The organism is Mycobacterium colombiense (assembly GCF_003284975.1).
In the GTDB taxonomy this organism is placed as follows: Bacteria; Actinomycetota; Actinomycetes; order Mycobacteriales; family Mycobacteriaceae; genus Mycobacterium; species Mycobacterium europaeum_A.
On the sequence record NZ_QMEU01000018.1, the window covers coordinates 1 to 55680 of the forward strand.

At 66.8% G+C, this 55680-nt stretch carries 59 protein-coding genes and 1 pseudogene (1 of these 60 only partly in view); 24 read left to right on the plus strand and 36 right to left on the minus strand.

Annotation, left to right across the window (positions count from 1 at the left end):
* Window positions 1–434: 434 nt before the first annotated feature.
* The 6 genes from DQP58_RS27085 (at window position 435) to DQP58_RS08910 (ending at window position 4681) form a co-directional block, all read left to right on the plus strand.
* Entirely contained in the window at window positions 435–800 is a 366-nt protein-coding gene (locus DQP58_RS27085) for a TNT domain-containing protein (RefSeq protein WP_240629683.1), read from the plus strand.
* A 16-nt stretch (window positions 801–816) separates the two neighbouring features.
* Window positions 817–1449, plus strand: a complete 633-nt coding sequence (locus tag DQP58_RS26595; RefSeq protein ID WP_133259352.1) for a hypothetical protein — start codon at window positions 817–819, stop codon at window positions 1447–1449.
* Between the two features lie 269 nt (window positions 1450–1718).
* The gene (locus tag DQP58_RS08895; protein WP_112708059.1) at window positions 1719–1934 is read left to right on the plus strand and encodes a hypothetical protein; all 216 of its coding nucleotides are present in this window, start codon (window positions 1719–1721) and stop codon (window positions 1932–1934) included.
* Between the two features lie 343 nt (window positions 1935–2277).
* Complete coding sequence (locus DQP58_RS08900; RefSeq protein ID WP_112708060.1) at window positions 2278–3186, plus strand: HAD family hydrolase; 909 nt, start codon at window positions 2278–2280, stop codon at window positions 3184–3186.
* A 43-nt stretch (window positions 3187–3229) separates the two neighbouring features.
* Window positions 3230–3751 (plus strand): FAS1-like dehydratase domain-containing protein, encoded by a 522-nt coding sequence (locus DQP58_RS08905; protein WP_066859616.1) that lies wholly within the window; start codon window positions 3230–3232, stop codon window positions 3749–3751.
* Window positions 3752–4681: a cyclopropane mycolic acid synthase family methyltransferase gene (locus DQP58_RS08910; RefSeq protein ID WP_066859614.1), complete on the plus strand. Its 930-nt coding sequence runs from the start codon at window positions 3752–3754 to the stop codon at window positions 4679–4681. It begins immediately after the preceding gene.
* Between the two features lie 60 nt (window positions 4682–4741).
* Here the strand turns inward: DQP58_RS08910 and DQP58_RS08915 are convergent, their stop codons facing one another.
* From DQP58_RS08915 to DQP58_RS08955, 9 genes are all read right to left on the minus strand, one after another.
* Window positions 4742–5830, minus strand: coding sequence for a lysophospholipid acyltransferase family protein (locus DQP58_RS08915; RefSeq protein ID WP_205869378.1), 1089 nt, complete (start codon window positions 5828–5830; stop codon window positions 4742–4744).
* Entirely contained in the window at window positions 5812–6939 is a 1128-nt protein-coding gene (locus tag DQP58_RS08920; protein ID WP_112708062.1) for an SDR family oxidoreductase, read from the minus strand. Before DQP58_RS08920 ends, DQP58_RS08915 begins: the two co-directional genes overlap by 19 nt.
* A 51-nt stretch (window positions 6940–6990) precedes the next feature.
* Complete coding sequence (locus DQP58_RS08925) at window positions 6991–7092, minus strand: 30S ribosomal protein bS22 (protein ID WP_003402602.1); 102 nt, start codon at window positions 7090–7092, stop codon at window positions 6991–6993.
* Between the two features lie 146 nt (window positions 7093–7238).
* Window positions 7239–7496, minus strand: coding sequence for a cell division/environmental response transcriptional regulator (locus tag DQP58_RS08930; protein WP_040629292.1), 258 nt, complete (start codon window positions 7494–7496; stop codon window positions 7239–7241).
* Window positions 7497–7634: 138 nt separating this feature from the next.
* Window positions 7635–8510, minus strand: coding sequence for a pyrroline-5-carboxylate reductase (gene proC, locus DQP58_RS08935; RefSeq protein ID WP_205869379.1), 876 nt, complete (start codon window positions 8508–8510; stop codon window positions 7635–7637).
* Window positions 8511–8537: 27 nt separating this feature from the next.
* Entirely contained in the window at window positions 8538–9389 is an 852-nt protein-coding gene (locus DQP58_RS08940) for a thioesterase family protein (RefSeq protein ID WP_112708064.1), read from the minus strand.
* 24 nt (window positions 9390–9413) lie between these two features.
* A complete protein-coding gene (locus DQP58_RS08945; protein WP_112708065.1) occupies window positions 9414–10256 on the minus strand; it encodes a sugar phosphate isomerase/epimerase family protein in 843 nt (280 codons plus the stop codon).
* A 15-nt stretch (window positions 10257–10271) separates the two neighbouring features.
* Complete coding sequence (locus tag DQP58_RS08950) at window positions 10272–11255, minus strand: hypothetical protein (RefSeq protein ID WP_112708066.1); 984 nt, start codon at window positions 11253–11255, stop codon at window positions 10272–10274.
* Complete coding sequence (locus DQP58_RS08955; protein WP_205869380.1) at window positions 11252–12268, minus strand: Ppx/GppA phosphatase family protein; 1017 nt, start codon at window positions 12266–12268, stop codon at window positions 11252–11254. Before DQP58_RS08955 ends, DQP58_RS08950 begins: the two co-directional genes overlap by 4 nt.
* Before the next feature lie 119 nt (window positions 12269–12387).
* Between DQP58_RS08955 and DQP58_RS08960 the strand changes: the two genes are divergently transcribed.
* The 3 genes from DQP58_RS08960 to DQP58_RS08970 are packed head-to-tail and all read left to right on the plus strand — an operon-like array spanning window position 12388 to window position 14658.
* Window positions 12388–13182, plus strand: coding sequence for a hypothetical protein (locus DQP58_RS08960; RefSeq protein ID WP_112708067.1), 795 nt, complete (start codon window positions 12388–12390; stop codon window positions 13180–13182).
* A gap of 43 nt (window positions 13183–13225) precedes the next feature.
* Complete coding sequence (locus DQP58_RS08965) at window positions 13226–14170, plus strand: hypothetical protein (protein WP_112708068.1); 945 nt, start codon at window positions 13226–13228, stop codon at window positions 14168–14170.
* Complete coding sequence (locus tag DQP58_RS08970; RefSeq protein ID WP_112708069.1) at window positions 14167–14658, plus strand: NUDIX hydrolase; 492 nt, start codon at window positions 14167–14169, stop codon at window positions 14656–14658. Before DQP58_RS08965 ends, DQP58_RS08970 begins: the two co-directional genes overlap by 4 nt.
* Here DQP58_RS08970 and regX read toward each other — a convergent pair.
* The 6 genes and pseudogenes from regX to DQP58_RS09005 form a co-directional block, all read right to left on the minus strand.
* Window positions 14655–15338, minus strand: coding sequence for a two-component sensory transduction protein RegX (gene regX / locus DQP58_RS08975; protein ID WP_007768263.1), 684 nt, complete (start codon window positions 15336–15338; stop codon window positions 14655–14657). The genes DQP58_RS08970 and regX overlap by 4 nt on opposite strands.
* 188 nt (window positions 15339–15526) lie before the next feature.
* A complete protein-coding gene (locus tag DQP58_RS08985) occupies window positions 15527–16756 on the minus strand; it encodes a sensor histidine kinase (RefSeq protein ID WP_112708070.1) in 1230 nt (409 codons plus the stop codon).
* 154 nt (window positions 16757–16910) lie between these two features.
* On the minus strand, window positions 16911–17660 hold the full coding sequence (locus tag DQP58_RS08990; RefSeq protein ID WP_112708071.1) for a phosphoglyceromutase: 750 nt from the start codon (window positions 17658–17660) through the stop codon (window positions 16911–16913).
* A 13-nt stretch (window positions 17661–17673) separates the two neighbouring features.
* Window positions 17674–18268, minus strand: a pseudogene (locus DQP58_RS08995) (YbjN domain-containing protein).
* The gene (gene mshA / locus DQP58_RS09000; protein ID WP_112708073.1) at window positions 18265–19539 is read right to left on the minus strand and encodes a D-inositol-3-phosphate glycosyltransferase; all 1275 of its coding nucleotides are present in this window, start codon (window positions 19537–19539) and stop codon (window positions 18265–18267) included. The pseudogene DQP58_RS08995 and the gene mshA overlap by 4 nt, the downstream one beginning before the upstream one ends.
* 61 nt (window positions 19540–19600) lie before the next feature.
* A complete protein-coding gene (locus DQP58_RS09005; protein WP_205869383.1) occupies window positions 19601–20878 on the minus strand; it encodes an ROK family protein in 1278 nt (425 codons plus the stop codon).
* Window positions 20879–21114: 236 nt separating this feature from the next.
* On the opposite strand from DQP58_RS09005, the gene DQP58_RS09015 reads away from it, so the two are divergent.
* Window positions 21115–21864, plus strand: coding sequence for an SDR family oxidoreductase (locus DQP58_RS09015; protein ID WP_112708075.1), 750 nt, complete (start codon window positions 21115–21117; stop codon window positions 21862–21864).
* On the opposite strand, the gene DQP58_RS09020 is transcribed toward DQP58_RS09015, so the two are convergent.
* Window positions 21848–23185 carry a L,D-transpeptidase gene (locus DQP58_RS09020; RefSeq protein WP_112708076.1) on the minus strand — a complete coding sequence of 446 codons (1338 nt, stop codon included), beginning with the start codon at window positions 23183–23185 and terminating at the stop codon, window positions 21848–21850. The two genes, DQP58_RS09015 and DQP58_RS09020, sit on opposite strands and share 17 nt — an antisense overlap.
* A 71-nt stretch (window positions 23186–23256) precedes the next feature.
* Window positions 23257–24372 (minus strand): UDP-N-acetylmuramate dehydrogenase, encoded by a 1116-nt coding sequence (locus tag DQP58_RS09025; RefSeq protein ID WP_112708077.1) that lies wholly within the window; start codon window positions 24370–24372, stop codon window positions 23257–23259.
* Window positions 24373–24398: 26 nt separating this feature from the next.
* Here DQP58_RS09025 and DQP58_RS09030 point away from each other — a divergent pair, with 26 nt between their 5' ends.
* From DQP58_RS09030 to DQP58_RS09040, 3 genes are all read left to right on the plus strand, one after another.
* Window positions 24399–24911 carry a DUF2505 domain-containing protein gene (locus DQP58_RS09030; RefSeq protein ID WP_112708078.1) on the plus strand — a complete coding sequence of 171 codons (513 nt, stop codon included), beginning with the start codon at window positions 24399–24401 and terminating at the stop codon, window positions 24909–24911.
* A gap of 95 nt (window positions 24912–25006) precedes the next feature.
* Window positions 25007–25831: a carbon-nitrogen hydrolase family protein gene (locus DQP58_RS09035; protein ID WP_112708079.1), complete on the plus strand. Its 825-nt coding sequence runs from the start codon at window positions 25007–25009 to the stop codon at window positions 25829–25831.
* Window positions 25828–26871, plus strand: coding sequence for an LmeA family phospholipid-binding protein (locus DQP58_RS09040; RefSeq protein WP_205869381.1), 1044 nt, complete (start codon window positions 25828–25830; stop codon window positions 26869–26871). Before DQP58_RS09035 ends, DQP58_RS09040 begins: the two co-directional genes overlap by 4 nt.
* A 78-nt stretch (window positions 26872–26949) precedes the next feature.
* Here DQP58_RS09040 and deoC read toward each other — a convergent pair whose 3' ends face one another.
* The 6 genes from deoC to DQP58_RS09070 form a co-directional block, all read right to left on the minus strand.
* Entirely contained in the window at window positions 26950–27627 is a 678-nt protein-coding gene (deoC, locus tag DQP58_RS09045; RefSeq protein ID WP_112708081.1) for a deoxyribose-phosphate aldolase, read from the minus strand.
* Window positions 27627–28067 carry a DUF2599 domain-containing protein gene (locus tag DQP58_RS09050; protein WP_112708082.1) on the minus strand — a complete coding sequence of 147 codons (441 nt, stop codon included), beginning with the start codon at window positions 28065–28067 and terminating at the stop codon, window positions 27627–27629. Before DQP58_RS09050 ends, deoC begins: the two co-directional genes overlap by 1 nt.
* Before the next feature lie 4 nt (window positions 28068–28071).
* Complete coding sequence (locus DQP58_RS09055) at window positions 28072–28359, minus strand: DUF2516 family protein (protein WP_040629303.1); 288 nt, start codon at window positions 28357–28359, stop codon at window positions 28072–28074.
* An 87-nt stretch (window positions 28360–28446) separates the two neighbouring features.
* Window positions 28447–29061 (minus strand): heparin-binding hemagglutinin HbhA, encoded by a 615-nt coding sequence (gene hbhA / locus DQP58_RS09060; protein WP_112708083.1) that lies wholly within the window; start codon window positions 29059–29061, stop codon window positions 28447–28449.
* Between the two features lie 279 nt (window positions 29062–29340).
* Window positions 29341–29757 (minus strand): helix-turn-helix domain-containing protein, encoded by a 417-nt coding sequence (locus DQP58_RS09065; RefSeq protein WP_066864693.1) that lies wholly within the window; start codon window positions 29755–29757, stop codon window positions 29341–29343.
* A 94-nt stretch (window positions 29758–29851) separates the two neighbouring features.
* Window positions 29852–31234: a DUF445 domain-containing protein gene (locus DQP58_RS09070; RefSeq protein ID WP_430915773.1), complete on the minus strand. Its 1383-nt coding sequence runs from the start codon at window positions 31232–31234 to the stop codon at window positions 29852–29854.
* Between the two features lie 135 nt (window positions 31235–31369).
* Between DQP58_RS09070 and DQP58_RS09075 the strand changes: the two genes are divergently transcribed.
* The gene (locus tag DQP58_RS09075; RefSeq protein WP_112708085.1) at window positions 31370–32089 is read left to right on the plus strand and encodes a TetR/AcrR family transcriptional regulator; all 720 of its coding nucleotides are present in this window, start codon (window positions 31370–31372) and stop codon (window positions 32087–32089) included.
* Window positions 32090–32265: 176 nt separating this feature from the next.
* Complete coding sequence (gene pcaA / locus DQP58_RS09080) at window positions 32266–33129, plus strand: cyclopropane mycolic acid synthase PcaA (RefSeq protein WP_112708086.1); 864 nt, start codon at window positions 32266–32268, stop codon at window positions 33127–33129.
* A 60-nt stretch (window positions 33130–33189) separates the two neighbouring features.
* Here the strand turns inward: pcaA and DQP58_RS09085 are convergent, their stop codons facing one another.
* The 4 genes from DQP58_RS09085 to DQP58_RS09100 form a co-directional block, all read right to left on the minus strand.
* Window positions 33190–34050, minus strand: coding sequence for a cyclopropane mycolic acid synthase family methyltransferase (locus DQP58_RS09085; protein WP_112708087.1), 861 nt, complete (start codon window positions 34048–34050; stop codon window positions 33190–33192).
* A 94-nt stretch (window positions 34051–34144) separates the two neighbouring features.
* A complete protein-coding gene (locus DQP58_RS09090; protein ID WP_112708088.1) occupies window positions 34145–35008 on the minus strand; it encodes a 3-hydroxybutyryl-CoA dehydrogenase in 864 nt (287 codons plus the stop codon).
* 131 nt (window positions 35009–35139) lie between these two features.
* Window positions 35140–36426 (minus strand): isocitrate lyase, encoded by a 1287-nt coding sequence (gene aceA, locus DQP58_RS09095; protein ID WP_112708089.1) that lies wholly within the window; start codon window positions 36424–36426, stop codon window positions 35140–35142.
* 268 nt (window positions 36427–36694) lie between these two features.
* Entirely contained in the window at window positions 36695–37489 is a 795-nt protein-coding gene (locus DQP58_RS09100) for an acyl-[acyl-carrier-protein] thioesterase (protein WP_112708090.1), read from the minus strand.
* Window positions 37490–37649: 160 nt separating this feature from the next.
* On the opposite strand from DQP58_RS09100, the gene ramB reads away from it, so the two are divergent.
* Complete coding sequence (gene ramB, locus DQP58_RS09105) at window positions 37650–39074, plus strand: acetate metabolism transcriptional regulator RamB (RefSeq protein WP_112708124.1); 1425 nt, start codon at window positions 37650–37652, stop codon at window positions 39072–39074.
* Window positions 39071–39631 (plus strand): carboxymuconolactone decarboxylase family protein, encoded by a 561-nt coding sequence (locus DQP58_RS09110; protein WP_112708091.1) that lies wholly within the window; start codon window positions 39071–39073, stop codon window positions 39629–39631. Before ramB ends, DQP58_RS09110 begins: the two co-directional genes overlap by 4 nt.
* Here DQP58_RS09110 and DQP58_RS09115 read toward each other — a convergent pair whose 3' ends face one another.
* The 6 genes from DQP58_RS09115 to exaC are packed head-to-tail and all read right to left on the minus strand — an operon-like array spanning window position 39632 to window position 44250.
* The gene (locus tag DQP58_RS09115; RefSeq protein WP_112708092.1) at window positions 39632–39910 is read right to left on the minus strand and encodes a hypothetical protein; all 279 of its coding nucleotides are present in this window, start codon (window positions 39908–39910) and stop codon (window positions 39632–39634) included. It lies immediately after the preceding gene.
* Between the two features lie 9 nt (window positions 39911–39919).
* Entirely contained in the window at window positions 39920–41317 is a 1398-nt protein-coding gene (gene lpdA, locus DQP58_RS09120) for a dihydrolipoyl dehydrogenase (RefSeq protein ID WP_112708093.1), read from the minus strand.
* Between the two features lie 49 nt (window positions 41318–41366).
* Window positions 41367–41951: a hypothetical protein gene (locus tag DQP58_RS09125; protein ID WP_112708094.1), complete on the minus strand. Its 585-nt coding sequence runs from the start codon at window positions 41949–41951 to the stop codon at window positions 41367–41369.
* Window positions 41944–42222: a putative holin gene (locus tag DQP58_RS09130; RefSeq protein WP_205869382.1), complete on the minus strand. Its 279-nt coding sequence runs from the start codon at window positions 42220–42222 to the stop codon at window positions 41944–41946. Before DQP58_RS09130 ends, DQP58_RS09125 begins: the two co-directional genes overlap by 8 nt.
* Before the next feature lie 19 nt (window positions 42223–42241).
* Window positions 42242–42727 carry a DUF779 domain-containing protein gene (locus tag DQP58_RS09135; protein WP_112708096.1) on the minus strand — a complete coding sequence of 162 codons (486 nt, stop codon included), beginning with the start codon at window positions 42725–42727 and terminating at the stop codon, window positions 42242–42244.
* Window positions 42727–44250: an acetaldehyde dehydrogenase ExaC gene (exaC, locus tag DQP58_RS09140; protein WP_112708097.1), complete on the minus strand. Its 1524-nt coding sequence runs from the start codon at window positions 44248–44250 to the stop codon at window positions 42727–42729. Before exaC ends, DQP58_RS09135 begins: the two co-directional genes overlap by 1 nt.
* 98 nt (window positions 44251–44348) lie before the next feature.
* On the opposite strand from exaC, the gene DQP58_RS09145 reads away from it, so the two are divergent.
* The 6 genes from DQP58_RS09145 to DQP58_RS09170 all read left to right on the plus strand — a co-directional run bounded on the left by DQP58_RS09145 (window position 44349) and on the right by DQP58_RS09170 (window position 49635).
* A complete protein-coding gene (locus DQP58_RS09145; RefSeq protein WP_112708098.1) occupies window positions 44349–45191 on the plus strand; it encodes a class I SAM-dependent methyltransferase in 843 nt (280 codons plus the stop codon).
* Window positions 45192–45212: 21 nt separating this feature from the next.
* Complete coding sequence (locus DQP58_RS09150; protein ID WP_240629685.1) at window positions 45213–47273, plus strand: prolyl oligopeptidase family serine peptidase; 2061 nt, start codon at window positions 45213–45215, stop codon at window positions 47271–47273.
* Window positions 47274–47283: 10 nt separating this feature from the next.
* Entirely contained in the window at window positions 47284–47595 is a 312-nt protein-coding gene (locus DQP58_RS09155) for a hypothetical protein (protein ID WP_066868448.1), read from the plus strand.
* Between the two features lie 7 nt (window positions 47596–47602).
* Window positions 47603–48514, plus strand: a complete 912-nt coding sequence (locus DQP58_RS09160; RefSeq protein WP_112708100.1) for a crotonase/enoyl-CoA hydratase family protein — start codon at window positions 47603–47605, stop codon at window positions 48512–48514.
* 79 nt (window positions 48515–48593) lie between these two features.
* Complete coding sequence (locus DQP58_RS09165; RefSeq protein ID WP_112708101.1) at window positions 48594–49109, plus strand: DUF5078 domain-containing protein; 516 nt, start codon at window positions 48594–48596, stop codon at window positions 49107–49109.
* A gap of 172 nt (window positions 49110–49281) precedes the next feature.
* The gene (locus tag DQP58_RS09170; protein WP_112708102.1) at window positions 49282–49635 is read left to right on the plus strand and encodes a hypothetical protein; all 354 of its coding nucleotides are present in this window, start codon (window positions 49282–49284) and stop codon (window positions 49633–49635) included.
* A 40-nt stretch (window positions 49636–49675) separates the two neighbouring features.
* On the opposite strand, the gene DQP58_RS09175 is transcribed toward DQP58_RS09170, so the two are convergent.
* The 3 genes from DQP58_RS09175 to DQP58_RS09185 all read right to left on the minus strand — a co-directional run bounded on the left by DQP58_RS09175 (window position 49676) and on the right by DQP58_RS09185 (window position 53910).
* Window positions 49676–52606, minus strand: a complete 2931-nt coding sequence (locus tag DQP58_RS09175; RefSeq protein WP_112708103.1) for an RND family transporter — start codon at window positions 52604–52606, stop codon at window positions 49676–49678.
* Window positions 52603–53151: an MmpS family transport accessory protein gene (locus DQP58_RS09180; RefSeq protein WP_112708104.1), complete on the minus strand. Its 549-nt coding sequence runs from the start codon at window positions 53149–53151 to the stop codon at window positions 52603–52605. The genes DQP58_RS09175 and DQP58_RS09180 overlap by 4 nt, the downstream gene beginning before the upstream one ends.
* Window positions 53152–53223: 72 nt before the next feature.
* Window positions 53224–53910 (minus strand): TetR family transcriptional regulator, encoded by a 687-nt coding sequence (locus DQP58_RS09185; RefSeq protein ID WP_112708105.1) that lies wholly within the window; start codon window positions 53908–53910, stop codon window positions 53224–53226.
* Window positions 53911–54021: 111 nt separating this feature from the next.
* Between DQP58_RS09185 and DQP58_RS09190 the strand changes: the two genes are divergently transcribed.
* Window positions 54022–55680, plus strand: the 5' portion of a protein-coding gene (locus tag DQP58_RS09190) for a cytochrome c biogenesis protein DipZ (RefSeq protein WP_112708106.1). It continues 75 nt past the right edge of the window; the window shows 1659 of its 1734 coding nt (coding positions 1–1659); the start codon lies at window positions 54022–54024; its stop codon lies off the right edge, out of view.

Below are 55680 nucleotides of genomic sequence, written 5' to 3' on the forward strand. Positions count from 1 at the left end.
CGGCCTGCTCGGCCTGGCCCGCGGCACCGACACCGGCGTCGGTCCCGATGGGTGGTGGACCCCCCGGCGAAATCCCTCCCGGCTTGGGTGAGGTGCCGCATGGCGGTGAACCCCCGGCCCATCCCGGAGGGCCGCCTGGCGGGGGTCCCCACTCGCCCGGCGACGGGGGTCCGCATCCGCCAGGCGACGGCGGAGGGCCACACCCACCCGGCGACGGAGGGTCCCACCCGCCCGGCGACGGCAACGGGCCACACGACCCCCACCACGGTGATGACAGTGATACATCCGGTGACCACCACCACAGCGACGGCGGCCATAACGGCCAGCGTAAGGCGAGGGACGTTTTTCCTGACGCAGAAGAATTCGGCGAGCTCTCCGAGGAGCGATACCGCGAGCTCTTCGAAGACGAAAACGGGCAACTCAGGTATCCGGATATGGACGACCCCGCTAAGCCCTACGCCATTCCGGGCACAGTGCGAGTTTATACGGCTGACGATATTAAGTCGTTGGACGGCCAATGGCTAGACCGCATCGGCAGCGCACGCGGAAGATGGCTCGCTTTTGAAGGCACGCCATTTGCAGGGCGTTCCCTTCCCCACACTAGTCTTGATGAACCGTATAACGCCTACAAAGTTGACGCGTCGGCCGGCCTTCCTCCGGGGTGGAAAATAGAGTTTTCCAGAGCGGCACCTTGGTTCGGTCAGCCCGGCGGTGAACCGCAATTCCTCCTACTGGCGCCTAAAGGTGTACGGCCCAGTGTTCAGGCCTTAATTGACAGACATTTCCTTAATCCGCCTTAATAGCATGAGGAGTCATATGACCGACTACCATCCCGACCTCACCCCCTTTCCCGCGTTCCTCCATCGCATTGTTAAGTCCTGGTACGTCTGGCAGGGGATTTACCTTCGCGGCCGCAACCGGCTACCTGGCGAGATTCAGCGTCAGCCGAAGCTCGGAGAGACTCCCGAGCAAGTCTTTTGGGGCCGCCGCCCACCCGAAATGACTGCCAGGCACGAACTAGCCCTCATTGATGACGCCGATGTTTCTTTTTACTTGGTGTGCGAAGACGATGGCTTTTTCATCGACTCCCAGGAACGCGGTTCGCGAGAAACATACTGGATGTTCAGACGTTTCGAAGATGCTGAAAAATACCTCTTGTTTCTGATAAGCCAAGCCGCTCGGCCTGGTCGATACACCGATAGCCCCGCTTACCGCTGGTATCAAGAAGGGTTGAATCCCAGGGTAACTTTGACTAGACCGGACCCGGTGAATTATCCCGGACGAGTTAGTTTGAGAGTGGATCAAGAACCTGTAGATCGGGGGTGGATGGGCGAGACCGACGCTCCCGCAGGTTCTCATGTCATAGTTCGAGGCTTCGAAGAACTTGATTCCGCCCTTCGCGACGGAATTCCGGCGGACTGGTTCACAATCGATGTCCAAGGAGATTAGGCGGTAGGGGAGGAACTTTGGACGCATCGCGACAGGCCCGCGTTGACGCGCTGCACAAATCGCAAAGAAACTCCCGATGTACGAAGGAATTGGTAGTCTAAGGCACAAGCCTGCGGCCGATGTGCTCGAACCGCACCGACACTCCCGGCCGGATCAAGATTCTATGTCGTAAGCAAGGTAGTTAATCCTCAGGCAGGTGGTAGGACGATCATCGAGATGATCGAACGCTGACCAGTTTCCGCACCTTACGATCATTATGGGAGTTCCAAATGAGCAAAAAGATTGCCGGTAAGACTTTTTCGACGCCGGAAGAAGCTGGTGTTACCGCGCCAACAGAGGAAGAATTAGCGCGTGCAAGGCAAGGCTTCGCGGAGTTTCAGGCCAAAGTCGACGCTGTCGCGCCAGAAGACCGCAAAACAAATGTTTCACCGAAATTCTGGGATGACATCTCTGGCACTGAGTACGATCCCAACAAGAAAACTTAAGCTCGTTTCAATACTTCGCGATAGTGCAAGTAAGGACCGTATATTCGATCTCGCGCGTACGAATTGGCTTCGATATTTCCAGCGTGCGCAATAAGGCAACCGCGATTGCGCATAGATCCCGGCCAAGCATCATCGATTCAGCCAATACGGCTGCAGCGCCTAGCGGAGAAGCGTTGACTGTGGAGCCAGGTCGAACGACGCCGTCCAGTCACGAAGTTCGAAATCGCGTGATGCCGCCAACGCTCGCGGACACGTCAACGCCCGCACCCCATCTGCCCGTTAGGGTTGGGGATCGGGCACCCGCTGGGTCGCCAGGCACCACAGCGATCTAGGAGGTTTGGCGATGACTTCCTCTGACCCGGTCAACGCAGACCACACCGGTTACGTTGACCCGGAAACGCTGGCCGCGGACGCCAGCGCCGCCCGCGCGATCGAGGGCATGCAAGAAGCCGCCGCCTCCGACGACCGCCCTCAGCCGCCGATCGACCTGACCGCGGCCGCCTTCTTCGACGTGGACAACACGCTCGTGCAGGGCTCGTCGGCCGTGCACTTCGGGCGCGGTCTGGCCACGCGCAACTACTTCACCTACCGCGATGTCGTCGGTTTCATCTACGCGCAGGCCAAGTTTCAGATCCTCGGAACAGAAAACAGCAACGATGTCGCCGCCGGCCGGCGCAAGGCGCTCGCCTTCATCGAGGGTCGGTCGGTCGAACAGCTGGTCGCCCTCGGCGAGGAGATCTACGACGAGATCATCGCCGACAAGATCTGGCCCGGCACCCGCGAGCTCACCCAGATGCACCTGGACGCCGGCCAGCAGGTGTGGCTGATCACCGCGACGCCCTACGAGCTCGCGGCGACCATCGCGCGACGGCTCGGCCTGACCGGCGCGCTGGGCACGGTCGCGGAATCGGTCGACGGCGTCTTCACCGGCAGGCTGGTCGGCGACATCCTGCACGGCACCGGCAAGGCGCACGCGGTGCGGTCGCTGGCGATTCGCGAGGGGCTCAACCTGAAACGCTGCACCGCCTACTCGGACAGCTACAACGACGTGCCCATGCTGTCGCTGGTGGGCACGGCCGTCGCCATCAATCCCGACGCCCGACTGCGTGCCCTGGCCCGGGAGCGCGGCTGGGAGATCCGCGATTTCCGCACCGCCCGCAAGGCGGCCCGGATCGGGGTGCCGTCGGCGTTGGCGCTGGGCGCAGCCGGTGGTGCGCTGGCCGCGCTGGCCTCTCGGCGGCAATCACGCTGATAGGCTGCGCCGCGCAGACACAATTGACGGAGGGCATAGCGCCATGACGACCCCCAAGGAAGCCGAAGGACTCATCGGCAGCCATTACCGCGCGCCGGATTACTTCGAGGTCGGCCGAGAGAAAATCCGTGAGTTCGCCCTGGCGATCAAGGATGACCACCCCGCGCACTTCGACGAGAGTGAATCCGCCAACGCTGGGTACCCCGACATGGTGGCGCCGCTGACGTTCCTCGCGATCGCCGGGCGCCGTGTACAGCTGGAGATCTTCACCAAGTTCAGCATTCCGATCAACATCGCTCGGGTCATTCACCGCGACCAGAAGTTCAAGTTCCACCGGCCGATCCTGGCTCACGATAGGCTGTACTTCGACACTTACCTCGACTCGGTGATTGAGTCCCACGGCACCGTGCTTGCGGAGATCCGGAGCGAAGTGACCGACGCCGATGGAAAGCCGATCGTCACGAGTGTCGTCACGATGTTGGGAGAGTCCTCAAACCAGGAGGACGTTGAGGCTACCGCCGCGGCAGTGGCATCCATATCCGCAGGAAAGTTAGGGGCGTTGTAAATGACTGCTCAGGGGGAAACGGGAAGCACGCAACTCAAACCGCCGGTCGAAGCGGTCCGATCCCACTACGACAAGTCAAACGAATTCTTCAAGCTGTGGCTGGACCCGTCGATGACCTACAGCTGTGGCTACTTCGACGAGAATCCTGACCCGCAGAACCTGACCAAGACGCTGGAAGAGGCGCAGTACGCAAAGCGCAAGCTGGCGCTGGACAAGCTCAACCTCGAGCCCGGCATGACACTGCTGGACATCGGCAGCGGCTGGGGTTCGACGATGCGGCACGCGGTGGCCGAGTACGACGTCAACGTCATCGGACTGACGCTGAGCGAGAACCAGTACGCCCACTGTGTGGCCGAGTTCGACAAGATGGACAGCCCCCGCCGCAAAGAGGTCCGGATCCAGGGCTGGGAGGAGTTCCCGGGCGACGTTCCGATCGACCGCATCGTGTCGCTGGGGGCGTTCGAGCACTTCGCCGACGGCGCGGGTGACGCCGGGTACGAGCGCTACGCCACCTTCTTCAAGAAGTACTACGACCTGCTGCCCGACGACGGCCGGATGCTGCTGCACAGCATCGTGGTGCCGAACGCCGAGGAGGGCAAGAAGCTGGGCTTGCAGGTGAACATGACCCTGCTGCGATTCATCAGTTTCATCCTCAAGGAGATTTACCCGGGCGGGAAGCTGCCCCAGGTCGATTTGGTCGACAAGTACTCGACGGACGCGGGTTTCAAGATCGAGCGCCATCACTTCATCGGCAAGAACTACGTTCCGACGCTGACGGCTTGGGCGGACGCCCTCGAGGCGCACAAGGAGGAGGCGATCGCCCTGAAGGGGCAGGAGACCTACGACATCTACCTGAAGTACTTGCGGGGCTGCTCGGACCTGTTCCGGGACGGCTACACCAACGTCTGCCAGTTCACCCTGGTCAAGTAGTCGGCTCTCAAAGGTCAACGCCATCGCGGAGTTCCGCGATGGCGTTTCCTTTTGCGCGGCTCAGCCGAAGAAGATGTTGCGACGCCCGGCGAGCAGCCGGTACAGCGTCTGCTGGATGGTCTCGCGCACCTGGTCGGTCAGCTCGAAGGTGACCATCGGGTCGTCGGCGTCGGAGGCGGCGTAGTCGTCGGTGTAGATCGGTTCACCGAACGTGATGTGCCATTTCGACGGCAGCGGCACCAGGCCGACCGGCCCTGCCAGCGGGAACAGCGGGGTGATCGGGAAATACGGCAGCCCGAACAGCCGTGCCAGCAGCTTGACGTCGGTGAGCATCGGGTAGATCTCCTCAGACCCGATGATCGAGCAGGGGATGATCGGCGCCTTGGTCCGCAGCGCCGCCGTGACGAACCCGCCGCGGCCGAACCGCTGCAGCCGGTAGCGGTCCTCGAAGCGCTTGCCCAGCCCCTTGTAGCCCTCCGGGAAGACGGCAGTCAGCTCGCCGGCGGCGAGCAACCGGTGCGCGTCCGTCGTGCAGGCCATGGTGTGGCCGGCCTTGCGGGCCGCCTCGCCCACGACGGGCAGGTCGAACACCATGTCGGCGGCAAGCAGGCGCAGCTCGCGGTGCGCTGGGTGCTCGTCGTGCACGGCCACGGACAGCATCAACCCGTCGAACGGCAGCACGCCGGCGTGGTTGGCGACCACCAGTGCGGCGCCGTCGGCCGGCAGGTTCTCGATGCCGCTCACCTCGACCCGGAACCAGTTCCGGAAGAACAGCCGCAGCACCGGCAGCACGATCGCGCTGTTGAAGTGTGGGTCGAAGCCGAACTCGTCGACGCTGTAGTCCCCGGTGATTCGCTGACGCAGGAATCCGGCAACGGCGGCGACGCGCTGCGCCAGATCATTCAGCGGGGCGTCGGCGGACGAGGCACCGGCGGCGCGGCGGTGTTCGTCGATTTCGCGAACCACCGCGGCAATCTGCTCCGCCGACGCGCGGCCATTCGGATCCGAAAGTAACGAAGGGTGTTGGCGAGTTGACTCGGCTCGTTGATCGGCTCTCCGACGCGCCGCTACCCGACCCCGATTAGTTTGCAGCGGAATAACATTCGCTCTGGTTTCACCCGCCACGATACCTACCTGACCCCACCCCACGGAATTGGATTTCGGCTACCCCAGCGCTGGGCCAGGGATATGGCGCGACCTTCCCAGGAGCGTACCCGATGCGGGTCGATAATGGGAGTCAGGCTTCGGCCGCGAACGTAGTCGTCAAACGCTTCTGCCGTCGTCCATTTCGGCTGGAAGCCGAGTTCTGAGCGCATTCGGCTGGTATCCATGACGCGGCCGTAACTCAAGTAATCAAACTGGTCGCGACTGATCTCGTTGTAATGATTTGCGCGCCGCAAGGAATCCAATAGCCAAACGCCGAATCCCGGTACTGGCAAAGGAATCCGGCCGGCCCGGCGGATTGCCTGCGACAGCATGATGATTCCGTCGGCGCCGATGTTGAACGTTCCCGCCTTGCCGGCCATCGCCGCACGCTCCAGCGCACCCAGCGCGTCCTGCTCGTGCAGCAGCTGCAATCGCGCGTCGCGGCCGAACATCGTTGGCACCAAAGGGCCGGCCAGATAACGCGACAGCGTCGTGTCCATCGCCGGGCCGATCATGTTGGCCAACCGCATGATCGTCACCGCGATATCGGGCCGGCGCCGTCCCAATCCGCGCGCGTAGGCCTCGATGTCGAGGCTGTCCTTGGCGAAACCGTCGCGGAAGGGCCGGCGGCTGGTGCTGTCCTCGGTGAACATCACCGGATCGTGCGCGCTCGACCCGTACACCTCGGACGTCGACTTGAGCACCACCCGGCGCACCGAGGGCGCCTTCTGGCAGGCCGCGAACAGCTGCATGGCGCCCATCACGTTGATCTCTTTCAACGCCGCGGTGCCGCCGGATCGCGGCGCGTAGGACGCCGCCGCCGCGTGCACCACCGTGTCGACGTCGCCATTGCGAATCACCTTGGCTATGAAGGGATTTCGAATGTCGGCGCGGACGAACTCGGCGCGCCCCATCCGGCGCAGCATGTCCTTGCTCGGGGCTATCGCGTCCACCGCGATGACCCCTTTGATCATCGGGTTCTGCGCGAGCCGGGCCGTCAGGTAGCCACCCAGGAACCGGCAGGCACCTGTGACCAGCACGATTTTGGGGTAATGCACCGCGTTGCCGGCGGTGTCGCCCGGCCCGGCGTTCTCCCCGTTCGACGGATCCACCCGAACAGCCTAGCGGCCAGGCGAGATGGCGGCACTATGCCGCGGACGGGGTTACTTGCCGAGTTTTCTGCGCTGCACCCGGGTGCGACGCAGCAGCTTGCGGTGCTTCTTCTTCGACATACGCTTGCGCCGCTTCTTGATTACTGAACCCATGAACTCCGCTATCTGACCGTGACCTGCTTCAAAGATTGGACCCGGACACTTTACCCGGCGGAACACACCGAACACCAAACCGGTGTTGGCCGATCGCCGCGCGACGGCGGAGCCTGAATGCCGCCCAGGAGCGGCACCGTTTCAGGTCAGCCGGCGTCGAAGTACGACGTCTCGAGCATGTCGTGGACGGCCTTGGCGTGCACCCGGAAGGACCGGCCCACCCGGACCGCGGGCAGCTCGCCGTTATGCACCAACCGGTACACCGTCATTTTGGAGACCCGCATCAACGCCGCCACCTCGGCGACGGTGAGAAACTGCGTCCTGCCCTGCTGGCTGTCGACGGAACTGGCGTCCCGTGGCTTACCTGCAGCATCTCGCGCTGATGGCCCGTTACTAGACGTCATCGCAACCCAATCGTGTCAGGCACGCGCATGCCAGCGGCTTCCCCTCCGCTGGCACCCACACGTGCTTACAAGAGGAGAATAGCGGGACTAATGGGGTTACTGGTACTGGTGGGGGACAATCAGTTCAAAAAACTTGGATTACTCTGATGTAATTCTTAGCTGCTCAGAGCGCATTTTTGCGGCCTGAACGGCCGCGTCGACCGCCGCTCGCAGGCCCCCTCGTTCCAGCTCACGCAAGGCGGCCGCGGTGGTGCCGCCGGGCGACGTGACCGTGGCCCGCAGCTGCGTTGCCGTGGCGTCCACCCGCAGCCCCGGCGCCTCGGCCGGCCCCACCGGCCGATCGGCGTCCATGCGTTCCAGCAGCATCGCGGCCGAGCCGGCCATGGTCTGGGCGGTCAGGTCGGCGGCCACCTCGCGGCTCAGGCCCGCCGCGACGCCGGCGTCGACCAGGGCCTCGACCAGCAGGAAAAAATAGGCCGGGCCGGACCCCGACAGCGCGGTGACGGCATCCATCTGGCCCTCCGGAACGCTCAGCACCCCGCCGACCGAGTCGAACAGGGCCGAGACGCCCTCGAGTTGGGGCGCGGTGACGAACCTCCCCTTGGCCAGGGCCGTGACCCCGGCGCCGACCAAGGCCGCCGCGTTGGGCATTGCCCGCACCACCGGCGTCCCGGCGGGAAGCTTCGACTCGAAATAGGTGATGGTGATCCCGGCGGCGACGGTGACGAACACCTGCTCGGCCGTGTCGCTTTCGGCGGCGCCGACCGCGCGGGCGATCTCGGCCATCACCGACTCGACGTCGGCGGGCTTGACCGCGACCACGACGAATGACGCGTTCTCGACCGCGTCGGGCACCGAGCTGATCAGCACCGAATACGTGTCCGCCAGGTACTTGGCGCGCTCCGGAACCCGCTCGACCACCACCAGGTCCTTGACCTGCCGGCCCGCCCGCAGCAGACCCGACAGCAGTGCCTCCCCGATGCTGCCGCCACCGATGATCGCGATTCTTGCCATGCCGGACAGCATCGCAGACACCGCGCGCTAGCCAGCGGCAGGGACCAATGCCAGCTGGCGGGCCTGCACCACCAGGCGGCCCAGGCTGTCAACCACGGTGTGGTCCTCGTCGAACCAGTCGTGCCCGATCTCGGTGCAGGTCGCGATGATGCGCAGCCAGCCGTCGGCCGGCAGGCCGCGCAGAAACGCCGTCAGCTGGATCGTGGGCGCCCAGCCGGTGCGGTCCACCGCGAAGGTCACCGGCGCCGACAGATCACCGCACATGAGGGCAAACAGCGCGTCCGGGGCCACCCCGCGGGGACGCGCCCACATCTGGATCACCGGCGGACGGCCGTCGGTGCGGGGCTGCATGGTCGACAACACCGGCCGCACGTCGCACCCCTCCCCCAGGTGCACGAGGCCGGCCAGCGGATGCCCCGGGCCGATCGGCTCGATGTCGTCCGGCGGGTCGGGCGCCATCAGGTCGGCCACCGGGTTGGCCGACAGCAACGGCCTGGCTATCCCTTCCGAGCCGTCCCGATGCCAGTGCTCGGGCTCGCCGAGGTTGACCACGGCGTGCACCGCGGTGCGGTCGCCCTGGTTCAGCTCGACGTCGACGACGCTGATCCGCCGGCCCCGCTTGCGGATCGACGTCACCAACTGCACCTGCCCGGGATCCGGCGCCCACAGATAGCTCGCCGACACCGCGACCGGCTGCTGGGCCGGTTCGACGCCGTCCGACTGGCCGCCGCAGGCGGTGCGGGCGGCGTTGGCGCACAGCGCCAGCATCGCGCCGCCGTGGACCTTGGGGCCGATGGTCCAGCGCTTGTCGAGTTCGCCCTCGAAGACGCCGGAACCGACCTCCCGCAACGTCATCGCGGTGGTGAATAGCGCACTCATGGTGTCTGGGTTCTCCTGGCTTGGTCAGCGCAGCAGGTGCGTGCGGGCAAACTGCAGCGATTCGGCGAGCATGGCCTCGCGCTCGTTGGCGGACCGCGCGCTGGACGTCGACACTTCCAGGATGACGTGTCCGGCGAATTGGCTGCCGGCCAGCATCTGGCACACCTCGGCGGTGGGTTGGGTGCCGCGCCCGGGCACCAGGTGCTCGTCGGCGGGCAAACCGTTGCCGTCGCACAGGTGCAGGTGGACCAGGCCGCTACCCATCCGCTGGGCCATGTCCAGCGAGTCGGTTCCCGCGGTCGCGGTGTGGGACAGATCCAGCGTGTAATGCGCGTGGTTGCCGTCGAGCGGGTCGTAGGAGGGCGCGAACGCCGAAATCGCGGGCCCCGGCCCGCCGCCGCGTTTGCGCATCCGTTCCAGCGACTGGCCGGCCCCGAACAATCGGTCCGCCCGGAACGGGAACATGTTCTCCACCGCTACCAGCACGTCGCTGGCGGCTTCCAACGTCGCCACCTGCTCGGAGAAACCCTCGGCATAGCGCCGCTGCCAGCGAAACGGCGGGTGCACGACCACGGTCTGCGCGCCCAGTTGTTCGGCGGCGCGCACACTGCGATCCAGCTTCGGTATCGGGTTCGCGCCCCACACCCGCTGCGAGATCAGCAGGCAGGGAGCGTGCACGGACAGCACCGGGACGCGGTAGCGCCGCGACAGCGTCTTGACGGCGGCGACGTCCTGGCTGACCGACTCGGCCCACACCATCAGCTCGACGCCGTCGTAGCCGAGCCGGGCCGCGTATTCGAAGGCGGCCTCGGCCCGCAGCGGGTACACCGAAGCCGTGGAAAGGCCGACTTTGATGGCTGGGCGCACTGTCTAAGGTTGCCGCTAGCCCGATTGCAACGACAGCGCCAAGGGGCCCAGGGTGATCAGCGCACCCACCGCGACCGCGATCAACGTGCTGGCGATGTCCTCGGTCTTGCGCACCACCCGCACCCCGGCCACCAGGCCCAGGATGACCAGCACCGATAGCACCAGCGCGACCAGGCTGTTCCACCGCCACAGCTGGTCGAAGGCCACGAACAACCCGCCACCGAACGCCACGGCCAGCATCGACTGCAACACGACCACGCCGCCGCGCCACAGCGCGTCGAATCTGCCGTGCTCCGGGTGGGCATCCAGGTGCGCGTCCGCGTGCCCGTCGTCATCGAGGTGCTCCTCGCCCAGCACCCCGGCGCCCAGTGATCCCCCGGCGTCCTCGTCCTCGTCCAGCTCAGCATCCCCGGACCGCAAAAACGAGCGCACGTACGCGGAGTCCTCCAGCGCCGGCTCGGCGTCGCGCACTTCGGAGTCCATGACGTCCACCGGGACGTCGGCGTAGTGGTCCATGGGGTCGGGGCTCATGCCCTCGGCCCCGGAGGCCTGTCCCGGCTGCCCGGTCCCATTGCGGGACGAGCCGGGTCGGCCGGCGTCGGGCAACGGCCGCGGATATTCGCTGCGCTCGGGTCCCGGCGCCCGCTTGGGCTGCGGCGGTGACTTGGGCCAGCGTGGCTCGGGCTCCGACCAGTAGGGGGTGTTTAGTTCGTCTTCGGTTACCGGCTCGGCGACGACGTCCTGGGTGGCGGGTTCGGTCGGGGCCGGCTCGGCAACCTCGATCGTGTCGGTGGCGCCGTGGTCGGCTTCTTCGTCATCGCCCACCACCGGGATTTCGCCGGTCAGTTCGGCGACGGTCACCGAGTCGCTGTCGCCGCGCCGGCGGCGGCGCCGCCGCGTGACCGCCGGGGCACCGATGGTTCCGTTTCTGGCCAGCAATTCGGCCACCGAGATCGGCCGAGTGCCCGGGTTCTCGGTTTCGGAGTGCGGTCCGGTCATGGTTTGTCGCCTCTCGATCGGTGCTGATTCCGATCAACTACCTGACCTCCAGCATTACGCACCGAAGGCTCCATGAGGGCCGATCCGTCGGCTTCGCTGTCGAGTTTGCGCAAGATGAGACCTTCCCGTAATGCCCACGGGCAAATATCCACCGATTCGATCGACAGCGCTCGCATGCTTGCCTCCGCCACCAGCGCGCCCGCAACGATCTGCGGGGCCCGCTCGGCGCTCACTCCTTCCAGTTCTGCCCGGTCAGCGGTCGTCATCCTAGAGATGAAAGATATGAGTTGCCTGAGGCCGTTTGCTGTGAGCGTCCTCTTGACCCGCGGTCCGGCGCCCGAGGGCGCCGCGCCGGTGAGTCGCGCCAGCGACCGAAAGGTCTTCGATGTCGCCACCGTCAGGTCGGGATTACCCGCCTCGAGGATGTTCACGCTGGCCTCGGCGAGCTCGGCATCGAGCCAGTCCCGCAGCATCGCGACCCGGCGCCGGCCGGGCGGGTCGTCGGGCAGCCACTCACGGGTCAGCCGCCCGGCGCCCAGCGGCAGCGACAAGGCGACCTCGGGCTCCTCGTCCACGCCGCTAGACATCTCCAGCGAGCCGCCGCCAATGTCGAGGTTGATGATGCGGCCCGCGCTCCACCCGTACCACCGGCGCACCGCCAGGAAGGTCAGCCGCGACTCGTCCACGCCGGTCAGCACCCGCAGTTCCACGCCGGTCTCCTTGCGCACCCGGCTCAGCACGTCGTCGGAGTTGCCGGCGTCGCGGACCGCGGACGTGGCGAAGGCCATCAGCTCCGCGCAGCCCGAACTGTCGGCGATCTTGGCGAACTCGTCGATCGTCGAGATCAGCTTTTCGGCACCGCGTTTGGTGATCTTGCCGGCGCTGTCGGTGGCCTCGGCTAGGCGCAGCGTGGCTTTCGTCGAACTCATCGGCGTCGGGTGGCCACCCCGGTGGGCATCGACCACCAGCAGATGCACCGTGTTGCTGCCCACGTCGAGAACGCCCAATCGCACGTAAACAAACTAACGAAGCCGCAGCAGCGGTGCTTTGCGCGACCCGGTTAACCCGCCGTGATCACGGCCATACGGGGCCCGAGTGTCAGCGGCTCGGATAGCCCGAATCGTGGTCTAACGTGGACTGCGTGGCGAATTCGCACCCCGCACCCGGACAAGAGGTCGAGCTGGATTTCGCCCGCGAATGGGTGGAGTTCTACGACCCCGACAACCCGGAACACCTGATCGCGGCGGACCTGACCTGGCTGCTCTCCCGGTGGACGTGTGTGTTCGGCACTCCGGCCTGCCGCGGCACGGTGGAGGGCCGCCCGGACGACGGGTGCTGCTCGCACGGGGCGTTCCTGTCCGACGACGACGACCGCGCCCGCCTGGACGACGCGGTGCAGAAGCTGACCGACGCCGACTGGCAGTTCCGCGAAAAAGGCTTGGGCCGCAAGGGTTATCTGGAGCTCGACGAGCACGACGGCCAACCGCAGTACCGCACCCGCAAGCATAAAGACGCCTGCATCTTCTTGAACCGGCCCGGTTTTCCGGGCGGCGTCGGCTGCGCGCTGCACAGCAAGGCCCTCAAGCTGGGTGTGCCGCCGCTGACCATGAAGCCCGACGTCTGTTGGCAGCTGCCGATCCGCCGCAGCCAGGAGTGGGTGACCCGGCCCGACGGTACCGAGATCCTCAAGACGTGGGTCACCGAATACGACCGCCGCGGTTGGGGTTCCGGTGGCGCCGACCTGCACTGGTACTGCACCGGCGACCCGGCCGCCCACGTCGGCGCCAAGCAGGTGTGGGAAAGCCTGGCCGACGAGCTCACCGAGCTGCTGGGCGCCAAGGCCTACTCGGAGCTGGCCGCAATGTGCAAGCGGCGCAGCAAGTTAGGGCTCATCGCGGTGCACCCGGCCACTCGCGTCGCCGAGTAGCCGCACCGGTCCGGCTGTGCCCGGCAGGCCACGGGAGCAGGCGATGGAGGACGAAAAGCGATCGGCCGCGGCTCCGCGGTGGCGCGGCGAGGCCGGGCGCCTCGAGGTGTGGTACGCGACCCTCTCCGAGCCACGGACGGGCGCGGGGTTGTGGATCCATTGCGAGACGGTCGCTCCGGTGCGGGGCGCTCCCTACGCGCACGGCTGGGTTACCCGATTTCCGCCCGACGGGTCACCCCGCACCGAACGCTTCGGTCCCGAGCCGGCGCGGCCCGCGGCAGACGCCGACTGGTTCAGCGCCGCCGGGGTGCGAGTGGCCGCGGGTCAGCTGGCCGGGTGCGCCGGATCGCTGGCGTGGGAGCTGTCCTGGACGGACACCGGTCCTCCGCTGTGGACCTTCCCCCGCCTGACGTGGGAGCGCGAGCTGCTGCCCGGCGCACAGGTCGTCCTTGCCCCCACCGCCGACTTCACCGGGTCACTGACCGTCGACGACGCCGCCGCGCCCATCGCGGGGTGGCGCGGCGCCGTCGCCCACATCTACGGACACGGCAACGCCAGGCGCTGGGGGTGGATCCACGCCGAACTCGGTGGCGGCGACGTCCTCGAGGTGGTTACCGCCGTGTCGCACAGGCCGGTACTGCGCAGGCTGGCACCGCTGGCGTTCGTGCGCTTTCGGCTCGACGGAAAGGATTGGCCCGCAAGAGTTTTGCCATCGCTGGCGCTGCGGACCAAGCTCGACCCGTGGGGCTGGCAGCTGGCGGGTCGCATCGGGGGTCGGCGGGTACGCATCAGCGTCGACCAGCCGCCGGACCGGTGCGTGAGCCTGGGCTACACCGATCCCGACGGCGGCACCGCGGTGTGCACCAACACCGAACGCGCGGAAATCCACGTCGAGATCGGTCACCGGCGCTGGTCGGTGCTCGGACACGCCGAAGTGGGCCTGCGCGGGGACGAGGCGCCTGAGATCAACGAGAGAATCGCGACATGACGCCGGTTCCGGAATTCATCGTCGAGCTTCGCCGTGCCGTCGGCCATGCGCCGCTGTGGTTGTCGGGTATCACCGCCGTCACGATCCGAGGCCGAAAGGTGTTGCTGGTCAAGCGATCCGACAACGGCGCGTGGACGGCCGTGACCGGGATCGTGGAGCCCGGCGAGAATCCGGCCGACTGCGCGGCCCGCGAAGTGCGCGAAGAAACCGGGGTCAGCTCGCGGGCCACGAGATTGGCGTGGGTACACGTGACCCGGCCGACCGTGCACACCAACGGCGACCACGCCCAGTACCTGGATCACGTGTTCCGGATGGAGTGGCTATCCGGGGAGCCCTTTGCGGCCGACGACGAGAGCACCGCCGCCGCCTGGTTCGACATCGATGACCTTCCACCGATGACAGCGGACATGCATCGACGTATCACGTTGAGCGCCATCGACGACGAGCGGACCGTCTTCGTCACCGACGGTCATACGCCGGCGAGCTAACCTTCGAGCTTGTAGCCCAGCCCGCGCACGGTCACCAGGTGCACCGGGTTGGCCGGGTCGGCTTCGATCTTGGACCGCAGCCGCTTGACGTGGACGTCGAGCGTCTTGGTGTCACCGACATAGTCGGCGCCCCACACCCGGTCGATCAACTGCCCACGGGTCAGCACCCGGCCACTGTTGCGCATCAGATACTCGAGAAGGTCAAACTCCTTGAGCGGCAACGTGATCGTGTCGCCGTTGACCGAGACCACGTGGCGTTCGACGTCCATCCGCACCGGGCCGGACTCGAGCACGCCATCGCTGATCTCGGAATCGTCGTCACCACCGCGGCGCAACACCGCGCGGATGCGCGCGATCAACTCACGCGCCGAATACGGCTTGGTCACATAGTCATCGGCGCCCAGCTCGAGGCCGACGACCTTGTCGATTTCACTGTCGCGGGCGGTCACCATGATCACCGGCACGCTGGACCGCGCGCGCAGCTGCTTGCAGACGTCGGTGCCGGACATCCCGGGCAGCATCAGGTCGAGCAGCACGATGTCGGCGCCGCCCCGATCGAACTCGGCGAGCGCGGCCGAACCGTCGGTCACCACGGTGGCCTCGAAGCCTTCCTTGCGGAGCAGGAACGCCAGCGGATCGGCCAGCGACTCCTCATCCTCCACGATCAGCACACTGGTCATTGGCGCGATTCCTCCTCATCGCTGCGCTCTGCATCGTCATACGCGCGGGTCATTGGCGCGATTCCTCCTCATCGCTGCGCTCTGCATCGTCATACGCGCGGGTCATTGGCGCGATTCCTCCTCATCGCTGCGTCCCCCTCGCCGCTGCGCGGCTGGGGGTGCCCCCACTGCATCGTCATACGCGCGGATCATCGACTTAGTTCTTCCTCTCGTTGTGAGCGGTTGGGCCGCACGTCGCGGCCCTGCGATTGCTCGGATTCACCATCGTCTTGATGAGGCGCACTGGCCGCCGGGATCGAAAGAGTGAAGGTCGATCCGGTGCCCGGCTTGCTCCACACGCCGATGCTGCCGTTGTGGTTGGCCGCAACGTGCTTGACGATGGCCAGGCCCAACCCGCTGCCGCCGGTGGCGCGCGAGCGGGCCTTGTCCCCGCGGAAGAACCGCTCGAAAACCCGTTCCTGATCTTCCAGGGCGATCCCGATGCCGCGGTCGGTCACCGCGATCTCGATGTTCTCCCCGCGGCGACGGCGGCTGATCGACACCGGCGAACCCGGCGGCGAATACGCGATGGCGTTGGAGACCAGGTTGGCCAAGGCGGTGACCAACAGCGTTTCGTCGCCCAGCACCCGCAAACCGCTGGGCGCGTCCGTGCGGACCTCGATGTCGGCGTTGTCGGCCCCCACCTTGTGCCGCGAAATCGCTTCGCTGACAACCTTGTCGACGTCGACCTCGATGACGTTGGGCAGCCGTTCGGCGCCCTGCAGCCGGGACAGCTCGATCAGCTCGGCGACCATGTCGCCGAGCCGGTTGGCTTCGACGAGGACTTTCTCGGCGAACCGCCGCACGGTCTCGGAGTCGTCTGACGACGCCAGCAGGGCCTCGGCGAGCAGGGCCATGGCACCCACCGGGGTCTTGAGCTCGTGGCTGACGTTGGCCACGAAGTCGCGCCGGGTGGCCTCCATCCGCGCGTAATCGGACTGATCGTGGGCGAAGACCACGGCGAACCGGCGGTCTTCCTCGCTGAGCAACCGCGCCTGCCCGTGCACCGAGAGCCCCGACCGGCCACCCGACCGTTTCGCCGGCTGCAGGTCGAATTCGACGTCGACGCCGGTCAGGGCCTGCTGCGCCGCCTCCCAGGCCTGGTCATCGAGTTGGCGGTCGCGCACCAGGCCCAGCTCCTTGGCCCGTTCATTGAGGTAGACGACATCGCGGTGGGCGTCGACCACCGCCGCGCCCAGCGGCATCAGCGCCACGATGCGTTGCAGCATCTGCGCGACGGTGATCCCGGTCCATTCCGTGCCGACCCGCTGGCGGCGCTGCACCGCCCGCGGCGTCAGCCGGGTACCGACCAGCACACCCGCGGCCAGCGCCAGCACGGACAAAACCCCGGCCAGCAACAGGGCCGAGAACACAGTCACATAGCAAATCCTACAAATCTTCCTGAACGCTGCCCTAGCGCAACGAGGCCAAAATCGGACAAGTCACACCTTGCGCAACAGGTGTTCCGCTCCCGTTCACGCGATGTTTGGCTAAATCGCCTTTATTTCGCGGATCGGCGCGGGCAGGCCCAGTTCAGCCGTGCCCCTGGCTGGCCACCGCGGCGGCGCCCGCCGCGGCCGCCTCCGGATCCAGATAGGTGCCGCCGGGGACCACCGGCCGCAGGTCGGCGTCCAGGTCGTAGCGCAGCGGGATGCCGGTGGGGATGTTCAGTCCGGCGATCTCGTCGTCGGACACCTGGTCGAGATGCTTGACCAGGGCCCGCAGCGAGTTGCCGTGGGCCACGATCAGCACCGTCTTGCCGCTGCGCAGATCCGGGACGATGACGTCGGTGAAATACGGCAGGAAGCGCACGACCACGTCGGCCAGACACTCGGTGAGCGGGCCCCCGCCGATATCGGCGTAGCGAGGATCGGTGTCCTGGCTGTAGGTGCTGCCCTTCTCGATGGGCGGGGGCGGCGTGTCGTAGCTGCGCCGCCAGGCCATGAACTGCTCGTCGCCGTAGCGGGCCTTCGTCTCGGCCTTGTCCAGCCCCTGCAGCGCCCCGTAATGGCGTTCGTTGAGCCGCCAGGTGCGCCGAACCGGAATCCAGAGCCGGTCGGCGGCGTCCAGCGCGAGGTGCGCGGTGGAGATGGCCCGGCGCAGCAGCGACGTGTAGAGGATGTCGGGCAACAGGTTGTTCTCGATCAGCAGCTCACCGCTGCGCACGGCTTCGGTCCGGCCCTTGTCCGTGAGGCCGACGTCGACCCAACCGGTGAACAGGTTCAGCGAATTCCATTCGCTTTCGCCGTGGCGAAGCAGTACCAGCGTGGAGGTGTCACCCATGCCGGTCAGTCTCTCACGACGCTATTCGTCGTCTTCGTGACCCGATGCTCGACTCTCCCCCGCAAGCGGGAGGTGCCCCCGCATCATCGCGCTTCGCGCTCTGCATCGTCGTCGTCGATCAAATGGGCGAACGCCTCGAGGTTTTTCAGCGACTCACCGCGCGACACCCGCCACTCCCACTCCTTTTGGATCGACGAGCGAAACCCCAACTCCAGCAACGTATTGAAGTCCGAATCCACCGCTTCGAGCACCTGCCCGAGCACCCGGTCGAGCTCGTCGGCGTCCACCGAAGCCAGCGACATGCGCCCCACCAGATAGATGTCCCCGACATTGTCGAGCGTGTAGGCCACGCCGTAGAGGCGGCGGTTGCGCTTGAGCAGGAAGCGGTAGACGCCTTCGTGATTCTCGTCGGGCTTGCGGCACACGAAGGCCTCGACCCGCACCGAATGCTCGCCGATGCTGAGGATGGTGTTGGTCTTGAGCTTGCGCTCGCCGGGCAGTTCCACCACCAGACCGGGCAGACCGCCATGCGCCCCAGCGTGTTTCGAGTAGTTCAGCCCACTGGCCTGCAGGGCATCCTCGATCACCTGGCTTACCGGTGGGCTCATGCGCCCACCCCGCGGCGCTCGGTTGTGTACTCGCGGATCGCGCGCCGATAGCTGGCCAACAACGCGTCGGTGGTGTGGTCCCAGGAGAACGTGGCCGCGTGCGCGGCGGCCGCCCGGCCCATCGCATCTTCTTGCGGCGCAGGCATACGCAGCAGCCGGCCCAGCGCGTCCGCCCACCGCCCGACGTCGTGGCCGGCCACCAGTGTGCCGGTCACACCGTCGCGCACCGCCACCGGCAGTCCGCCGACCGCGGCCGCGGCCACCGGCGTCCCACAGGCCTGCGCCTCGAGGGCGACCAGACCGAAAGACTCCGAATAACTGGGCACCGCAACAAGATTGGCCGCCTGGAACAAAGTGGCCAGATTCGGGCGCGACTGCGGCGGCAGGAACGTGACGCGCTCGGTGATGCCGAGTTCGTCGGCCAGCCGGACCAATCCGTCCGGGGAGGCCAAACCGCTGCCCGAGGGCCCGCCGGCCACCACGATGCGCACCCCGGGCAGTTTCGCGGCGGCACGCAACACGATGTCGGGCGCCTTCAGCGGCTGGATCCGGCCGACGAACGCCACGATGTCTTCGTCGAGCGGCAGCCCCAGCGCGGTCCGGGCGGCCCGGCGATCGCCCGGGCGGAACACGTCGAGGTCCACCCCGGGATGGACGACGTCGATCCGGGACGGGTCGGCGTGGTGAATCGAGATCAGTTGCCTGGCTTCGTCATCGGTGTTGACGATCAACCGGTCCGCCTCGTCGACGACCTGTTGCTCGCCGACCGTGCGCAGCGGCGGTTCGGGCGAATCCCCCTCGGCCAGCGCCGCGTTCTTGACCGCGGCCAGCGTGTGCGCGGTGTGCACCAGCGGCACCGCCCACCGGTCGCGGGCCAGCCAACCGACCTGACCGGACAGCCAGTAGTGCGAATGCACGATGTCGTAATAGCCCGGCTCGTGCGACGCCTCGGCGCGCAACACCCCGGCCGCGAACGCGCACAGCTGGGTGGGCAGGTCGTACTTGTCCAGGCCTTCGAAGGGGCCCGCCACCACGTTGCGCACCAGCACGCCGGGCGCCACCCGCGTGACCGGCGGGTCGGCCGAGGCGGTCGCCCGCGTGAAGATCTCCACCTCGATGCCGCGGCGCGCCAGGTGCAACGCGGTTTGCAGCACGTAGACGTTCATGCCGCCGGCGTCGCCGGTGCCGGGCTGGGCCAGTGGTGAGGTGTGGACCGCCAACACTGCGACCCGGCGCGGTTCGTTCAGCCGGAAAACGTCATCGTGGCGCACCCTGTCATCTTTACAGGATGGTTCGCCGGCCAGCCCAAGCGCGCTGGACACACCCGTCGTGTCAGGCGGATGACTCGTCGCGAGTCACGTCGTGCAGCCGGGCATCGAGCGCCCCGGCGCGCCGCATCGCCCCCAGCGGGTCGGCGTAAAGCCCCGACAGCGAGACGGTCCCCGCGCCGGCTTCCTGCACCCGGTTGCCGAAGGCGGTGAGGCGGATGTCGCGGGGCCCGAGGACGGAGCGTTCCAGGAACGCCGCCTCCACCTGCTCCATCGCCTCGGGGTACTCGGTGAAGGCCTGGCCGCCGACCACCAGTTCGTCGGGGTTGAGCATGTCGCGCAGCAATGCCACCGCCTCGCCGAGCACGCGGCCCCGCTCGGCGAGCAGGTCCTTGGCCTGCTGGTTGCCGGCTCGGGCGACCCGCAGAAGATCCGCGATGCCGGCGGCGGAGCCGCTGGCGCGGTTGGTCGGGGCGAACGGCAGGATGCGCTGCTGGCGGGCGATGGCCACGACGGCCTCGTCGCTGACGGTGGACTCCAGCTGGCCGGTGCCGCCGAGCAATTCGGACTGCGCCGGCAAGGTCGCGATGGTGCCCGGGCCGCTGGCCGGCACGTGCACCCGCCCGCCGATCACCAGCGCGTAGCCCACGGTCTCGCGGGCGTAGACGTACAAGCTGGTGGGCGAGCTCGGCAGGAAGCGCCGCATGCCCAGGAGCAACTCGGCTCCGGCCATCGCGTCGACGTGCGAGGCCACCGATACCGGCAAGCCCAGGGCGTCGGCGAGCACCTGCCCCACCGGCGCCTGCCGCCAGCCCAGCCGCGGGTGGTCGACCTGGCCGGTGGCGCCGTCGACGGTGCCACCGATGGCGACCCCCACCCACAGCGGCCGGCGGCGATGCCAGCGCCGCAGGTAGCGGCGGGCGCTGTCGGCCAGCGTCGCCAGCGCGGGCCCGGCCGGGTTACGCGGTGTCGGGGTTTCGACCGTGTCGAGCGTGCGGCCGAACAGGTCGGTGGCCACGATGCTGGTGGTCCGGGCACCGATGTGGATGCCCAGGGTCACAAAGGGTTCGTGGTTGACCTCCACCGGCACACGCGGTCGGCCGATGGCGCCGGAGACGGCCAGGTCGGCGCGTTCCCGGAGCAGGCCGGCTTCCAGCAGCGCGATGACCTGACGGTTGACCGTGGCGATGCTCAGCGAGGTGACGCCGGCGATGACGTCGCGGCCGACGGGGCCGCGCAGCCGGACGGCCCGGAAGACCGAGGCCGCCGCCGAGTCGGGGATGTTCAGCGCCGGCGGCACGATCTGCCGGCGCACCGAGCGGTGGCCCTTTTGGCCCGGCAGGTGCCCGACGGCACGGCTGGGCGAATGATGGGTATGGGTGAGGGTATTGGTGCGCACGAGCGTCCTTATTTGTCCGAATTTTGCTGGCCGTCTTGGCCACACCTGGCTGGGTCAGGAGCGGCAAAGTGCGCAGCAACAACACGCACCCGCCGCGCAAAGACACGCGGTGGTCGTGGTGTTGGACAGGGCGCTAAGGAGCACACGCAAAATCTAGCACGTTCATTAAGGTTGTTTCGATGGTTAGAACTGGCAGGAATGAACGAGTCGCAGTAATCACCGGGGCCAGCTCGGGGATCGGTGCAGCAACCGCCCGAATCCTGGCTGCGCAGGGCTTTCACGTCGTCGCGGTGGCGCGTCGATCCGACCGGATTCAGGCCCTGGCCAGTGAAATCGGCGGTACCGCGATTGTGGCCGATGTCACAGACGAGGCGGCGGTTGAAACATTGGCGAGCAAAGTGGACCGAGTCGATGTTCTGGTCAACAACGCCGGCGGCGCCCGGGGCCTGGCGCCGGTCGCCGACGCCGACCTCGAGCACTGGCGATGGATGTGGGAGACCAATGTCATCGGCACGCTGCGGGTCACCCGCGCGCTGTTGCCCAAGCTGATCGATTCCGGCGACGGGCTGATCATCACCGTCACTTCCGTTGCGGCACTTGAGGTTTACGACGGCGGCGCCGGATACACTGCGGCCAAACACGGCCAGGGAGCGCTGCACCGCACGCTGCGCGGCGAGCTATTGGGCAAGCCCGTGCGGCTGACCGAGATCGCGCCCGGCGCGGTCGAGACGGAATTCTCGTTGGTGCGCTTCGACGGCGACCAACAGCGCGCGGAGGCCGTCTACACCGGCATCACCCCGCTGGTGGCCGAGGATGTGGCCGAGGTGATCGGATTCGTCGCCTCGCGGCCGTCGCACGTCGATCTGGACCTGATCGTGATGAAGCCGCGCGATCAGGCGACGACCTCCCGGTTTAACCGCCAGGGGTAGCGGTGCCGGTGCCGGCCGGTGACGTCGACGTGGTCGGAGTGCCGGACAGGGTCGGCGCGTTGGACGGCGTGACCGGCGCGGTGACCGGGATCTGGGTTGACGGCGGGCGCGCGGTCGGCGGCGGCAGCGCCGACATGGCCACCCAGGTGTCCCAGTCCACGGCCCAGTCCCAGATGTCACCGTCGGAGTAGGACAGCTGGATCGTGCTGCCGGTGACTTCGACCGGGTCGCCATACATCGCCGACTGGAAGTACTGCTCGGCGTCGCCCGTCGAGAGGTTGATGCACCCGTTGGTGACGTTGGTGTTGCCCTGCGCGCCGGCGCTGGCCGGGTTGGCGTGGATGAACTCGCCATTGTTGGAGATCCGGACCGCCCAGCGCTCGTGCACGTGGCTGTAGCCGGCCGCCGGGTTGGACATGTAGAAGTCGGCGTACTTCTCGCTGACCACGTGGATGCCGTTGCGGGTGACGTTGCGCGCCTTGTCGGCTTCGCCGTAGCTGCACGGGAAGTCCATGATGACGCCCTCGTCGCGGATCACCTGGATGCGGTGCGAGGACACCTCGGCCTTGACCACCTGGCGCCGACCGATCTGGATGTTCAGCGAGATGTCCTCGGCGCCGTAGGCGCTGTCGCCGAACGGCAGACCATACAGCTTGGCCTCGACGTTGACCGTGGTGCCCGCGGGGTAGTACTCGCGGGTGCGCCAGTGCGCACGCGCACCGGCGGCCTCGTCGGGCAGCCAGGCCCAGCTGCCCTCGACGGGCGGGTTCGTGGTGACGGTGAGCGCCTTTTCGACGGCGGCCTTGTCGGTGATCGGCGCGTCGAACTGGATGATGATCGGCGCCGCGACGCCCACGGTCTGGCCGTCGGCGAGCTGGAAGGCGCCCCCGATCTTCTTGGTGGGAGACACCGTGGTGAACTTGCCTGCCACCGGGATCGCCTTGCCGTCGTGCCCGACGGCCGAGCCGCTCCACGTGTACGTCTGGTCGTAGCCCAGCGGCTCGGAGGTCGTGTAGACGGTGCGGTCTTGATTGAAGGCGCCCGCGACGGCCTTGCCCGACGAATTGGACAACGCGACGTGTTGAAACCAGCCGTCGGTCACCTCGACGCTGACCGGGGCGATCGGCACCACGTTCTCGGTCGCGTTGGCGGGCTGGTACTTGAGCTGCGGTGCCGGCTGCTCCTTCTTCTCGGCCTGGTTCGCGGTCGTGCCGCCGCAGGCGGCCAACACGTTGGGGGCGAACACACCCAGTCCCAGGGTCGCCAAAGCCGCACGCCGGTTGAACGGCCGCGGGGCGCTGGACGGGGTCACGAAAATCAAAGATACCGGGGAAAATCGGCCAGCCCGGCCACGACAAAACGGGCCCGGACACGCGTCGGCGAAATTTGCGGCTACAGCCTGCAGCCGAGCAGGACGGGCTCGGGGACCAATGTGATGCCAAACACAGCCTGCACGCCGTCTCGGATGGTTCTGGCCAGCGCTATCACGTCCTGTGAGCTGGCGCCGCCGCGGTTGGTCAGCGCCAGCGCGTGCTTGGTGGACAGCCGGCAGGGCCTTTCGAGGCCGTCCGGGCCCGGATTCGGGTAGCCCTTGCCGAATCCGGCCCGCTCCACCAGCCAGCCGGCGGCCAGCTTGACGCCGTCGGGCGCGGGGTAGTTCGGCACCGGCCCGCCGACGGCGGCGGCCAACCGCTCGTAGGCGTCCGGGGCGATCACCGGGTTGGTGAAGAACGAGCCCACGCTCCAGGTGTCGTGGTCGGCCGCGTCGAGCACCATGCCCTTGCGCGCCCGCAGCGACAGCACCGCGTCGCGGACGGCCCGCGGGTCGGCGCGCTCGCCGCCGGCCACGTTCAACTCGGCGGCCAGCTCGCCGTAGCGCAGCGGCGCGCTGCGCCCGGACGCGTCCAGCGCGAACTCCACTTCCAGTACGACGGAAGGCATTTCGAGTGCAGTGCCGGCGCGTTTGAACACACTGGTGCGGTAGCCGAAGCCCAGCTCGCTGCCCGGCACCCAGCGCACCTGCCCGCTGGCGCGATCGAGCACCCGAACGCGGGTGATGGTGTCGGAGACCTCGGCGCCATATGCGCCGACGTTCTGAACCGGGGTGGCCCCGGCCGAGCCGGGGATGCCGGACAGGCATTCCAGCCCGCCGAGGCCGTGCTCGATCGCGGTGACCACGACGTCGTCCCACACAGCGCCCGCCTGCGCACGGACCAGGTTGCCCTCGACGGTGATGCCGTCATTAGCCAGCCGCACCGCGGTCAGGTCGGTCAGGCCGTCGGAGATCACCAGGTTGGAGCCGCCGGCGAAGACCAGCACCGGGTCGCGTTGCCCGCCGGCGGTTTCGGCGTCCAGCTGCCGCAACGTGGCGACCACCTGCTCGCTGGTGGTGCAGGTGATCAGGCGGCGCGCGGTCGGTCCGACCCGCAGGGTGGTCAGTGGGGCCAGTGGCACCGCGTCGGCCACCGCCGCGCCGGCGAACTCCGCGCCGGCACCGCTGGATTTCATGGCCCGTAACGGTAGCCTGACCTGCTATGCCGCGTTCATTCGACTTGTCGGCCGATTACGACGGCACTGTTGACGAGGTGCATCGCGCCTTCACCGATGAAAATTATTGGCGGGCCCGGCTGGCCGGGTCCGGCGTCGACGTGGCCACGCTGGAGTCGATCCGCGTCGGTGACGAGGACACCGTCGAGGTCGTCACCCTGCAGGTGATCCGCAGCGACAAGCTGCCGGGGATGGTCACCCAATTGCACAGCGGGGACCTGCGCATCCGCCGCGAGGAGGCGTGGGGGCCGGTCGCCGGCGGCGCCGCGACGGGGTCGGTCGCCGGTTCCATCGTGGATGCGCCGGTGAACCTGGCCGGCACCGCCGTCCTGGAGCCCATCGAAGAGACCGGCGGTGCCCGGCTGACGTTCCGCGCCACCGTCCAGGTGCGCGTCCCGATCATCGGCGGCAAGTTGGAGAACATCATCGGCACCCGGCTGGCCGAACTGGTCGCCGCCGAGCAGCGATTCACCACGGAGTGGATCGCCAAAACGGCCTGAGGCTTTCGACCGTCGCCGGGCCTGAGCTGCATTGCCCAACTCCTCCGCCCGCCGCCGTAGCGGCGCGCATCGTCGCCGGGCCTAAGCTGGCGCTCATGCGAATCGCCTTGGCGCAGATCCTCAGCGGCACCGACCCGGCAGCAAACCTGCAGCTGGTGAACAAATACAGCCGCCGGGCCGCCGACGCGGGCGCGCAGCTGGTGGTGTTCCCCGAGGCGACCATGTGCCGGTTCGGAGTGCCGCTGGGGCCGATCGCCGAGCCGGTTGACGGGCCCTGGGCCGACGGGGTGCGACGCATCGCTACCGACACCGGCATCGCGGTCGTCGCCGGCATGTTCACGCCGTCCGGCGATGGGCGGGTGAAAAACACGCTGATCGCGGCCGGCGCTGACGGCCCCGACGCCCACTACGACAAGATCCACCTCTACGACGCCTTCGGCTTCACCGAATCGCGCACGGTCGCGCCGGGACACGACCCGGTGGTGATCACGGTCGACGGCGTCCAGGTCGGGCTGACCGTCTGCTACGACATTCGGTTTCCGGCGCTGTACACCGAGCTGGCCCGCCGCGGGGCCCAGGTGATCGCCGTGTGCGCGTCCTGGGGAGCGGGTCCCGGCAAACTCGACCAGTGGACGCTGCTGGCCCGCGCCCGCGCGCTCGATTCGATGAGTTACGTCGCGGCGGCCGGCCAGGCCGATCCCGGTGACGCTCACGGATCCGGTTCGGGCGCACCGACCGGCGTCGGCGGCAGCCTGGTGGTCTCCCCCTTTGGTGACGTCGTCGCCTCGGCCGGCTCGCAGCCACAGCTGGTGGTGGCCGACATCGACGTCGACCGGGTCGCCGAGGCCCGCAAAAGCATCGCGGTCCTTAGCAACCGCTCGGACTTTGCTCAGGTTGATAGGGCAGAATCGGTCGGGTGACGAACCCACAAGGACCACCGAACCCGGACCCGTCGAAGTGGGCCCGTCCCTCCAACCAAGGGCCCTTCGGCCAGCCCCCCACTGAGCGGCCGACCGAGCGGATCAGCACCGGCGGCCCGGGGCACGTGCCCCCGCCGCCGCCCGCCCCCGGTCCCCCGCCTGGGCAGACCGAGCGATTCGGCACCCCCCAGCCGAACATGCAGCAGCCCGGCTACCCGCCCCCGCCGACCCCGCCCGCCGGCCCGACCGAGCGGCTGGCCGCCCAACCAGGCGACGACGCGACACCGGGGAAGAAGAAACGCCGCTTCGGCCGTGACCCGGTCTCCGTCCTGCTGATCTTCATCATCGTGTTCGCGCTGATCATCGCCGCGCTCATCGGGGCCGAGCTCTACGTGCGCCACGTTGCGGACACCAAGGTCGCCGAGGCGGTGGCCTGTGAGGTCAAGGACCAGGCCACCGCGTCCTTCGGCGTGACGCCCCTGATGCTGTGGCAACAGGCGACGAAGCACTACACCAACATCTCGGTGCAGACGGCCGGCAACAACATCCGCGATGCCAAGGGCATGAAGCTCTCGATCAACATCAACGACGTGCGCATCAAGGACAACGGCAACTCGAAGGGCACCATCGGCGCCCTGGACGCCACCATCAGCTGGACCAGTGACGGCATCAAGCAGTCGGTACAGAACGCCATCCCGGTGCTGGGCCCGTTCGTCACCAACACCGTGACGACGCACCCCGCCGACGGCACGATCGAGTTGAAGGGCATGTTGGACAACATCACCGCCAAGCCGGTGGTGTCGGGCACCGGGTTGCAGCTGCAGATCGTCAGTTTCAACGCGCTCGGCTTCACGATGCCCAAGGAGTCCGTGCAGTCGACGCTGGACGACTTCACCTCGAACCTGACCAAGAACTACCCGCTGGGCATCCACGCCGACAGCGTGCAGGTCACGGATACCGGTGTGACGAGCCACTTTTCGACGCGCAACGCCACCATCCCCACCGGCAACGACAACGACCCCTGCTTCGCCAACCTGTGACGGCGAGCTTCTAGGCGGACGGCTCAGTCCGTCCGGCGACGATGCGCGCCGGACCGGCGGGCTGAGGAGCCGGACAAATCACTCCAGGCCGTCGAGCACCGCCCGGGTGCCCGACAGCCCCAGCCGGGTGGCGCCGGCGTCCAGCATCGCGAGCGCGTCCGCGGCGGAGCGGATGCCGCCGCTGGCCTTCACCCCGAGGCGTCCGCCGACCGTCTTCGCCATCAGGGCAACCGCGCGCACGGATGCGCCGCCGGCCGGATGAAACCCGGTCGACGTCTTGACGAAATCGGCGCCGGCCTCTTCGGCGGCGCGGCATACCCGCGCCAGCGTGGCCTCGTCGGCCAGGGCCAGCAGCGCCGCCGACTCCACGATCACCTTGAGCACGGCGCCGCCGATCGCGTCGCGCACGGCCTGGACGTCCGAGCGCACCGCGTCGATGTCGCCGGCCAGCGCCGCCCCCACGTCGATGACCATGTCGATCTCGGTGGCACCGGACGCGACGGCCAGGGCCGCCTCGTGCGCCTTAACCGCCGGCAGGTGCTTGCCCGAGGGAAAACCCGCCACACTGGCCACCCGCAACCCGGTGCCGGCCCGCACCGCGACGGGCACCATCGGGGGCGAGACGCACACCGCGTAGACGCCGAGTTCGGCCGCTTCGGCGACCAGGGCGGTCACGTCGGCGTCGGTTGCTTCGGGCTTGAGCAGCGTGTGGTCGACGAACGCCGCCAACTGCGCGCGGCTGGGTTGGGTTGCCATCAGAAGGATTCTTCCGGACCGCCGGGATTGCAGCCGGAGGCGACCATCTCGGCGTCGTCGACGACCGGTCGCCACGGCTCGAGGTTCCAGCTGATCTTGCCGGGCTGGGCGAGTTCGGCGAACTCCCAGTGGCAGAGGAATTGCGCGCGCATGCCGGCGGTGTCGGCGTCCGGGGACGCGGCGAGCACCTCTGCCCACGCCTCGTCGGCCAGGGCCATGGTTGCCGCAATTCTCGAAGCGGCCCGGCCGGCCGGCGACGGGAACACCCGCAGGCTGCTGCGGCCCTGCCACTGCGCCCACTGGGTGTGGTCGATATAGGGCGGGGACGGGTTGGGCGGATCCGCCGCACCGCCGCCGGGTTCGGGCGCGGCCGTAGCGGGCGGTATCGGGCAGGACAAGGCGACGAGCACCGCGACCGGCGCCGTCAGCAGGGCCATCATTGCGCTAGCGCGACTTACCTTGAATCTCAAGCAGTTTGGGCCGCACATCGACCAGGTACACACCGGCAGCACAGGCCGCGATCGCCATACCGAGCACGCCGAACACGAAACCCAAGATGGATGTCAGGGCGACGGCCCCTCCCAGGATCAACAACCACACCGGCTTGGTCAGCTTCTCGGCGGCGGTATAGGCGTCGGGTCGTTGCAGCGCGGCATGCACGAATGCGTAGATCGCCGTGACCAAGACGGCGATCTGCAAGACCAGCATGACGGTTCCCACGAGGTGGTTCACGCCCTAAGCGTATGCGGGCACCCGCCAAAACGTCGACTCCGAGTCACCCGAAGGCGACTCGGAGCCGAACGTCGTGAAATGCCGTGCTTACTTCTGGGTGACCTTCTTGGCGGGCGCCTTTTTGGCCGGCGCCTTCTTGGCCGGGGCCTTCTTGGCCGGGGCCTTCTTGGCCGGCGCGTTCACGGCCTTCTGCGCCTTCTTGGTGGCGGCTTCGGTCTTGCCGGGCAGCTCGATGCCGACCAGCTTGGCGGCGCGCTCGCCGACCGCGCGGGTCTGCGACGCGACGGTGCCGAGAGCTTCCTGCGTCAGCTCGACGGCCTGGTCGACGTAGCCCTCGGCACGCGCGGAGGCGTCCTCGAACGCGCTCTGGTTGCGCAGGCGCTGCAGGGCCGCCTCGCCGCGCTCGACCAGCTCGTTGTACCGGCTGGTCGCCGCCTCGAGGTAGCCCTCGGCGGCCTTGCGCAGCTCTTCGGTGGTGAATTTGTCGCGCAGCTCGGTGAACTGCTCGGGCAGGTCCTCCTGCAGCTTGGTCAGCCGGGCGCGGCGCTCTTCGACCCGGGTGCGGGTCTCGGCGCGGGTTTCCTCGGCGCGCTCCCGCAGGCCGGCGATCAGGTCGTTGACGGTGGCCAGGGCCAGGTCGGCCGCGCCCAGGGCTGCGAGCAGCGGGGCCCGCAAGTCTTCGATGTTGGTGTTTTCCGCCATGGTTTTTCCTTTCGTGCTGTGTTTTCGCTATTGGCGTTATTCGGTGTTATTGGCTGTCTGGTCGAGAAGTTAGGTGCAAACGTCTCCTTCGCAACTGGGGCCGCCAGTGCCGGGGGCGATGCGACCAGCTATTCAGCTGGAACCGCTGGGTCCTCCCCGTTGGGTAACCGCGACGGCCGGTCGTCTATACATCATCAACTCGCACCGCGATGCGCAGAGTCCGCTTTCTCGGGTAAACGCCCAGCACAGATGGCTACGGTGCCGGATCGAACGGACTGCTCACTCGCTGTCGGATTCGGTCGGACACTCCTCTGGGATCGATTCGTTTTGCTGGGTGAACGATGAATAGATGTCGAGCAGAATTTGCTTTTGGCGCTCGGTGATCGCAGTGTCGGTGACGATCGCGTCCCGCACCTGACTTTTGTCGCTGGGCTCGAGAATCCCGGCGCGCACATAGAGAACCTCGGCGGAAACCCGAAGGGCTTTCGCGATCTGGTTCAGGACATCGGCGGAGGGCTTACGCAATCCACGCTCCACCTGGCTCAAATATGGATTGCTGACCCCGGACTTTTCGGCGAGTTGGCGCACCGACACCTGCGCGAGTTCACGCTGGCTGCGGATGAAACTGCCGATGTCGGAGGCCACTTCGGAGGCAGCGTTGGACACCTTGGCGGAGAGCTTCTCCTCGGGCGTCATGGCGTGCTCCTGGTCGGCTGACTGATCGGGACGGGGATCAGACTACTACAAGTGCTTGCTATTGCAAGCACTTGTTAGCACTGCTAGAAACCCGCTAGATCAGTAGCTGCGCGACGGCATAGATCGCCAACCCCGCCAGCGACCCGACGACGGTCCCGTTGATCCGAATGAATTGAAGGTCACGGCCCACATGCAATTCGATGCGCCGACTGGCCTCCTCGGCGTCCCAGCGCTCGATCGTGTCGGTGATGATCGCGGTGATCTCCACGCCATACTGCGAGACCAGATGCTGAGCCGCCCGGACCAGCCAGTTGTCGACCTTGTCGCGCAGGTCCGCGTCGTCGCGCAGCGATTCCCCGATGCGGACAACGGTGTCGGCGATCCGGGTGCGCAGCGTGCTGGACGGGTCATCCACCCCCTCGAGCACCAGCCGCTTGAGCGTCTTCCACGCGGTCGCGGCGGCGTTGGCGATCTCGTCGCGCGCCATCAGCTGCTCTTTGATCGCATCGGCGCGCGCAATGGTGTCCGGGTCGTGCTGCAGGTCGTCGGCGAAGTCGAACAAAAAGCGGGTGGCCGACCGGCGTAGTTCGTGGTCGGGGTTACGGCGCACCTTGTCGGTGAAGTCCATCAGCTCGCGGTGGATGCGGTCGCCGACGAGATGGTCGACGAAGCGCGGCGACCAGGTCGGTGAATCACGCTCGACCACCCGCTGGATGACCTCGCCGGCCTTCAGCGACCACTGAAAGGCCCGGTCGGCCAGCAACTGGATCAGCGCCTCCTGCCGGTGCTCGGCCAGCAGCGTCGCCAGCACCCGCCCGACCGGCGGGCCCCACTGCGGCTCGGCGATGCGGCGCACGATCATCCGGTCGATCACCTGCTGGACGTCCTCGTCGCGCAGCAGTTCCACCAGCACCCGCAGCACCGTGGCCGTCTCGCTGGCCACCCGCTCGGCGTGGGCGGTCTCCGAGAGCCACTTACCGAGCCGGCCGGACACCTGGGCGTCGCGCAGCTTGGTTTCCACCACCTCCGCCGACAGGAAGTTCTCCCGCACGAAGGTGCCCAGGCCCTCGCCCAGCTGGTCCTTCTTGCGTTTGATGATCGCCGTGTGCGGGATGGGAATGCCCAGCGGATGGCGGAACAGCGCGGTCACCGCGAACCAGTCCGCCAGGGCGCCTACCATCCCGGCCTCGGCGGCCGCGCCGACGTATCCCACCCAGGCCCCCAGGCTGGCGTGCGCCTGGGCCCACCGGCAGGCCAGGAACACGCCGGTGGCACCGATCAGAAAACTCAGTGCCACCATCTTCATCCGGCGCAGCGCCACCCTGCGCTGAGCGTCGGCCTCGGGATCGGCGCCGGCGAACGATTCGGCAAAAGATGCGCGAGTCGGGCCCGCGGCGGTCAGCGGCGTCGCCGATTCTGGCCTCGCCATCGGCGGGCCGGACGCTTCGCCTCGCACCGAGGCTCGATGTGCCACCACTCCATCATCTATCTTTCCCGCGAATTGGTGTGACGACACGGTTCGCGACGCCTCATCCACGCCCGGCCAGAGCAGGAAACCGACCCCCTCACGCCGTAAGATCAGGGGCGTCTAGGGAATGGGAAATAGGCGACAGTGGCAGAGCACATTACGGCTGTGAGCGTCAAAATGGATGGGCGCAAGCGGCGCTGGCATCAACACAAAGTGGAGCGTCGTAACGAACTGGTCGACGGCACGATCGACGCGATTCGGCGACTGGGTGGCGCGCTGAGCATGGATGAGATCGCCGCCGAGATCGGGGTCTCCAAAACGGTGCTGTACCGCTATTTCGTCGACAAGAACGACCTGACGACGGCCGTGATGATGCGGTTCACCCAGACCACCCTGATTCCCAACATGGCCGCGGCGCTGACGTCCAACCTCGACGGCTTCGACCTGGCGCGCGAGATCATCCGGGTGTACGTCGAAACCGTCGCGAACGAGCCCGAGCCGTACCGATTCGTGATGGCCAACAGTTCGGCCAGCAAGAGCAAAGTCCTCGCCGACTCCGAGCGCATCATCGCCCGCATGCTCGCGGTGATGATGCGCCGCCGCATGCACCAGGCCGGGATGGACACCGGCGGCGCCGAACCTTGGGCGTACCTGATCGTCGGCGGGGTGCAGCTGGCCACCCACTCCTGGATGTCCAATCCGCGAATGAGCCGCGACGAGCTGATCGACTACCTGACCATGCTGAGCTGGAATGCCCTCAAGGGGATCGTCGAGGTCGGCGGATCGCTGGAGAAATTCCGCGAGGAGCCCCACCCGTCACCGATCGTGCCGCCCCGCGACCTCGACGACGGCTCCGGCCTCTAAAACGGCCCGGAGCTTTTTGGGATTTACCCCCGTCCCGTGTGACGCTAGGACGCGCCTTGGGAGGGCGACGTGGCCAGCCGCAGGTATTAGCATGCAGGGGAGTATCGGGGGATCAGCGGGGCTGTCGGTTGGCTGTCTACCCCTGTCCCCTGCAGTTCAGAAAGGCTCTAATCGACATGTCTGTGCAGCTCACGCCGCATTTTGGGAACGTGCAAGCCCACTACGACTTGTCCGACGACTTTTTTCGGCTGTTCCTGGATCCCACACAGACCTACAGCTGCGCGTACTTCGAGCGCGATGACATGACGCTCGAGGAGGCGCAGATCGCCAAGATCGATCTAGCGCTGGGCAAATTGAAGCTCGAACCCGGGATGACGCTGCTGGACATCGGTTGCGGCTGGGGGGCCACCCTGCGGCGGGCCATCGAGAAGTACGACGTCAACGTCATCGGCCTCACGCTGTCGGAGAACCAGGCCGAGCACGTGCAGCAGTCCTTCGATCAGATGGACACCCCCCGCAGCCGGCGGGTGCTGCTGGAGGGCTGGGAGAAGTTCCACGAGCCCGTGGACCGCATCGTGTCAATCGGCGCGTTCGAGCACTTCGGCCGGCAGCGCTACGGCCGCTTCTTCAAAATGGCCTACCAGGCGCTGCCGCCCGGCGGAGTGATGTTGCTGCACACCATCGTTCGGCCGTCGTTCAAAGACGCGCGGGCCAAGGGCCTGAAGCTGACCCACGAAATCGTGCAGTTCTCGCAGTTCATCCTGGCCGAGATCTTCCCCGGCGGCTGGCTGCCGACGCCGCAGACCGTCGGCGAGTACGGGGTGACCGCGGGCTTCGACCTGACCCGCGTCCAGTCGCTGCAGTTGCACTACGCCAGGACCTTGGACCTGTGGGCCGAGGCGCTCGAGGCCAATCGCGAGCAGGCGCTCGCCATCCAGTCCCAGGAGGTCTACGACCGGTACATGAAGTACCTGACCGGCTGCGCGAAGCTGTTCCGTGAGGGCTACACCGACGTCAATCAGTTCACGCTGGAGAAGTAACCGGCTCAGTAAAGCAATCAGCCCCGAACGGTTCGCCGTTCGGGGCTGAGGTGTCCCGCCCTACTTGACCAACGTGAATTGCCCCACATTCGTGACGCCCTTGCGGAAGAAGTTCTCGCAGCCGGTCAGATAGTGCATGTATTTGTCGTAGACCTCTTCGGACTGCAGGGCGATCGCCTTGTCCTTGTTGGCCTCCAGGTTGGCCGCCCAGATGTTGAGGGTCCGCGCGTAATGCTGCTGCAGCAACTGCACCCGCTCGATCGTGAAGCCCGCCGCCTCACCGAATTTGAAAATGTCTTCCTGCGCCGGCAACTGTCCACCCGGGAAAATTTCCTGGCCGATGAATCGCGCGAATCGGATATCGCTCATGGTGATCGAAACACCGCGCTCATGCTGTTGTTTCTGCGTGTAGGTCAAGATCGTGTGCAAAAGCATCCGGCCATCGTCGGGAAGGATCTCGTAGGCGCGCTCGAAAAATGCGGGATAGCGCTCCATCTTGAAAGCTTCGAAGGCGCCGATCGTGACGATCCGGTCGACCTTGTCCTCGAACTCTTCCCAGCCCTGCAGCCGCACCTCGATGTTGCGGCCGGTCGGGAATCCGGCGAGCTTGTTCTTGCTGTACTCAAATTGATTGCGGCTCAGCGTGATTCCGATGACGTTGACGTCGTACTTCTCGACGGCCCGCTTCAGCGCGCCGCCCCAGCCACAACCGATGTCGAGCAACGTCATCCCCGGCTCGAGGTTCAGCTTTCCCAGCGCTAGGTCGAACTTCGCAATTTGAGCTTCTTCGAGAGTCATGTCATCGCGCTCGAAGTAGGCGCACGTGTAGCCCATCGTCGCGTCTAGAAATAATGCAAAAAATTCATCTGAGACGTCGTAAATCGACTGCGATTCCTCGTAATACGGTTCCAATTTCGTCATGCCCGCTCTAAACCTTTCGTCCAATTCAACGCGAGCATACTAACCGACCGGTCAGTGAACAGCGATTCGGGCACCGGTGAGTCGTTAAAGCCGCTCAGTAGGAGTAGAAGCCGTGGCCCGTCTTCTTGCCGAGCCGGCCCGCCTCCACCATGCGCAGCAACAGTGGCGGCGGCGCGTACTGCGGTTCCTTGAACTCCTCGAACATCTTGTCCGCGATCAGTTTCAAGGTGTCCAGGCCGACCAGGTCGGACAGCCGCAGCGGGCCCATTGGGTGCGACAACCCGGCCACCACGGCCTTGTCGACGTCTTCGACGGTGGCGAAACCGGCTTCCACCATGCGGATTGCCGACAGCAGGTACGGCACCAGCAGCGCGTTCACCACGAAGCCGGACCGGTCGGAGCAGCGCACCACCTGCTTGCCCAGCACCGCGCTCGCGAACTCCTCGGTGCGCGCGGCCGCGGCGTCGTCGGTGACCAGCGTGCTGACCAACTCGACCAGCGGCAGCACCGGAACGGGGTTGAAGAAGTGCAGACCGAGCACGCGTTGCGGGTTCTTGGTGGCCGCGGCGATCTTCATGATCGGGATGCTGGAGGTGTTGGACGCCAGCACGGCGTCGGGATCGGTGATAACCCGGTCGAGCTCGGCGAACACCTGCGCCTTGACGGCGTCGTCCTCGATGATGGCCTCGATGACCAGTTGGCGGTCCGCGAGGTCCTTCAGGTCCGTGGTGAAGGTGAGCTTGCTCAGCGCGCGGTCGCGTTCGCGCTCGGTCACCTTGCCGGCGCTGACGCCGCGCTCGAGCGACTTCACGATGCGGTTGCGGCCGGCCGTGATGAGGGCGTCGGTGGTCTCGAACACCGTCACGTCGACACCGGCGCGGACCGAGACCTCGGCGATGCCCGACCCCATCTGGCCGGCCCCGACTACTCCTACGCGCTGAATCGTTGTGTCACTCACTTGATCTCTCTCCGGTTCTCTCCGGTAACCCGTATCGTCTTGCACCGCAATAGGCCCCGCCCAGGATCAGCTGGGCGGGGCCTACGCTACTTCATCTCGATGGGCGCGGCGTGCGCCGAGGGCTCAGTGGCTCAGTGAAACTGACCCTCTTCGGTGGAGCCGGTCAGCGCGGTGGTCGACGAGGTCGGGTCCACCGTGGTGGCGATGCGGTCGAAGTAACCGGCACCCACCTCGCGCTGGTGCTTGGTCGCGGTGTAGCCGCGCTCCTCGGCGGCGAACTCGCGCTCCTGCAGCTCGACGTATGCGCTCATCTGGTTGCGGGCGTAGCCGTAGGCCAGATCGAACATCGAGTAGTTCAGGGCGTGGAAGCCGGCCAGCGTGATGAACTGGAACTTGAATCCCATTGCGGCAAGCTCCTTTTGGAACTTCGCGATGGTGGAGTCGTCCAGGTGCTTGCGCCAGTTGAACGACGGCGAGCAGTTGTAGGCCAGCATCTGGTCGGGGAACTCGGCCTTGACGCCCTCGGCGAACTTGGCGGCGAGCTCGAGGTCCGGAGTACCGGTCTCCATCCAGATCAGGTCGGAGTACGGCGCGTAGGCCTTGGCCCGGGCGATGCACGGCTCGAGACCGTTGCGCACCCGGTAGAAGCCTTCCTTGGTGCGCTCACCGGTGATGAACGGCTGGTCGCGCTCGTCGACGTCGGAGGTGATCAGCGTGGCGGCCTCGGCGTCGGTGCGGGCGATGACCACGGTGGGGACGTCGCACACGTCGGCGGCCAGCCGGGCCGAGGTCAGCGTCCGGATGTGCTGCTGGGTCGGGATCAGCACCTTGCCACCCAGGTGTCCACACTTCTTCTCCGAGGCCAGCTGGTCCTCCCAGTGCGAGCCAGCCACACCGGCGGCGATCATGGCCTTCTGCAGCTCGTAGACGTTGAGCGCACCGCCGAAGCCGGCCTCACCGTCGGCGACGATCGGCGCCAGCCAGTTCTCCACCGAGGTGTCACCCTCGACCTTGGCGATCTCGTCGGCGCGCAGCAGCGCGTTGTTGATCCGGCGGACCACCTGCGGCACCGAGTTGGCCGGGTACAGGCTCTGGTCGGGGTAGGTGTGGCCGGACAGGTTCGCGTCACCGGCGACCTGCCAACCCGACAGGTAGATGGCCTTCAGGCCCGCGCGCACCTGCTGCACGGCCATGTTGCCGGTCAGGGCGCCCAGGGCGTTGATGTACTCGAGGTCGTGCAGCTGCTCCCAGAGCACCTCGGCGCCGCGGCGGGCCAGGGTGGCCTCCTCGACTACGGTGCCTTGCAGGGCGACGACGTCCTCGGCCGTGTAGGTCCGGGTGACACCCTTCCAACGCGGGTTGGTGTCCCAGTCCTTCTGGATCTGTTCGGCGCTCTTGGGGGTGCCAACGACAGACATTGGGCATGCTCCTTCACGGTCTTCACTACTGAGTTGCGGACGCCGCACCAGCGGTAGCTAGCGGCTCAACTTCGCTGGTGTGCTAACTCGAAGATGACACAGCTCGTACGGGCTGGTCCACCCGTTTCAGTTGCCAATTTAAGCAACGGGGCCGACCGATTTTGCGAAGCTTGTTAAGTCGCGAACAAACTTAACCGTTTCAGAAGCTACCCGCCGGTAACCCCAAAGCCGCAGGTCACACCGCAAATTAACCGGGACGCTTGTCCTGTTAGCGAGCAAAGATCGCGGCGACGGCTTTCGCCTCGTCGCCGACGGCATATGTGAGCGTTGTAACAGTTCGATCGGCCAGCTCGGGACCGAATTGTTCGGTGGACCCAGCGGGGTGGACGTGCGAGATGATCTCCAGCTTGTCGCCCAGCGCCACCGGCGCCTCGTGCTCGATGGTGACGCGCAGCGGGGTCCGCATCAGCTCCAGATGGGACGCCAGATAGTCCTCGATCACACTCCAGTACACGGAGTTGTTCATGTGGTCGAACAGGTCGATGTCGGTGACCCGGACCGGAAACTCGTGGATCTCGACCGCGTCGTCGCGGCTGCCCGGCTTGAGATACGACTTCCACCGCAGCCGGTCTACGGAAGTGGTCTTGTGCAGGCCGGCCAGGAAGTCGTCGGCGATGCGCGAGGGCATCTGGGTGTCGCGGTTGATGTTGATCCAGAACGCCTCGGACTCGATGAGCCCGCCCTTGCGGCCATCGATGCGGACCCGCATCTCGCACCACCGGTTCGACGTGCCCGAACACCAGCGACGCAGGCGCAGCATGTCGTTGAACTCGATCGGTCGGACCAGGTCGAGCATGGTGCGCCGGACGATCCACAGCGGATGGGTCTCCTCGAAGCCCATCTCGCGCAGCTGGTCCTGGCCGATGTCCTGGATGTGGCGCGCCGCGGCGTCCAGCCGCAACCGGCCCGTGCGGTCGATATCGCCGACCCGCAACGGCCACTGGCGGTCGAAAACGTCAGGGTGACCGTCGGGCACCGGCATCAGTTGTTTATCCAGGCTCACCGCGTCGCTCCCGTTTCCTCCTTGTGGTTACCCCAGGCTAAGGCCTATGGCCCCGCTCGAATCATGCCAACGGGGTGCGTCGAACACCAATCCCGACGCGACCGCAGGCATTGCCAAGTCTGCGAACTCCCATCTTCGCAAGGCCGGTAACCTCGGAGACGTGTCCAAAACGTTCGTCGGGTCCCGCGTTCGCCAGCTTCGCAACGAACGCGGGTTCTCCCAGGCCGCGCTGGCTCAGATGCTGGAGATCTCACCGAGCTACCTCAACCAGATCGAGCACGACGTCCGCCCGCTGACCGTGGCCGTGCTGCTGCGCATCACCGAGGTGTTCGGGGTGGATGCGACGTTCTTCTCCTCCCAGGACGACACCCGGCTGGTCGCCGAGCTGCGTGAGGTCACCATGGACCGTGACCTGGACATCGACGTCGACCCCACCGAGGTCGCCGAGATGGTCAGCGCCCATCCCGCGTTGGCCCGCGCGGTGGTCAACCTGCACCGGCGCTACCGGATCACCACGGCCCAGCTCGCGGCCGCCACCGAGGAGCGGTACTCCGACGGCAGCGGCAGCGGGTCGATCACCATGCCGCACGAGGAAGTCCGCGACTACTTCTACCAACGACAGAACTACCTGCACGAGCTGGACACCGCCGCCGAGGATCTGACCATCAAGATGCGGTTGCACCACGGGGATCTGGCGCGCGAGCTGACCCGGCGGCTCACCGAGGTGCACGGCGTGCACATCAACCGGCGGATCGATCTGGGCGACACCGTGCTGCACCGCTTCGATCCCAAAACCAAGACGCTGGAATTCAGCAACCACCTGTCGTTGGGGCAGCAGGTGTTCAAGATGGCCGCCGAACTGGCCTACCTCGAATTCGGCGATCTGATCGACACTTTGGTCGAGGAGGGCAAGTTCACCAGCGACGAGTCACACACCCTCGCCCGGCTGGGGCTGGCCAACTACTTCGCCGCGGCCACCGTGCTCCCCTACCGCCAGTTCCACGACGTCGCGGAGAATTTTCGCTACGACGTCGAGCGGCTGTCGTCGTTCTACTCGATCAGTTACGAGACCATCGCACACCGGCTTTCGACGTTGCAGCGGCCGTCGATGCGCGGCGTGCCGTTCTCGTTCGTCCGGGTCGACCGGGCCGGGAACATGTCAAAACGTCAGTCCGCCACCGGTTTCCACTTCTCCTCCAGCGGAGGCACCTGCCCGCTGTGGAATGTCTACGAGACGTTCGCCAACCCGGGCAAGATCCTGGTGCAGATCGCCCAAATGCCCGATGGCCGCAACTACATGTGGGTGGCCCGCACCGTGGAACGGCGCGCGGCCCGGTATGGTCAGCCGGGTAAGACCTTCGCGATCGGCCTGGGCTGCGAGCTTCGCCACGCGCACCGGCTGGTCTACTCGGAGGGACTCGACGTCTCGGGGGAACCAGGAACAGTGGCCACACCGATCGGCGCGGGCTGTCGGGTCTGCGAACGCGACAATTGCCCGCAGCGCGCCTTCCCCGCGCTCGGCCGCGCACTCGATCTCGACGAGCACCGCAGCACGGTGTCGCCCTACCTGGTAACGCAGCCGTGAGCGCGCCGGCGAACGGCCGCATCCCGCCGGGGCGGTTCCGCGAACTGGGGCCGATCAACTGGGTGATCGCCAAGCTGGGTGCGCGCACCGTGCGAGCCCCGCAGATGCACCTGTTCACCACCCTGGGGCAGCGCCAGTTACTGTTCTGGACCTGGCTGGCCTACGGGGGCCGGCTGCTGCGCGGCAAGCTCCCGACCATCGACACCGAACTGGTGATCCTGCGCGTCGCCCACCTGCGCGCGTGCGAATACGAGTTGCAGCACCATCGCCGGATGGCGCGCACCGCCGGGCTCGACGCCGATCTGCAGGCCGCGATCTTCGCGTGGCCGCAGCGGTTGGACCCGGTCGATGCGCGCCTGACGGTGCGTCAGCAGGCGCTGCTGTCGGCGACGGACGAGTTCGTCAAGGACCGGACCGTCACCGCCGAGACCTGGCAGGCGCTGGCCGCCCACCTGGATCGGCGGCAGCTGATCGAATTCTGTTTGCTGGCAAGCCAATACGATGGTCTGGCCGCGACCATGTCAGCGCTCGAGATTCCGCTGGACCATCCGCGCTAGCTACAGGTAGACGTCGGCGAGGATGGCCAGCGTCAATATCACGGGAAGCACCGGCAGCGCGAAGGCGAACGCCGCCCACGGCCGCTTGCCCCGCCGGCGCTGCCGCAAGCCCCACAGCGCGGCGCCGACCCCAAGCACCACCGACGCCAGCAGCACCCAAGGGCCCCAGTGGCCGGCGGTCGCGTTGTCGCCGTTCGAAATGGCCAGCAGCCACAGGACATAACCGGTCGCCAGGCCACCGACGGCACCCGCGAGGGCCTGGGGGGTGACGGTGCGCATATCTCTTACTCAGAAATTGATCATGTGCCCGGTCAGGCCGTGGAAGCATTCCTGCAGCGCCTCGGACATGGTCGGGTGGGTGTGGACGTTGCGGGCCAGCTCTGTAGCGGTCAGGTCCCACTTCTGGGCCAGAGTCAGCTCCGGAAGCAACTCGGACACATCGTGGCCGACCAGGTGTCCACCCAGCAGCTCACCGTATTTCGCGTCGGCGATCAGCTTGACGAATCCGCTGGGGTCACCCACGCCGTGGGCCTTGCCGTTGGCGGTGAACGGAAACTTCGCCACCACCACGTCGTGGCCCTCCTCGCGGGCCTGCTCCTCGGTGAGCCCGAAGCTGGCGACGTTGGGCTGGCAGAACGTCGCGCGCGGCATCATCCGGTAGTCACCGAGCGCCAAAGTCTCTGCGCCGGCGATGGTTTCGGCCGCCACCACGCCCTGAGCCTCGGCGACGTGGGCCAGCTGCAACTTTCCGGTGACATCGCCGATGGCGTAGATGTGCTCGATGTTGGTCCGCATGTAGTCGGTGATTCCGATGGCCTTGCGGTCGGTGAGCGCGACGCCGGCCGCCTCGAGACCGTAACCCTCGACGTTTGGCGCAAAACCGATGGCTTGCAACACCTTTGCGGCCTTGAGTTCCTGGGAGTTGCCGTCCTTGCTGACCACCACGGTCACCTCGGAGCCGTTGTCGGAGATCGACTCGACTTTGGTGCTGGTCATGATCTTGACGCCCAGCTTCTTGAACTGCCGCTCGACCTCCTTGGAGACATCGGCGTCCTCGTTTGGCAGGGCGCGCGGCAGGAACTCGACGACGGTCACGTCGACGCCGTAGTTCTTCAGCACGTAGCCGAATTCCATGCCGATCGCCCCGCAACCGGCGATGATGATCGACTCCGGCAGCTCGCGGGACAGGATCAGTTCCTCATAGGTGACCACGTTGGCCGACAGCGACGTGCCGGGGACCAGGCGGGTGCTGCTGCCGGTGGCGATGATGGCGTTGTCGAAAGTCACCGTCTCCGTGCCGCCTTCGTTGAGCTCGACGGCGATCGTGTTGGCGTCGGTAAAGCGGCCGTAGCCATGGATTTCGGTGATCTTGTTCTTCTTCATCAGGAAGTGCACCCCGGCGACGCGGCCCTCGGCCACCTTGCGGCTGCGGTCGAACGCGACTCCGTAGTCGAAGGTCGCCTCGCCGCTGATGCCGAACGTCTTGGCCTCTTTGGTGAAGATGTGGGCGAGTTCGGCGTTGCGCAGCAGGGCCTTGGAGGGGATGCACCCGACGTTGAGGCAGACGCCACCCCAGTACTTCGGTTCGACCACCGCGGTGCTCAGCCCCAGCTGTGCGGCACGTATGGCTGCGACATATCCGCCGGGACCGGCCCCGAGGACGACGACGTCATAGTGAGAAGTCACGAGCCCACCCTAGTTGGCCGCGGGGTCTGGCGGCCGCCCGGGCGAGCCGTCAATAGGGAATGACACCGACCAGACAGTGCCCCACTCGCTCGCAGTGGTAGTAGCCGTACAGGGGTGCCGCGGCGACCAGCGACGCGAACGGCCCGGACATCAGCGCCACCGCGAGCGCCGAGATCAGCGGCCGGCCTTCGGTCATCGCCAGCATCACCGCGCCGACGATGCACACCACCAGGTAGGCCAGGACGACGAACAGCGCCGTCGTCTTATCGGACGAGTGATACCACCAAGAGAACAGTCCCAGCCCGATCACCGCCGCCGCGGACCACGCACCCAGCAGCACCAGGGCCAGCTTCCACCACCGAAGATAGAGATACCGGCCGGGCACGTTGATCGGTTGGACGGGGCCGACGGGATCGGGCGACTTCTGCTCGCTACCCTCCGGCGTCAGCGTCGCGTCCGCCGTTGGTCCGGCAGCGGCCTCCGGCTCGGCCACCGCGGGGTGCTCGCCGGTGTCGTCATCGAAATCGGGCACCCAGGACTGGGTGCCGGTGTGCTCGGAGTCGTCTTCGTCATCCGAGAAGTCCGGTACGAACGCCTCGGTGCCGGGGCTCGAGGCGTCCTTGTCGTCAGCCACCGGCGGTCACCCGCAGCGCGACGAGCACACCGAACCAGCCCGGCGCCACCGACAGCAGGAACGCCCCGAGCATGGTGACCCACCGGCGCCCGGAGAACAGGATCGTCGCCAGCCCCACGACGCTGGGGATGCCGGCCACCGCGGCGATGGCGACGCCCGGGCGAACGCTGGAGTGAATCGCCAGGGTGCACGCCACGCCCGCCAAAAGTCCGACCGCACTGCCGATCAGCATGGCGCTGGCCAACAGCCAGGGACGCGGAAGGGGGATCACTTTCTCGACTGTACTGCGGCTACCGGCGCGGGGGGCACGTTGACGACGCCGCGTCGGCCACCACCGGACCCCGCGCCGGGGGGCGTTCACCGCGTTGGTAATCCGCACCGGTGATCACCGCCGCGGCGGCCAGGGCGGCCCGTTCGTCGTCGGTGAAGACGCGGCCGCGGGACAGGAACCGCACCCCGTCGGGTGCCTCCAGGCTGAACCCGCCCCCGCGGCCCGGCACGACGTCGATGACCAGTTGGGTGTGCTTGTCGCGATAGTGGGCGGTGTACTGCGGACCCGAAATCCATACCGGCACACCGTCTGTCCCGACGTCGAGGACGCCGAGCAAGACGTCGCGATCGCCGATCAGGAAATCTCCGAGCGGATAACACATCGGCGACGACCCATCGCAGCAGCCACCGGACTGGTGGAACATCACCGGGCCGTGGGCGGCCTGCAGCCGCGCCAGCACCTCGGCGGCCGGGGCGGTGATGACCACCCCTGGGGGCGGAACCATCAGAAGAAACCCTGCGCCTTCTCGGAATACGACACCAGCAGGTTCTTGGTCTGCTGGTAGTGGTCCAGCATCATCTTGTGGTTCTCCCGGCCGATGCCGGACTGCTTGTAGCCGCCGAACGCGGCGTGGGCCGGATAGACGTGGTAGCAGTTCACCCACACCCGGCCGGCCTGGATGTCGCGCCCGGCCCGGTATGCGGTGTTGCCGTCGCGGCTCCACACCCCGGCCCCCAGGCCATAGAGGGTGTCGTTGGCGATCGAGATCGCGTCGTCGTAATCGGCGAACGACGTCACCGTGACCACCGGCCCGAAGATCTCCTCCTGGAAGACCCGCATCTTGTTGTTGCCGCTGAAGATGGTGGGCTGCATGTAGAAGCCGCCGGACAGGTCGCCGCCGAGCTCGGCGCGTTCGCCGCCGGTGATCACCTTGGCGCCCTCGTCCTTGCCGATCTCGATGTAGGACAACACCTTTTCCAGCTGGTCGTTGGACGCCTGCGACCCCAGCATGGTCTCGCTGTCCAGCGGATCACCCTGCCGGACCGCCTTGGTGCGGATCGCGGCCAGCTCGAGGAACTCGTCGTAGATGTCGGCCTGGACCAGGCTGCGCGACGGGCACGTGCACACCTCGCCCTGGTTGAGGGCGAACATGGTGAAGCCCTCCAGCGCCTTGTCCTGGTAGTCGTCGGCCTTGGCCAGCACGTCGGAGAAGAAGATGTTGGGGCTCTTGCCGCCGAGCTCCAGCGTGACCGGGATGAGGTTCTGGGACGCGTACTGCATGATCAGCCGCCCGGTGGTGGTCTCGCCGGTGAACGCGATCTTGGCGATCCGGTTGCTCGACGCCAGCGGCTTGCCGGCCTCGGCGCCGAACCCGTTGACGACGTTGACCACGCCCGGCGGGAGCAGGTCGCCGATGAGCGACATCAGGTAAAGCACCGAAACCGGTGTCTGCTCAGCGGGTTTGAGCACCACCGCGTTGCCGGCCGCCAGCGCGGGCGCCAGTTTCCAGGCACCCATCAGGATGGGGAAGTTCCACGGGATGATCTGCCCGACCACACCGAGCGGCTCGTGGAAGTGGTAGGCGACGGTGTCGTCGTCGATCTGGCTCAGCGCGCCCTCCTGCGCGCGCAGCGCCGCGGCGAAGTAGCGGAAGTGGTCGGCGGCCAACGGAATGTCGGCGGCCAGCGCCTCGCGGATCGGCTTGCCGTTGTCCCAGACCTCGGCCACCGCCAGCGCCGTGGTGTGTTCCTCGATGCGGTCGGCGATCTTGTTCAGGATGGCCGCGCGCTCCGCGGGTGCCGTCTTGCCCCACGCCGGGGCGGCGGCGTGCGCGGCGTCGAGCGCCTTGTCGATGTCGGCGTCATCGGAGCGGGCCACCTCGCAGAACGGCTGCCCGGTGACCGGGGTCGGGTTCTCGAAGTACCGACCCTTGGCCGGCGCCACCCACTCGCCCCCGATGAAGTTCTCGTACCGGGATTCGTACGACATCAGCGCCCCGGCGGAACCCGGACGTGCGAAAACAGTCATTGCCCGTCTCCTCGCTTCTCCTCTTGTAACACACCTCACACTACCGCCGCGCCCGGCCGTAGAGTGGGCGCCGAACCCACAGCATGAGGTGTTGAGCGATGCCCGAAGCCAATTCGGCGGCAGACGCCTTGCGTCAATGGAATTCGGTCGCCCCGGGCTGGGACCGGTATCGGGACCGCCTCTTCTCCGATGTGCTCGCGGTGTCGGAGTGGTTGGTCGAGCAGGTCGATCCGCAGCCCGGCCAGACCGTCCTGGAGCTGGCGGCCGGCCCCGGCGAGACCGGTTTCCTCGCCGCCGCCCGGCTCGGACCGACCGGACGCCTCATCTGCAGCGACTTCGCGCCCGCGATGGTCGCGGCGGCGAGCCGCGGCGCCGCCGAGTGGGGTGTAGCCAACGTCGAATGCCGCGTCCTCGACGCACAACAGATCGACCTGCCCGACGCCAGCGTCGACGGGGTCCTCATGCGGTTCGGGCTGATGCTGGTGCCCGAGCAGGGCCGCGCGATCGCCGAGATCCGGCGGGTGCTGCGGCAAGGCGGCCGGTGCGCCTACGCGACGTGGGGTCCGCCGCAGGACAACCCGTGGATCTTCCAGCTCGTGGCGGCGCTGCTGCAAAACGGCGTCCCACCACCCGGTGACGCCTTCGCGCCGGGGGGCCTGTTCTCCCTGTCCACCCCCGAAACCAACCGCGCGTTGGCGGCCGCCAACGGCTTCGACGACGTCACGGTCGAACAGCTCAGCGGCGTCATGCGGTTCGACGGCCTCGACGACTACTGGGACCACGTCACGGCGGTCGCCGGACCCGTGGCGGAACTGGTCGGCTCGCTGCCCACCGGGCAAATCGAAGCCGTCCGCGCGACGCTGGCGCCGGCGGTGGCGCCGTACCAACGCGACGGCGCGCTCGAACTGCCCTGGCTGGCCACCGTCACGAGCCTCGCCTGACGGTCCGCCACAATGGCGGTCATGGCTGACGACCCATACCTGTGGCTCGAGGACATCACCAGCGACGAGGCGCTGGACTGGGTGCGGTCGCGTAACGAGCCGACACTGGCACGCTTTCGGGACGAGAATTTCGAGCGGATGCGCATCGAGGCGCTCGAGGTGCTCGACACCGACGCGCGCATCCCCTACGTGGTCCGCCGCGGCGAGTACCTCTACAACTTCTGGCGCGATGCGGCCAACCCCCGCGGGCTGTGGCGGCGCACTACCCTGGACAGCTATCGCACCGACTCCCCGGAGTGGGACGTGCTGATCGACGTCGACGAGCTGGGTCGGGCCGACGGCGAGAAGTGGGTGTGGGCCGGCGCGGGCGTCATCTACCCGGAATACACCCGCGCGTTGGTCAGCCTCTCCCGCGGCGGCTCCGACGCCTCCATCGTGCGCGAATTCGACATCGAGACAAGGAAATTCGTCGACGACGGGTTCGCGCTACCCGAAGCCAAGTCGCAGGTCAGCTGGGCCGATCCGGACACCGTGCTGGTCGGCACCGATTTCGGCGAGGATTCGCTGACCGACTCCGGCTATCCACGAGTGGTCAAACGGTGGCGCCGCGGCACCCCCCTCGCCGACGCCGAGACGGTCTTCGAGGGATCTCGCTCCGACGTCAACGTGGTGGCCAGCGTCAGCCGGATCCCCGGGTTCGAGCGCACCCTGATCGGCCGCGCCTTGGACTTCTGGAACGAAGAGGTCTACGAGCTGCGCGGGTCGGAAATGATCCGCATCGACGCGCCCACCGACGCCAGCGTGAGCCTGCACCGCGAGTGGCTGTTGATCGAGCTGCGCAGCGACTGGTCGTTGGGTGAGGACACCTACACCGCCGGGTCGCTGCTGGCCGCGAATTACGAGGAATTCCTTTCCGGCACAGCGCAATTGCAGGCGGTGTTCGAACCCGACGAGCACACCGCGCTCAACCACTACGCGTGGACCAAAGACCGGCTGCTGATTGTCACACTCGCCGACGTCGCCAGCCGCGTGGCGATCGTCACGCCGCCATCGCGTGACGATCTCCTGCGCCCGGCTCCGCCACGCTTGCGATCGTCACTAGGCGACTGGCGACGCGAGCCGGTGGCCGGGATTCCCGCCGCGACCAATACCGTCGTCGTCTCCGCCGACGACACCGGCGACGAATTCTTCTTGGATTCCAGCGGATTCGACTCGCCGTCGCGGCTGATGCGCGGAACCGACGACGGCCGGCTCGAGCAGATCAAGTCCGCGCCGGCCTTCTTCGACGCCGAAAACATCTCGGTGACACAGAACTTCGTCGCGTCGCAGGACGGCACGTCGATCCCCTATTTTGTGGTGCGCGGTCCGCAGCCCGCCGACGGGCCGGCGCCCACCCTGCTCTACGGCTACGGCGGCTTCGAATCGTCGAACACGCCGGGCTACAGCGGGGTGCTGGGCCGGTTGTGGCTGGCCCGCGGCGGCACCTACGTCCTGGCCAACATTCGCGGCGGGGGCGAATACGGTCCCGGCTGGCACACCCAGGCGATGCGGGAGGGCCGGCACAAGGTGGCCGAGGACTTCGCCGCCGTCGCAGCCGATTTGGTGGATCGCGGCATCACCACGGTCGAGCAGCTCGGGGCGCAGGGCGGCAGCAACGGGGGCCTGCTGATGGGCATCATGTTGACGCAGTACCCAGAGCGGTTCGGCGCGCTGGTGTGCAGCGTGCCCCTGCTGGACATGAAGCGATACCACCTGCTGCTGGCCGGCGCCTCCTGGGTCGCCGAATACGGCGACCCCGACAACCCCGATGACTGGGCATTCATCTCCGAATACTCGCCGTATCAAAACATTTCGGCGACGCGCCGTTACCCGCCGGTGCTGATGACCACCTCCACCCGCGATGACCGGGTGCACCCGGGGCATGCCCGCAAGATGACGGCAGCACTCGAGGCCGCCAGTCATCAGGTCTTCTACTACGAGAACATCGAGGGCGGGCACGCCGGCGCCGCGGACAACGAGCAGGTGGCGTTCAAGTCCGCGCTGACCTATTCGTTCCTATGGCAGACGCTCGCCCGGCCATAGGATCGTCGACGTGTCCGCGATCCAACGCATCGAACTCACCCTGCTGGCGACGGGATTGATCTTCATCCTGGCCTCGGCGGCACAGGCGCGCTATCGCTTCGTCAAGCACCGTCGCGCCGGCCGGCGATTCTACTGGGCGACCGCGGCCATCGGCATTGTCTGCTTTGCGGTCGGGACCGGGCAACTCTGGCCGAACGGCGTGCTCGCGGCGGCGGTGTTTTCCGCCATCGTCGCCTTCTCGGCCTACCTCACCACGCCGTACCTGAAGATCGGCGGGCGAATCTACGCGTCCTCGCCGGAGAACCGTCAGCCCGACCCATAAGGACGCCATGCCGATCCGTGACTTCGAGACGCTGCTGTACAGGACGGCCGGCCCGGTGGCCACCATCACGCTGAACCGCCCGGACCAGCTCAACACGATCGTGCCGCCGATGCCCGACGAGATCGAGGCCGCGATCGGGCTGGCCGAGCGCGACCAAGGCATCAAGGTCATCGTGCTGCGCGGTGCGGGCCGGGCGTTCTCCGGCGGCTACGACTTCGGCGGCGGCTTCCAGCACTGGGGCGAGGCCATGATGACCGACGGGAAATGGGATCCGGGCAAGGATTTCGCGATGGTCAGCGCCCGCGAGACCGGCCCGACTCAGAAGTTCATGGCCATCTGGCGGGCGTCCAAGCCGGTGATCGCCCAGGTGCACGGCTGGTGCGTGGGCGGGGCCAGCGACTACGCGCTGTGCGCCGACCTCGTCATCGCCAGCGAGGACGCGGTGATCGGCACACCCTACAGCCGGATGTGGGGGGCGTATCTGACCGGGATGTGGCTCTACCGGCTCAGCCTGGCCAAGGCCAAGTGGCACTCGCTGACCGGCCGGCCGCTCACCGGCGTGCAGGCCGCGGAGATCGAGTTGATCAACGAGGCGGTGCCGTTCGAGCGGCTGGAGGCCCGCGTCGCCGAGATCGCCGCCGAGCTTTCGCAGATCCCGTTGTCGCAGCTGCAGGCCCAGAAGCTGATCGTCAACCAGGCCTACGAGAACATGGGGCTGGCGTCCACCCAGACGCTCGGCGGCATTCTCGACGGCCTGATGCGCAACACCCCCGACGCGCTGGCCTTCATCAAGACCGCCGAGGCCGACGGCGTGCGCGCGGCGATCGAGCGCCGCGACGGCCCGTTCGGCGACTACAGCCAGGCCCCGCCGGAGCTGCGGCCCGATCCAGAGCACGTCATCGTCCCTGATCGCGACTGATACTGAGATGCACTAGCCAAATCCTGGCAGTGAGCTGGGAAATGTTCCGGACGGGCCAAAAAGTGCTACCGTAACAGCTATGTCTCGGCTGAGTGCTGGCCTGCGTGCAGGCGCCGCGTTCCTTGCTCTGGGTATTACCGCTGCGATCTTTCCGTCGACCGCGGTAGCCGATTCCACGGAGGACTTCCCGGTCCCCCGCCGGATGATCAACACGACGTGTGACGCCGAGCAGATTCTGGCGGCCGCCCGCGACACCAGCCCGGTGTACTACCAGCGGTACATGATCGACTTCGATAACCACCCGAACGTCCAGCAGGCGACCATCGACAAGGCGCACTGGTTCTACTCGCTGTCACCGCAGGACCGCCGCAACTACTCCGAGAACTTCTATGCGCCGGTGTCCGACCCGCTGTGGGTGGCCTGGCCCAACCACATGAAGATCTTCTGGAACAACAAGGGCGTGGTGGCCAAGGCCACCGACATCTGCAACCAGTACCCGCCCGGCGACATGTCGGTCTGGGACTGGGCCGAGCCCACTGGTCCGCCTGGGTGGCCCGGGCCCGTCAAGGGTCGGGTCGACCCCCCACAAGGCTAGGGTCGGTCGAGTAAACCGGTGACGGCGCCCGGAACGGATCGTCGTCCGGCGCGTCGTCTCTTTGAGGCCTGTATCAGCACGGCCTCGACGTTGTTCGTCCCCCGATCGGGGGACATGACAATCACCCGTTGACCGGATGGTGCGTTGCGCGCCGCCGCGGGATAGTCGTGCCATGCACAGCACAGACGCTCAGCCACCCCGGGGCGGGTCCCATCGCGACGACGTCGCCGACATCCTGGCGCAGCTCGATTGGCACGACCTCACCTGTCAGGCCGACGGCGGCTGCACCAGCCGCGCCACCCACGTCGTGCACCGCCACGCCGTGGACGGCTGCAACCGGCCCGGCGCGGACCCGCTCGGCAACATCGTCGGCATCGTGTGCACCTGCTGCCTGCGCGACCTGCAGATCGAGGTGCTGCGGCAGGTGGACCAGATCAGGTCCAGCCCGCACGCCTACTGCCTGACCTGCGGCGTACCGGTACGCCAGCTCAGTCACGCCTTGCGCGTGACCCAGCTCCGTCAGTAGCGCGGTCGTCGCGAGACCGGTCGGTGTGCGCGCGTGAAGATCAGCGCGGTTGGACCACTCCGCCCGGTGGGTGCTCGTCGACGTCGTTGAGGATCAACTCGCGCACGGCGGGACGCGGTCCGTACGGTCGCAGCATGGTGCTGGCCGGCCGCGGACGCACGTGCTGCGGCCACCAGAACCAGCGCCCGAGCAGGGTGGCCAGCGACGGGGTCATGAACGACCGCACGATCAAGGTGTCGAAGAGCAGACCCAGCGCGATCGTCGTACCCACCTGGGCCATCACCAGCAGCGGGCTGAACATGAACGTGGCCATGGTCGCGGCGAAGACCAGACCGGCGGAGGTCACCACCGAGCCCGAACCGGCCATTGCGCGGATCGTCCCCGTCTTGAGCCCGGCGTGGATTTCCTCTTTGAACCGCGATATCAGCAGCAGGTTGTAGTCCGAGCCGACCGCCAGCAGCAGGATGACCGCCATCGCCAGCACCATCCAGTGCAACTTCATGCCCAGGATGTACTGCCACAAGAGCACGGAGAGTCCGAATGAGGCGCCCAGCGACAGCAACACGGTACCGACGATCACGAAGGCCGCCACGACGCTTCGGGTGATCACCAGCATGATGATGAAAATCAAAGTGGCCGCGGCGATTCCGGCGATCATCAGGTCGATGTTGGAGCCGTCGTGCATGTCCTTGTACGTCGCGGCGGTGCCGCCGAGGTAGACCTTGGCGCCTTCCCAGGGAGTGCCCTTGATCGCCTCGTGCACGGCCTGCTTGATCGGTTCGATGTGGTTGATGCCTTCAGGAGTCGCCGGGTCGCCTTCATGGGAGATGATCAGCCGGACGGCGTGCCCGTTCGGCGAGATGAACTGTTTGAGACCTCGCGCGAAATCCGGGCTCTTGAACGCCTCCGGCGGGAGGTAGAACGTATCGTCGTTTTTCGCTTTGTCGAAGGCGTCGCCCTGCGCGGTGGCGTTGTCGGACTGCGCTCTCGCCTGTTCGTTAAGGCCCTGCGTGATCGCATAGTTCGACATGATGGTGTCGAGGTTGCGCTGCTGGCTCTCGATCTGCGGCGGTATCAGCGCGACCAGTTTCGGCTGAATCTTGTCCAGCTTGTCCAGGTTCGCGCTGAGGTTCACGATGTTCTCAGCCACCTGGTCGATGCCGTCGAGCGCGTTGAAGACCGACCGGAGTGCCCAGCAGACCGGGATGTCGTAACAGTGCTTCTCCCAGTAGAAGTAGCTACGTATCGGCCGGAGGAAGTCGTCGAAGTTGGCGATGTCGTCGCGCAACCTCTCGGTGATCTGCACGGTTTCCTTGGTGAGCCTGGTGGTTTCGTGCGTCGTGTTGCTGAGATCCTGGGTCACCTGCATCTGCTCATGCAGTGTTGCCATCGTCTTGTGCAGCTCGTCGGCTTGCTTGAGCAGGTTTGCCGCCTGCTCGTCCTGATAGTGCTGGGTCTGGATTCGCCCTGCGGCCTGCGCACCCATCTGGAAACCGAGGGTGCTGTGGTCGAGTGGCGTGCCCAACGGCCGGGTGATGGTCTGCACCCGACCGATACCGGGGATGTGGAAGACCGCCTTGGCGACCTTGTCCAGGACGATGAAGTCGGCCGGATTACGCAGGTCGTGATCGGTCTCGATCATCAACAGCTCAGGATTGAGCCGAGCCTGGTCGAAGTGCCGGTCCGCGGCGGCATAACCGACATTGGCCGGGGTGTCCGCCGGCAGGAAGTGGCGGTTGTCGTAGTCGGTCTTGTAACCGGGCAGGGCGAGCAGTCCAACCAGCGCGATCGCGACGGTCACCGCGAGAACCGGTGCGGGCCAGCGGACTACCGCGGTGCCCATGCGACGCCAGCCCCGGGTCTGCAGCGTGCGCTTCGGATCCATGAGCTTGAAGAACGACGCAACCGTCAGTATTGCCGGAGCCAGCGTCAAAGCCGCCAACACGGCGACCAACATGCCGACCGCGCAAGGAACCCCCAGCGACTGGAAGTACGGCAGCCGGCAAAAGCTCAGGCAGTACATCGCGCCGGCGATGGTCAGGCCCGATCCCAGCACGACATGCGCGGTGCTGTGGAACATGGTGTAGAACGCTTGTTCGCGGGTCTCGCCCAGCCCGCGGGCCTCGTGATAGCGGCCGACCACGAAGATCGCGTAGTCCGTCCCGGCGGCGATCGCCATCAGCACCAGCATGTTGTTGGCGAACGTCGACAGCCCCATGACGCCGTAGTTACCGAGCGTCGCGACGACACCGCGGGCCGCTGCCAGCTCGATGAACACCATGGCCAGCATGATCAGGACGATGCTGATCGACCGGTAGACGAACAGCAGCATCACGATGATCACCAGGAAGGTGACGAGCGTGACCTTCGCGACGCCCTTCTCACCCGCGTGGGACTGATCGGCGAACAGCGGGCCCGCGCCGGTGACGTAGGCCTTGATTCCCGGCGGCGCGGGCACCGAGTCCACGATCTTGCGGACGGCCGCGGCGGACTCGTTCGCCAGCCCGCCCCCCATGTTGCCGGCGAGGTAAACCTGGACGTACGCGGCCTTTTGATCGTGGCTCTGGGAACCCGCCGCCGTCAGCGGATCACTCCAGAAATCCTGGACGTGCTGAACGTGCTTCTTGTCCTGCTCGACGCGCCTGACGATCTCGTCGTAGTAGCGGTGCGCTTCGGCCCCGAGTGGCTTGTCGCCCTCCAGCAAGATCATGGCCGAGTTGTCGGAGTTGAACTCTTTGAACGTCGATCCGACCTTCATCATCGACTGAAAGGACGCCGCGTCGGTGGGACTCATCGACACCGAGTGGGTTTTGGCGACGACCTCCAGCTGCGGGGCCACGGTGTTGGTGACGAACACGATGCCCAACCACACCAGGACGATCGGCAGCGCCAGCCGGTGGATCATCCGCGGCAGGAACGGCGGGATCAGCGGCTGGTCGACGCGCGGCGGAACCTCGGCTGGTTCGCTCATGCTGACTTGTCCAGGCAATAGACGAAGGCGTTGACGGTTTGGTTGGGATCTGAGCGATTCGGAGTCTTGATGACGTCACCACTCCCGTCGTGCTTGTTCACCACGAATTGGCAGGCGATCCAACTGCCGTCTCCTTGCGCCACCAGGTTTGCCGGGATACCGGGCTTCGTTGAACTCAATACTTTGCTCCAGGGCAACGGCACGTTGAGGGCCTGCTGTGGGTGGGAGTTTTCGTCGAGGTAGTTGATGGTTGCCGTGCTGCCCGGTGGGCCCCAGACCTGGAGCGTGATCGTCTTGGCGTTGAACTCGTCGAGCACCTCGCCCGAGGTGCCGCCACCGAACGAACCGCGGTGGACGCCGAAGACGCCGTGCAATCGGTACACGACGAATCCCGACAGCGCGACGACAGCCGCGATCGTGAGCACCAGCCAGAAACGCGCCAAAAACCCCTTTTTCCTAGGGCGCTGCGGAGCGGCCATTTCGCCCTCCCTGTCGGCGGAGCCCTGCTTCTTCAGCGGCTCGGTCCTTGGCTCAGTCGTCGTCATGGACGCTCCAAGTCCTTCCCGTTCACCGGTTGTAGTTCGCCAAGCCACAGCCCCCCGGCCTCCTCTCTGCGTTCATTGCGATCCCGAGATGAGCCCGACGCACGTAGCCGTCAGCAGGCGGGTCAGCGCGGACGCGAAGTCCAGATTCCATTCGGGGGGAACCACTTCCGGCTCCTCGGCGTAGGCGTCGGTGAGCCGTTCCGGCGGGTTCGCGACCTGCCACAGCGTGGCCGCCAACGAGTACGCGGCCAGCAGGATGTCGAGCGACCCCGATCGCCCGAGTTCGGGCAGCGCGCTCTCGATGGAATCGGCGAGCGAGAGCGTGGCGGCGGTACTGATGCGCTTGACCTCGATGACCCGTTCGGCGTCCACCTCGTGTTCGAGGTGCAGGTGCAGGTTGGCCAGCAGGTCACAGAACAGCGGGTCGTCGGCCAGGGCTTCGGCCAGCGTCTCGGCGATGCGCGAGGGCGACTTCGCGCCCGGCTCGGCCAGCTTCTCGGACACGATGTTCGACCATCGCACCCAACCCTCGGCGGACAGGTGCAGCAGAACTTCTTTGTGCGAGGTGAAGTAGCGGCGCACCGCCGAATAGTGAATTCCGGCACGGCTGGCGACCGCGGTCAGGGTGACCGACGCGACGCCCGTTTCCATCGCCAGCGAGCGTGCGGCTTCCACGAGGGCCTCCGCACGTTGGCGCTTCTTTTCCTCCGTGCGGGCGCGCTGGAATGTTAGTTGCGCCACCGGCTGAGCGTAACGCACGTTGTGTGATTTGCATAACGCACGTCATGTGATTTGTAGCGCGGTCACAGCCGGGCGCCGAAACAGGTAAAGGTGTAGCCATGCTCATCACCCGGCGTCCCGAATAAGCACGTGCAGACCATCGCCCTGATCGGGTTCCTCGGCGGCCTGATCACCGGTATCTCGCCGTGCATCCTGCCGGTCCTTCCGGTGGTGCTCTTGTCCGGCATGGACAGCGGACGCGCCCGCGGCGTGAGTTCCGCCGCGCGGCCGTACCTGGTGATCGCGGGCCTGGTATGCAGCTTCAGCCTGGCCACGTTGATCGGTTCCGCGCTGCTGACGGCGCTGCACCTGCCGCAGGACGCGATCCGGTGGGCCGCCTTGGTGGTGCTGGTGCTGATCGGCGTGGGGCTGATCTTCCCGCCGGTGCAGCACCTGCTCGAGCGCCCGTTCGTATACTTTCCGCAACGCCAAATCGGCTCTGGCGCAGACGGTTTCGGGTTGGGCCTGACGCTGGGCGCGCTGTATGTACCGTGCGCGGGCCCGGTGCTGGCCGCCATTGTGGTGGCCGGCGGCACCTCGTCGATCGGTCCCGGTGCGCTGGTGCTGACGGCGACCTTCGCCATCGGCACCGCGTTGCCGTTACTGGCCTTCGCACTGGCCGGGCGGCGCGTCGCCGAACGCGTGGCCGCGTTCCGCCGTCGGCAGCGCGCGATTCAGGTCGCCGGCGGGATAGCGATGATCGTGCTGGCGGTGGCGCTGGTGTTCAACCTGCCGGCGATGCTGCAGCGCGCCGTGCCCGACTACACGACGGCCATGCAGAACAGGTTGGGCGCCAACGACATCGAGCGCAGCCTGGGCCCTGCCCCCGCGCAGCGGTCGACTCAGGGCGGGCTGCAGCTGAGCCGGCCCGGCACCACCATCGACGGCGCGCTGAGCGACTGCTCGAGCGGCTCCGCCGACCTACAGCAGTGCGGACCGGCCCCCGCGCTCACCGGCCTCACCGGGTGGCTCAACACCCCGGACGGCAAGCCGCTGGACCCCGCATCGGTGCGCGGCAAGGTGATCCTGATCGACTTCTGGGCCTACTCGTGCATCAACTGCCAGCGCGCCATCCCGCATGTGATCGATTGGTACAACCGGTATCGCGACAACGGACTCCTCGTCATCGGGGTGCACACCCCCGAGTACGCCTTCGAGCGGGTGCCCGCCAATGTGGCCAGCGGCGCCGCCGACCTGCACATCACCTATCCCATCGCGCTGGACAACGACTACGCGACGTGGAACAACTTCGGAAACCTGTACTGGCCCGCCGAGTATCTGATCGACGCGAACGGGCAAGTGCGGCATACCAAATTCGGCGAGGGTGACTACAACGGCACCGAAAAGCTGATCCGCACGCTACTGGTCGACGCCCATCCCGGCGCCCGGTTGCCCGCACCGTCCAGTTCCGCCGACAAGACTCCGCAGACCAGGCTCACACCCGAGACCTACCTCGGTGTCGGTAAGTCCGGAAACTACGGCGGCACCGGGGATTACAGGCAGGGCGCCGCAACGCTGAACTACCCGCCGAACCTGGCCGACGACAAGTTCGCCCTGCGCGGCCGGTGGACGCTGGACGACCAGGGGGCCACCGCCTACGGCGACGACTCGGCCGTCCGACTGAACTACTCCGCGAAGGACGTCTACGCCGTCGTCGGCGGGACCGGCACCCTCACCGTGACCCGGGACGGCAAGACCACCACGACACCGATCGGCGGAGCGCCCACGTTGCACCGGATCGTCGCCGAC

Excerpts from the sequence above, each read along its gene's own strand:
- DQP58_RS09035 (WP_112708079.1), top strand. The coding sequence starts at position 25,007 with ATGCGAATCGCCTTGGCGCAGATCCTCAGCGGCACCGACCCGGCAGCA.
- DQP58_RS09085 (WP_112708087.1), bottom strand. The coding sequence starts at position 34,050 with ATGACGAAATTGGAACCGTATTACGAGGAATCGCAGTCGATTTACGAC.
- DQP58_RS09145 (WP_112708098.1), top strand. The coding sequence starts at position 44,349 with ATGCCCGAAGCCAATTCGGCGGCAGACGCCTTGCGTCAATGGAATTCG.
- DQP58_RS08910 (WP_066859614.1), top strand. The coding sequence starts at position 3,752 with ATGACTGCTCAGGGGGAAACGGGAAGCACGCAACTCAAACCGCCGGTC.
- exaC (WP_112708097.1), bottom strand. The coding sequence starts at position 44,250 with ATGACTGTTTTCGCACGTCCGGGTTCCGCCGGGGCGCTGATGTCGTAC.
- DQP58_RS08965 (WP_112708068.1), top strand. The coding sequence starts at position 13,226 with ATGGAGGACGAAAAGCGATCGGCCGCGGCTCCGCGGTGGCGCGGCGAG.
- DQP58_RS26595 (WP_133259352.1), top strand. The coding sequence starts at position 817 with ATGACCGACTACCATCCCGACCTCACCCCCTTTCCCGCGTTCCTCCAT.
- DQP58_RS09025 (WP_112708077.1), bottom strand. The coding sequence starts at position 24,372 with ATGAAATCCAGCGGTGCCGGCGCGGAGTTCGCCGGCGCGGCGGTGGCC.
- DQP58_RS08970 (WP_112708069.1), top strand. The coding sequence starts at position 14,167 with ATGACGCCGGTTCCGGAATTCATCGTCGAGCTTCGCCGTGCCGTCGGC.
- deoC (WP_112708081.1), bottom strand. The coding sequence starts at position 27,627 with ATGGCAACCCAACCCAGCCGCGCGCAGTTGGCGGCGTTCGTCGACCAC.
- pcaA (WP_112708086.1), top strand. The coding sequence starts at position 32,266 with ATGTCTGTGCAGCTCACGCCGCATTTTGGGAACGTGCAAGCCCACTAC.
- aceA (WP_112708089.1), bottom strand. The coding sequence starts at position 36,426 with ATGTCTGTCGTTGGCACCCCCAAGAGCGCCGAACAGATCCAGAAGGAC.
- hbhA (WP_112708083.1), bottom strand. The coding sequence starts at position 29,061 with ATGGCGGAAAACACCAACATCGAAGACTTGCGGGCCCCGCTGCTCGCA.
- DQP58_RS09015 (WP_112708075.1), top strand. The coding sequence starts at position 21,115 with ATGGTTAGAACTGGCAGGAATGAACGAGTCGCAGTAATCACCGGGGCC.
- DQP58_RS27085 (WP_240629683.1), top strand. The coding sequence starts at position 435 with ATGGACGACCCCGCTAAGCCCTACGCCATTCCGGGCACAGTGCGAGTT.
- DQP58_RS09135 (WP_112708096.1), bottom strand. The coding sequence starts at position 42,727 with ATGGTTCCGCCCCCAGGGGTGGTCATCACCGCCCCGGCCGCCGAGGTG.
- DQP58_RS09150 (WP_240629685.1), top strand. The coding sequence starts at position 45,213 with ATGGCTGACGACCCATACCTGTGGCTCGAGGACATCACCAGCGACGAG.
- proC (WP_205869379.1), bottom strand. The coding sequence starts at position 8,510 with ATGGCAAGAATCGCGATCATCGGTGGCGGCAGCATCGGGGAGGCACTG.
- DQP58_RS08925 (WP_003402602.1), bottom strand. The coding sequence starts at position 7,092 with ATGGGTTCAGTAATCAAGAAGCGGCGCAAGCGTATGTCGAAGAAGAAG.
- DQP58_RS09030 (WP_112708078.1), top strand. The coding sequence starts at position 24,399 with ATGCCGCGTTCATTCGACTTGTCGGCCGATTACGACGGCACTGTTGAC.
- DQP58_RS09115 (WP_112708092.1), bottom strand. The coding sequence starts at position 39,910 with ATGCGCACCGTCACCCCCCAGGCCCTCGCGGGTGCCGTCGGTGGCCTG.
- DQP58_RS09170 (WP_112708102.1), top strand. The coding sequence starts at position 49,282 with ATGCACAGCACAGACGCTCAGCCACCCCGGGGCGGGTCCCATCGCGAC.
- DQP58_RS08930 (WP_040629292.1), bottom strand. The coding sequence starts at position 7,496 with ATGACGTCTAGTAACGGGCCATCAGCGCGAGATGCTGCAGGTAAGCCA.
- DQP58_RS08940 (WP_112708064.1), bottom strand. The coding sequence starts at position 9,389 with ATGAGTGCGCTATTCACCACCGCGATGACGTTGCGGGAGGTCGGTTCC.
- DQP58_RS09050 (WP_112708082.1), bottom strand. The coding sequence starts at position 28,067 with ATGATGGCCCTGCTGACGGCGCCGGTCGCGGTGCTCGTCGCCTTGTCC.
- DQP58_RS09160 (WP_112708100.1), top strand. The coding sequence starts at position 47,603 with ATGCCGATCCGTGACTTCGAGACGCTGCTGTACAGGACGGCCGGCCCG.
- DQP58_RS08950 (WP_112708066.1), bottom strand. The coding sequence starts at position 11,255 with ATGACCGGACCGCACTCCGAAACCGAGAACCCGGGCACTCGGCCGATC.
- DQP58_RS08895 (WP_112708059.1), top strand. The coding sequence starts at position 1,719 with ATGAGCAAAAAGATTGCCGGTAAGACTTTTTCGACGCCGGAAGAAGCT.
- DQP58_RS09180 (WP_112708104.1), bottom strand. The coding sequence starts at position 53,151 with ATGACGACGACTGAGCCAAGGACCGAGCCGCTGAAGAAGCAGGGCTCC.
- DQP58_RS08990 (WP_112708071.1), bottom strand. The coding sequence starts at position 17,660 with ATGGGTGACACCTCCACGCTGGTACTGCTTCGCCACGGCGAAAGCGAA.
- DQP58_RS08900 (WP_112708060.1), top strand. The coding sequence starts at position 2,278 with ATGACTTCCTCTGACCCGGTCAACGCAGACCACACCGGTTACGTTGAC.
- DQP58_RS09065 (WP_066864693.1), bottom strand. The coding sequence starts at position 29,757 with ATGACGCCCGAGGAGAAGCTCTCCGCCAAGGTGTCCAACGCTGCCTCC.
- DQP58_RS09165 (WP_112708101.1), top strand. The coding sequence starts at position 48,594 with ATGTCTCGGCTGAGTGCTGGCCTGCGTGCAGGCGCCGCGTTCCTTGCT.
- DQP58_RS08905 (WP_066859616.1), top strand. The coding sequence starts at position 3,230 with ATGACGACCCCCAAGGAAGCCGAAGGACTCATCGGCAGCCATTACCGC.
- regX (WP_007768263.1), bottom strand. The coding sequence starts at position 15,338 with ATGACCAGTGTGCTGATCGTGGAGGATGAGGAGTCGCTGGCCGATCCG.
- DQP58_RS09175 (WP_112708103.1), bottom strand. The coding sequence starts at position 52,606 with ATGAGCGAACCAGCCGAGGTTCCGCCGCGCGTCGACCAGCCGCTGATC.